57 protein-coding genes, 1 other RNA gene and 2 pseudogenes are annotated in these 55,480 nt (G+C 57.2%); 24 read left to right on the forward strand and 36 right to left on the reverse strand.

Annotated elements, in window-relative coordinates:
• Positions 1 to 473: pseudogene (locus B1757_RS00570) on the reverse strand (helix-turn-helix domain-containing protein); the annotation flags it as partial.
• A gap of 90 nt (positions 474 to 563) precedes the next feature.
• Here B1757_RS00570 and B1757_RS00575 point away from each other — a divergent pair.
• Positions 564 to 764: a type III secretion system chaperone family protein gene (locus B1757_RS00575; protein ID WP_253253637.1), complete on the forward strand. Its 201-nt coding sequence runs from the start codon at positions 564 to 566 to the stop codon at positions 762 to 764.
• Here B1757_RS00575 and B1757_RS00580 read toward each other — a convergent pair.
• Both B1757_RS00580 and argS read right to left on the reverse strand, forming a co-directional pair.
• Positions 730 to 1,593 carry an SPOR domain-containing protein gene (locus tag B1757_RS00580; RefSeq protein ID WP_101536476.1) on the reverse strand — a complete coding sequence of 288 codons (864 nt, stop codon included), beginning with the start codon at positions 1,591 to 1,593 and terminating at the stop codon, positions 730 to 732. The two genes, B1757_RS00575 and B1757_RS00580, sit on opposite strands and share 35 nt — an antisense overlap.
• Before the next feature lie 6 nt (positions 1,594 to 1,599).
• On the reverse strand, positions 1,600 to 3,342 hold the full coding sequence (argS, locus tag B1757_RS00585; RefSeq protein ID WP_101536477.1) for an arginine--tRNA ligase: 1,743 nt from the start codon (positions 3,340 to 3,342) through the stop codon (positions 1,600 to 1,602).
• Positions 3,343 to 3,480: 138 nt separating this feature from the next.
• On the opposite strand from argS, the gene B1757_RS00590 reads away from it, so the two are divergent.
• A complete protein-coding gene (locus tag B1757_RS00590; RefSeq protein ID WP_101536478.1) occupies positions 3,481 to 4,395 on the forward strand; it encodes a mechanosensitive ion channel family protein in 915 nt (304 codons plus the stop codon).
• Here B1757_RS00590 and B1757_RS00595 read toward each other — a convergent pair.
• Entirely contained in the window at positions 4,311 to 5,888 is a 1,578-nt protein-coding gene (locus tag B1757_RS00595) for an MFS transporter (RefSeq protein ID WP_101536479.1), read from the reverse strand. The two genes, B1757_RS00590 and B1757_RS00595, sit on opposite strands and share 85 nt — an antisense overlap.
• A gap of 91 nt (positions 5,889 to 5,979) precedes the next feature.
• On the opposite strand from B1757_RS00595, the gene B1757_RS00600 reads away from it, so the two are divergent.
• On the forward strand, positions 5,980 to 6,876 hold the full coding sequence (locus tag B1757_RS00600) for a LysR family transcriptional regulator (RefSeq protein WP_101536480.1): 897 nt from the start codon (positions 5,980 to 5,982) through the stop codon (positions 6,874 to 6,876).
• A gap of 71 nt (positions 6,877 to 6,947) precedes the next feature.
• Here the strand turns inward: B1757_RS00600 and prmB are convergent, their stop codons facing one another.
• The 4 genes from prmB to B1757_RS00620 are packed head-to-tail and all read right to left on the reverse strand — an operon-like array spanning position 6,948 to position 9,774.
• Entirely contained in the window at positions 6,948 to 7,841 is an 894-nt protein-coding gene (prmB, locus tag B1757_RS00605) for a 50S ribosomal protein L3 N(5)-glutamine methyltransferase (protein ID WP_101536481.1), read from the reverse strand.
• Positions 7,841 to 8,602 carry an exodeoxyribonuclease III gene (locus B1757_RS00610; protein ID WP_101536482.1) on the reverse strand — a complete coding sequence of 254 codons (762 nt, stop codon included), beginning with the start codon at positions 8,600 to 8,602 and terminating at the stop codon, positions 7,841 to 7,843. The genes prmB and B1757_RS00610 overlap by 1 nt, the downstream gene beginning before the upstream one ends.
• 11 nt (positions 8,603 to 8,613) lie before the next feature.
• Positions 8,614 to 8,898 carry a DUF2322 family protein gene (locus tag B1757_RS00615; RefSeq protein ID WP_101536483.1) on the reverse strand — a complete coding sequence of 95 codons (285 nt, stop codon included), beginning with the start codon at positions 8,896 to 8,898 and terminating at the stop codon, positions 8,614 to 8,616.
• A 39-nt stretch (positions 8,899 to 8,937) separates the two neighbouring features.
• Positions 8,938 to 9,774 carry a 23S rRNA (adenine(2030)-N(6))-methyltransferase RlmJ gene (locus B1757_RS00620; RefSeq protein WP_101536484.1) on the reverse strand — a complete coding sequence of 279 codons (837 nt, stop codon included), beginning with the start codon at positions 9,772 to 9,774 and terminating at the stop codon, positions 8,938 to 8,940.
• Positions 9,775 to 9,853: 79 nt separating this feature from the next.
• Between B1757_RS00620 and B1757_RS00625 the strand changes: the two genes are divergently transcribed.
• The 13 genes from B1757_RS00625 to B1757_RS00685 all read left to right on the forward strand — a co-directional run bounded on the left by B1757_RS00625 (position 9,854) and on the right by B1757_RS00685 (position 22,966).
• A complete protein-coding gene (locus tag B1757_RS00625; RefSeq protein ID WP_101536485.1) occupies positions 9,854 to 10,456 on the forward strand; it encodes a glutathione S-transferase N-terminal domain-containing protein in 603 nt (200 codons plus the stop codon).
• A gap of 5 nt (positions 10,457 to 10,461) precedes the next feature.
• Positions 10,462 to 11,235 carry an exodeoxyribonuclease III gene (xth, locus tag B1757_RS00630; RefSeq protein WP_101536735.1) on the forward strand — a complete coding sequence of 258 codons (774 nt, stop codon included), beginning with the start codon at positions 10,462 to 10,464 and terminating at the stop codon, positions 11,233 to 11,235.
• Entirely contained in the window at positions 11,232 to 12,245 is a 1,014-nt protein-coding gene (gene hemH / locus B1757_RS00635) for a ferrochelatase (protein ID WP_101536486.1), read from the forward strand. The genes xth and hemH overlap by 4 nt, the downstream gene beginning before the upstream one ends.
• A gap of 54 nt (positions 12,246 to 12,299) precedes the next feature.
• Positions 12,300 to 12,782: an FKBP-type peptidyl-prolyl cis-trans isomerase gene (locus tag B1757_RS00640; protein ID WP_101536487.1), complete on the forward strand. Its 483-nt coding sequence runs from the start codon at positions 12,300 to 12,302 to the stop codon at positions 12,780 to 12,782.
• A 125-nt stretch (positions 12,783 to 12,907) separates the two neighbouring features.
• Complete coding sequence (locus tag B1757_RS00645) at positions 12,908 to 14,068, forward strand: anhydro-N-acetylmuramic acid kinase (protein WP_101536488.1); 1,161 nt, start codon at positions 12,908 to 12,910, stop codon at positions 14,066 to 14,068.
• The gene (locus tag B1757_RS00650; protein ID WP_101536489.1) at positions 14,058 to 14,954 is read left to right on the forward strand and encodes a shikimate dehydrogenase; all 897 of its coding nucleotides are present in this window, start codon (positions 14,058 to 14,060) and stop codon (positions 14,952 to 14,954) included. Before B1757_RS00645 ends, B1757_RS00650 begins: the two co-directional genes overlap by 11 nt.
• Positions 14,930 to 16,651 carry a type IV-A pilus assembly ATPase PilB gene (gene pilB, locus B1757_RS00655; protein ID WP_101536490.1) on the forward strand — a complete coding sequence of 574 codons (1,722 nt, stop codon included), beginning with the start codon at positions 14,930 to 14,932 and terminating at the stop codon, positions 16,649 to 16,651. The genes B1757_RS00650 and pilB overlap by 25 nt, the downstream gene beginning before the upstream one ends.
• A 35-nt stretch (positions 16,652 to 16,686) precedes the next feature.
• The gene (locus B1757_RS00660) at positions 16,687 to 18,300 is read left to right on the forward strand and encodes a sensor histidine kinase (RefSeq protein WP_101536491.1); all 1,614 of its coding nucleotides are present in this window, start codon (positions 16,687 to 16,689) and stop codon (positions 18,298 to 18,300) included.
• Entirely contained in the window at positions 18,297 to 19,655 is a 1,359-nt protein-coding gene (locus tag B1757_RS00665) for a sigma-54-dependent transcriptional regulator (RefSeq protein ID WP_101536492.1), read from the forward strand. The genes B1757_RS00660 and B1757_RS00665 overlap by 4 nt, the downstream gene beginning before the upstream one ends.
• Entirely contained in the window at positions 19,652 to 20,470 is an 819-nt protein-coding gene (locus tag B1757_RS00670) for a prepilin peptidase (protein WP_101536493.1), read from the forward strand. The genes B1757_RS00665 and B1757_RS00670 overlap by 4 nt, the downstream gene beginning before the upstream one ends.
• A 2-nt stretch (positions 20,471 to 20,472) precedes the next feature.
• Positions 20,473 to 21,081: a dephospho-CoA kinase gene (gene coaE, locus B1757_RS00675; RefSeq protein WP_253253638.1), complete on the forward strand. Its 609-nt coding sequence runs from the start codon at positions 20,473 to 20,475 to the stop codon at positions 21,079 to 21,081.
• A gap of 95 nt (positions 21,082 to 21,176) precedes the next feature.
• Entirely contained in the window at positions 21,177 to 21,923 is a 747-nt protein-coding gene (locus B1757_RS00680; RefSeq protein WP_101536495.1) for a cell division protein ZapD, read from the forward strand.
• Positions 21,924 to 21,961: 38 nt separating this feature from the next.
• Positions 21,962 to 22,966, forward strand: a complete 1,005-nt coding sequence (locus B1757_RS00685) for a class 1 fructose-bisphosphatase (RefSeq protein ID WP_101536496.1) — start codon at positions 21,962 to 21,964, stop codon at positions 22,964 to 22,966.
• Between the two features lie 80 nt (positions 22,967 to 23,046).
• Here B1757_RS00685 and B1757_RS00690 read toward each other — a convergent pair whose 3' ends face one another.
• Positions 23,047 to 23,793, reverse strand: a complete 747-nt coding sequence (locus B1757_RS00690; protein WP_101536497.1) for a complement resistance protein TraT — start codon at positions 23,791 to 23,793, stop codon at positions 23,047 to 23,049.
• Positions 23,794 to 24,129: 336 nt separating this feature from the next.
• Between B1757_RS00690 and B1757_RS00695 the strand changes: the two genes are divergently transcribed.
• Both B1757_RS00695 and B1757_RS00700 read left to right on the forward strand, forming a co-directional pair.
• Positions 24,130 to 24,549, forward strand: a complete 420-nt coding sequence (locus tag B1757_RS00695; protein WP_101536498.1) for a ClpXP protease specificity-enhancing factor — start codon at positions 24,130 to 24,132, stop codon at positions 24,547 to 24,549.
• On the forward strand, positions 24,546 to 25,241 hold the full coding sequence (locus B1757_RS00700; protein WP_101536499.1) for a transglycosylase SLT domain-containing protein: 696 nt from the start codon (positions 24,546 to 24,548) through the stop codon (positions 25,239 to 25,241). The genes B1757_RS00695 and B1757_RS00700 overlap by 4 nt, the downstream gene beginning before the upstream one ends.
• On the opposite strand, the gene B1757_RS00705 is transcribed toward B1757_RS00700, so the two are convergent.
• Both B1757_RS00705 and B1757_RS00710 read right to left on the reverse strand, forming a co-directional pair.
• Positions 25,223 to 25,465, reverse strand: a complete 243-nt coding sequence (locus B1757_RS00705) for a helix-turn-helix domain-containing protein (RefSeq protein WP_101536500.1) — start codon at positions 25,463 to 25,465, stop codon at positions 25,223 to 25,225. The two genes, B1757_RS00700 and B1757_RS00705, sit on opposite strands and share 19 nt — an antisense overlap.
• A gap of 11 nt (positions 25,466 to 25,476) precedes the next feature.
• Positions 25,477 to 25,830, reverse strand: coding sequence for a DUF3426 domain-containing protein (locus tag B1757_RS00710; protein WP_253253639.1), 354 nt, complete (start codon positions 25,828 to 25,830; stop codon positions 25,477 to 25,479).
• Between the two features lie 245 nt (positions 25,831 to 26,075).
• Between B1757_RS00710 and B1757_RS15960 the strand changes: the two are divergent.
• From B1757_RS15960 to B1757_RS15965, 3 genes and pseudogenes are all read left to right on the forward strand, one after another.
• A pseudogene (locus B1757_RS15960) lies at positions 26,076 to 26,414 on the forward strand (Druantia anti-phage system protein DruA); the annotation flags it as partial.
• Between the two features lie 220 nt (positions 26,415 to 26,634).
• Complete coding sequence (locus B1757_RS14965; protein WP_143484185.1) at positions 26,635 to 27,297, forward strand: ISAs1 family transposase; 663 nt, start codon at positions 26,635 to 26,637, stop codon at positions 27,295 to 27,297.
• Between the two features lie 43 nt (positions 27,298 to 27,340).
• Positions 27,341 to 27,733: a hypothetical protein gene (locus B1757_RS15965; protein ID WP_368233151.1), complete on the forward strand. Its 393-nt coding sequence runs from the start codon at positions 27,341 to 27,343 to the stop codon at positions 27,731 to 27,733.
• Between the two features lie 118 nt (positions 27,734 to 27,851).
• On the opposite strand, the gene B1757_RS00730 is transcribed toward B1757_RS15965, so the two are convergent.
• From B1757_RS00730 to aroQ, 5 genes are read right to left on the reverse strand one after another with little or no spacing between them, the layout of a single operon-like run.
• Positions 27,852 to 28,166, reverse strand: a complete 315-nt coding sequence (locus B1757_RS00730) for a zinc-ribbon domain-containing protein (protein WP_101536501.1) — start codon at positions 28,164 to 28,166, stop codon at positions 27,852 to 27,854.
• A gap of 4 nt (positions 28,167 to 28,170) precedes the next feature.
• A complete protein-coding gene (prmA, locus tag B1757_RS00735) occupies positions 28,171 to 29,049 on the reverse strand; it encodes a 50S ribosomal protein L11 methyltransferase (RefSeq protein WP_101536502.1) in 879 nt (292 codons plus the stop codon).
• Positions 29,046 to 30,392, reverse strand: a complete 1,347-nt coding sequence (gene accC / locus B1757_RS00740; protein WP_101536503.1) for an acetyl-CoA carboxylase biotin carboxylase subunit — start codon at positions 30,390 to 30,392, stop codon at positions 29,046 to 29,048. The genes prmA and accC overlap by 4 nt, the downstream gene beginning before the upstream one ends.
• 1 nt (position 30,393) lies before the next feature.
• Complete coding sequence (gene accB, locus B1757_RS00745) at positions 30,394 to 30,867, reverse strand: acetyl-CoA carboxylase biotin carboxyl carrier protein (protein ID WP_101536504.1); 474 nt, start codon at positions 30,865 to 30,867, stop codon at positions 30,394 to 30,396.
• A gap of 20 nt (positions 30,868 to 30,887) precedes the next feature.
• On the reverse strand, positions 30,888 to 31,346 hold the full coding sequence (gene aroQ, locus B1757_RS00750; protein WP_101536505.1) for a type II 3-dehydroquinate dehydratase: 459 nt from the start codon (positions 31,344 to 31,346) through the stop codon (positions 30,888 to 30,890).
• Between the two features lie 234 nt (positions 31,347 to 31,580).
• Here aroQ and B1757_RS00755 point away from each other — a divergent pair, with 234 nt between their 5' ends.
• Both B1757_RS00755 and B1757_RS00760 read left to right on the forward strand, forming a co-directional pair.
• The gene (locus B1757_RS00755) at positions 31,581 to 32,438 is read left to right on the forward strand and encodes a diiron oxygenase (protein WP_101536506.1); all 858 of its coding nucleotides are present in this window, start codon (positions 31,581 to 31,583) and stop codon (positions 32,436 to 32,438) included.
• 77 nt (positions 32,439 to 32,515) lie between these two features.
• Positions 32,516 to 32,947, forward strand: coding sequence for a hypothetical protein (locus B1757_RS00760; protein WP_253253640.1), 432 nt, complete (start codon positions 32,516 to 32,518; stop codon positions 32,945 to 32,947).
• 12 nt (positions 32,948 to 32,959) lie between these two features.
• On the opposite strand, the gene ftsZ is transcribed toward B1757_RS00760, so the two are convergent.
• From ftsZ to rnpB, 17 genes are all read right to left on the reverse strand, one after another.
• Complete coding sequence (gene ftsZ, locus B1757_RS00765; RefSeq protein WP_101536507.1) at positions 32,960 to 34,129, reverse strand: cell division protein FtsZ; 1,170 nt, start codon at positions 34,127 to 34,129, stop codon at positions 32,960 to 32,962.
• A gap of 48 nt (positions 34,130 to 34,177) precedes the next feature.
• Complete coding sequence (gene ftsA, locus B1757_RS00770) at positions 34,178 to 35,464, reverse strand: cell division protein FtsA (RefSeq protein ID WP_101536508.1); 1,287 nt, start codon at positions 35,462 to 35,464, stop codon at positions 34,178 to 34,180.
• A gap of 30 nt (positions 35,465 to 35,494) precedes the next feature.
• The gene (locus B1757_RS00775; protein WP_101536509.1) at positions 35,495 to 36,349 is read right to left on the reverse strand and encodes a cell division protein FtsQ/DivIB; all 855 of its coding nucleotides are present in this window, start codon (positions 36,347 to 36,349) and stop codon (positions 35,495 to 35,497) included.
• Positions 36,342 to 37,268 carry a D-alanine--D-alanine ligase family protein gene (locus tag B1757_RS00780; protein WP_101536510.1) on the reverse strand — a complete coding sequence of 309 codons (927 nt, stop codon included), beginning with the start codon at positions 37,266 to 37,268 and terminating at the stop codon, positions 36,342 to 36,344. The genes B1757_RS00775 and B1757_RS00780 overlap by 8 nt, the downstream gene beginning before the upstream one ends.
• Positions 37,261 to 38,184 carry a UDP-N-acetylmuramate dehydrogenase gene (gene murB / locus B1757_RS00785; RefSeq protein WP_253253641.1) on the reverse strand — a complete coding sequence of 308 codons (924 nt, stop codon included), beginning with the start codon at positions 38,182 to 38,184 and terminating at the stop codon, positions 37,261 to 37,263. The genes B1757_RS00780 and murB overlap by 8 nt, the downstream gene beginning before the upstream one ends.
• The gene (murC, locus tag B1757_RS00790) at positions 38,181 to 39,575 is read right to left on the reverse strand and encodes a UDP-N-acetylmuramate--L-alanine ligase (RefSeq protein WP_101536511.1); all 1,395 of its coding nucleotides are present in this window, start codon (positions 39,573 to 39,575) and stop codon (positions 38,181 to 38,183) included. Before murC ends, murB begins: the two co-directional genes overlap by 4 nt.
• On the reverse strand, positions 39,568 to 40,650 hold the full coding sequence (murG, locus tag B1757_RS00795; RefSeq protein WP_101536512.1) for an undecaprenyldiphospho-muramoylpentapeptide beta-N-acetylglucosaminyltransferase: 1,083 nt from the start codon (positions 40,648 to 40,650) through the stop codon (positions 39,568 to 39,570). Before murG ends, murC begins: the two co-directional genes overlap by 8 nt.
• Positions 40,643 to 41,821 carry a putative lipid II flippase FtsW gene (ftsW, locus tag B1757_RS00800; RefSeq protein WP_101536513.1) on the reverse strand — a complete coding sequence of 393 codons (1,179 nt, stop codon included), beginning with the start codon at positions 41,819 to 41,821 and terminating at the stop codon, positions 40,643 to 40,645. The genes murG and ftsW overlap by 8 nt, the downstream gene beginning before the upstream one ends.
• A complete protein-coding gene (gene murD / locus B1757_RS00805) occupies positions 41,818 to 43,167 on the reverse strand; it encodes a UDP-N-acetylmuramoyl-L-alanine--D-glutamate ligase (RefSeq protein ID WP_101536514.1) in 1,350 nt (449 codons plus the stop codon). The genes ftsW and murD overlap by 4 nt, the downstream gene beginning before the upstream one ends.
• A 1-nt stretch (position 43,168) precedes the next feature.
• Entirely contained in the window at positions 43,169 to 44,251 is a 1,083-nt protein-coding gene (gene mraY / locus B1757_RS00810; protein ID WP_101536515.1) for a phospho-N-acetylmuramoyl-pentapeptide-transferase, read from the reverse strand.
• On the reverse strand, positions 44,251 to 45,603 hold the full coding sequence (locus B1757_RS00815) for a UDP-N-acetylmuramoyl-tripeptide--D-alanyl-D-alanine ligase (protein WP_101536516.1): 1,353 nt from the start codon (positions 45,601 to 45,603) through the stop codon (positions 44,251 to 44,253). Before B1757_RS00815 ends, mraY begins: the two co-directional genes overlap by 1 nt.
• Positions 45,600 to 47,051: a UDP-N-acetylmuramoyl-L-alanyl-D-glutamate--2,6-diaminopimelate ligase gene (locus B1757_RS00820; RefSeq protein ID WP_101536517.1), complete on the reverse strand. Its 1,452-nt coding sequence runs from the start codon at positions 47,049 to 47,051 to the stop codon at positions 45,600 to 45,602. The genes B1757_RS00815 and B1757_RS00820 overlap by 4 nt, the downstream gene beginning before the upstream one ends.
• Complete coding sequence (locus B1757_RS00825; RefSeq protein WP_253253642.1) at positions 47,038 to 48,819, reverse strand: peptidoglycan D,D-transpeptidase FtsI family protein; 1,782 nt, start codon at positions 48,817 to 48,819, stop codon at positions 47,038 to 47,040. Before B1757_RS00825 ends, B1757_RS00820 begins: the two co-directional genes overlap by 14 nt.
• A complete protein-coding gene (gene ftsL / locus B1757_RS00830; RefSeq protein ID WP_101536518.1) occupies positions 48,816 to 49,079 on the reverse strand; it encodes a cell division protein FtsL in 264 nt (87 codons plus the stop codon). The genes B1757_RS00825 and ftsL overlap by 4 nt, the downstream gene beginning before the upstream one ends.
• A complete protein-coding gene (rsmH, locus tag B1757_RS00835; RefSeq protein WP_101536519.1) occupies positions 49,069 to 50,028 on the reverse strand; it encodes a 16S rRNA (cytosine(1402)-N(4))-methyltransferase RsmH in 960 nt (319 codons plus the stop codon). Before rsmH ends, ftsL begins: the two co-directional genes overlap by 11 nt.
• The gene (gene mraZ / locus B1757_RS00840) at positions 50,025 to 50,480 is read right to left on the reverse strand and encodes a division/cell wall cluster transcriptional repressor MraZ (protein ID WP_101536520.1); all 456 of its coding nucleotides are present in this window, start codon (positions 50,478 to 50,480) and stop codon (positions 50,025 to 50,027) included. The genes rsmH and mraZ overlap by 4 nt, the downstream gene beginning before the upstream one ends.
• Before the next feature lie 308 nt (positions 50,481 to 50,788).
• An RNA gene (rnpB, locus tag B1757_RS00845) (RNase P RNA component class A) lies at positions 50,789 to 51,133 on the reverse strand.
• A gap of 138 nt (positions 51,134 to 51,271) precedes the next feature.
• On the opposite strand from rnpB, the gene B1757_RS00850 reads away from it, so the two are divergent.
• Positions 51,272 to 51,538 (forward strand): hypothetical protein, encoded by a 267-nt coding sequence (locus B1757_RS00850; RefSeq protein ID WP_101536521.1) that lies wholly within the window; start codon positions 51,272 to 51,274, stop codon positions 51,536 to 51,538.
• Here B1757_RS00850 and B1757_RS00855 read toward each other — a convergent pair.
• Genes B1757_RS00855 through B1757_RS00865 form a run of 3 tightly spaced genes read right to left on the reverse strand, consistent with a single transcriptional unit; the run spans position 51,510 to position 55,211 of the window.
• Positions 51,510 to 52,850 carry a tRNA nucleotidyltransferase/poly(A) polymerase family protein gene (locus B1757_RS00855; RefSeq protein ID WP_101536522.1) on the reverse strand — a complete coding sequence of 447 codons (1,341 nt, stop codon included), beginning with the start codon at positions 52,848 to 52,850 and terminating at the stop codon, positions 51,510 to 51,512. The two genes, B1757_RS00850 and B1757_RS00855, sit on opposite strands and share 29 nt — an antisense overlap.
• A 5-nt stretch (positions 52,851 to 52,855) precedes the next feature.
• Positions 52,856 to 54,589, reverse strand: a complete 1,734-nt coding sequence (locus tag B1757_RS00860) for an AMP-dependent synthetase/ligase (protein WP_101536523.1) — start codon at positions 54,587 to 54,589, stop codon at positions 52,856 to 52,858.
• A 1-nt stretch (position 54,590) separates the two neighbouring features.
• Positions 54,591 to 55,211, reverse strand: coding sequence for a glutathione S-transferase N-terminal domain-containing protein (locus B1757_RS00865; protein WP_101536524.1), 621 nt, complete (start codon positions 55,209 to 55,211; stop codon positions 54,591 to 54,593).
• Positions 55,212 to 55,480: the final 269 nt, after the last annotated feature.

Consider the following 55,480-nt stretch of genomic DNA (forward strand, 5'->3'; position numbering starts at 1 on the left):
CGCCGACGGCATGGACATGGGCCATATCCACTCTGGTACGGGGCTTCTGGCACATAGTGGTCAATCACCCGCCACAGGAGCGTGTCGGTCTCGCCGACTAGGCGGGCTACGGTCAATACCGGCATCTCCCGCACCAGGGTCATGATCAGCGCTTCGAAGAGCAGGGTGAAATGCGAGCCTTCCCGTGCCCAGGGAACAGATATCTGATGCACTCCATGCTCCTGGCACTTCACACGAGGTACGCGGGCATGGAGATAGGCTTCATGCTGGAAGAAATCCATGTGCCGCCAAGTATGGTCACGGGTATCATGTACCGGACACTCCTCACCACAGACGGAGCAAGCAAAGCGACTACCCTTGGGAAAGTTGATGTGCAGATCCAGGCGTTTCTCCTCCACCGTGAAAGTCACATGATCCACCAACCACGGCGGAACCAATCCTAACGCGAGAGAAAACAGCTCTTCAGGGACCATCAGCTAACTCCAATTCAGGGCACGACCGCTCCACAGCATTCTACCCCCTACCCACTCAATCTGACGAAGAGCCGTAATTTCGAGTTGGATATGGAAGACGGCGAAATCAATTTCAAGACCATTTTACAGGCCCCTGCCAGCGTATTATCTACCGATTTGTTGCGTCCCTATTTACTGGTAGGGGTAGAAACCATCAATCATTATCTGCCGGGGCTGGACAAGGTGCTGGCTGGTCAGGAAACGCCCGCAGCAGCCATCAAGGCGCTGGAGACCGGGACAGCGGTGCACTAGAGTTTGCGCCGATGATACCCTTGCCGATCAGCAGGGGGGTGATGCCCATGCCACGAATTTTGGCCAGAGTCGGCTGGGCCTCGGCCAGGGAGTCAAAAGTCCGGGTTTGCAGCCGATAGAGCGTATTGCTGCCGTTATTGTCGACCTTGGACATACTGGTGCTGACCCCCAGCAGGGCCAGACGATCGCGAAGGACCACCGCCGCAGCCCGGTTGGTGAACGCTCCCACCTGGATGGTGACCGGCTGATGCACGGGCATGGCAAGGGCGCTGTCAGTGGCTGCGGCGGGAATGCCGGGACCACTCCCGAGAATATCTGCGGGAATATCCACATGCATTTTCGGCAATATCTGATAAAAGTTGAAATCTACCCCACTGCGAGTGGAGGCCGCCGGCGCGGTTGCCGGGCTGCTGCTCGTCGTGCTTGCCAGCGCTGAACTGACGGTGTTGGCTGCGGCTGATACGCTGCCGGGGAGGACAGCGGCGGCCAGGGCCATGGAGCTGGCGCTGCTGGTTACTTGCGATGTGGCACTACTGTTGGCAGATGCTGTTGCTGCAGTACTGCCGTTGGTACCCGGCAGCAGACCCAGTTTGCCGGTGTTGATGGGTAATTGCGCAATCCACCACCAGACCCCGGCACTGAGCAGGAGGATCAGAAAAAGCAGCACCCAGGGCCAGCGCCGAACGCTGCGCGGTGCAGCAGAGGGTTGCGTGTCTTCCTCTTCTGCATATATTTCTTCAGGTTCCACTGGTTGCGGTCGGCGCGGAGGTGGCGCTGGGCGCTGTTCTCCTGATGGTGGGCGGCTGGTCTGGTTTTTGTAGTCGCGCATGACAGCCTACATTTGCTCCGGCGCCGCGACACCCAGCAGACGCAAGCCATTGGCAATGGTCTGGGCAACCCCCTTGCAGAGGATCAGGCGGGCATGGCGTAAAGGGGTTTCCTCCACAAGAATTCTCGTCGAGTTGTAGTAGGTGTGAAAAGAAGCTGCCAGATCCCGTAAATAAAAGGCGATCTGATGCGGTTCCCGATCCCGGGCGGCACTTTGTACCACTTCCGGAAAGCGCCAGAGGACATCTGTGAGCGCCAGTTCGCGGGGATCCTGGAGGCATTCCAGGTCAGCTTCATGGTCTGCGGGCAGGCTCAAGCCCTTTTCGGCAGCCTGGCGGAGCATGGAATAGACCCGGGCATGGGCGTACTGGATATAAAACACCGGATTCTCTTCCGAGTGCTTCTTGGCCAGATCGAGATCAAAGTCGAGATGCTGGTCGGCACGTCGCAGGACATAGAAAAAGCGGGCGGCATCATTGCCGACTTCCTCGCGCAGCTCGCGCAAGGTAACGAATTCGCCGGCGCGGGTGGACATGGAGACTTTTTCCGTGCCGCGATACAAAATAGCAAACTGTACCAGCACCACTTCCAGTTGGTCGTCATTCAGGCCCAAAGCCTGCAGCGCCGCCCTGACCCGGGGTACATAGCCGTGATGGTCTGCGCCCCACATATCGATGACCCGGGTAAAGCCCCGGGCGAATTTTTCGGCATGGTAGGCGATGTCAGACGCAAAGTAGGTATAAGCCCCGTTTTCGCGGCGAATGACCCGGTCCTTGTCGTCGCCAAAAGCTGTGGATTTGAACCAGAGCGCGCCCTCCTGCAGATAGCAGTGACCCGCCGACTCCAGTGCGGCTACAGCCCGGTCAACGGCACCAGAATCCACCAGTTGCCGTTCGGAATACCAGTTTTGATAATGCACCCCAAACTGTTCCAGATCGGCGCGGATGTCGCTGAGAATGCTGTCCAGCCCGGCACTGTGCAGGATCTGGTAGTCATCCTTACCCAGGCGTTCTTTCAGGTGTGCAATCAGAGCGTCTATGGCCGCATCCGGGTCTTCCATGGCGGGCAGGTCGGGCATTTCGCTGCGGGCATGTTGCAGCGCTTCGCCCACCTGCGTGCGGAGTTCAGCCGCAATTTCGCGCACATAATCCCCTCGGTAGCTGTTGTCGGGGAAAGCCCAGGGTAACAGGCCTGCCGCTTCCAGATAACGCATGAAGACACTGGCGGCGAGAATGTCCATTTGCCGGCCGGCGTCATTCACATAATATTCACAAAAAACGTCATAACCATTGAAGCGCAGAATATTGGCCAGACTTGCACCATAGGCGGCACCCCGACCATGACCTACATGCAGTGGACCGGTAGGATTGGCGGAAACAAACTCCAGTTGCAGTTTTTGCTGCCCGCCTTGCTGGTTGGCTCCGAACTGATTTTTCTCGGCCTGGATTTTGGCGATGACCCCATGGAAGGCGGCAGGAGCCAGGAAGAAATTGATGAAGCCGGGCCCGGCAATTTCCGTGCGCACAATCCAGTCACTGGCAGGAAGGGCTGCTATGATGGCTGCGGCCAGATCCCGGGGTTTGCGCCCGGCCTTTTTGGCCAGCAGCAGGGCGATATTGCTGGCCAGATCCCCGTGTTCCTGCTGTTTGGGGCGATCCAGTTCGAGATTTTCCGGAATCTCCGGAATGATCCCCTCACGCCGAAGGTTTTCGAGAGCCGCTTGCAGGGGCTGGAGAACAAATGCTTTCACGGGGCTACCTTATTCAGTCAATTTTTGCTTTAGTGTAACTGATGTGGACGCTTTACGGCAGGGGTTGTTGTATGTTTGTCACGTTGGCAGTGGATGACCTCGCCAAAGACTGGCGCATGATGGAGGGAGTGGATAACGATGCATGATTATTGGGGAGCGTTCTGGCGCTGGTTCACCACGCCCTGGCATTTACCGGGCAATATCCTGATTCAGCCCCTGGGAATTGTCGAATTTGTACTGATTCTGGTGTTTCTCTGGTGGGGGGCTATCTGGTTGCGGCGGCTGACCCGCAGAACCCTGACCCGCAGTCTGGGTGCCGCTACGGCTTATGCCATCTCGCGGCTGACCTATTATGTGGTTATTGCGCTGGGAATTCTCATCGCCCTGCAGACAGTCGGGGTCAATCTCAGCAGCTTGAGCATTCTCGGTGGTGTGGTCGGTGTGGGCCTCGGTTTTGGCTTGCAGAATATATTCAGCAACTTTGCTTCCGGACTGATCCTGCTCTTTGAACACAGTATCAAAGTGGGAGATTACATTCAGATCAAGGAAAACGGTCTGCATGGTGAAGTCAAAAGACTCAGTGTTCGCTATACCCAGGTGATGACCAATGATCACGTCGATATTCTGGTACCCAACTCCCAGTTTGTGAACGGAGAGGTGATTAATTGGAGTCTCGATGATGCGGTCATGCGCGTGCACATTCCCTTCCGGGTTCCCTATGGTACCGATCGGGAAAAACTCCGGGAGCTGGTGGTCAGTACTGCACGGGCACAGCCTTTATGCGTCAGTAATGATCGCTATCAGCCCTCTCTCTGGATTAACGCTTTTGGGGAGGCAGGTTATGAATGCGAAATGATTGTCTGGGTGGACAAGGAGGGATTGATGCGGCCAGGGAATACCCGGGCGACCTTTAATTGGGCATTGGCGGAAGCCCTCGAAAAAGCCGGTATTGAAATTCCGCGTCCCCGTCAGGAGGTGGTCTTGGCCCCTTCGGCGGCTTCGGCTTTTGCAGAAGCCGCGAACCCGCTTTCTTCCTCTTCTTCTGCAACATAGTTGCCAGGCCCTGTGGCTGTTTGCAGGCGGCGTGGAGGAGTGATGAAAATATAGGCGATCAAGGCTGCCCCTAGACAAATCCACATGGACAGGCGCAGCAGATTGTCCATGCTCAGGGTATCCGCCTTGACCAATATCAAATGGTGTAGGGTTGCGGGTGAAAAATCAAAATTGTCATGGAACCGACTGATCTGTCCGCGCAAATGATCCGTCGCCATGGCGCTGTAGCGGCTCCAATAGACACTCAGCAGACTGACACCGATATTGGCACTGAACACGCGAATGAAATTGCTGGTCGTTGCGGCAGAGGAGATTTCCGCGCTGTTTAATCCAGAAAGAATGATGAGGGTCAAGGGCACAAAGAGCATGCCGACGCCAATGCCAATCAGCAGAATGGGGATAAACAGATCGGACAGACTGCTCATGGGGCTGAGATAGGCGTGTCCATAGGCAAAGGCAAAAATCAGGAAACAGAGGCTGGCCAGGCGGCGTAAACCCAACAAACTCCGAAGCCGGTCCATCAGAGTGGACATGGGAATGGCGCCGAGGCCAATAGGGAAAAGCACCAGGCTGGCCCAGAACCCATTGAAGCCCAGGTCTTCTTCGGCCCAGAGGGGCAAAATGGAAGCCCAGCCCATGAACATGGCCCAACCCAGGCAGAGCAGTACTAGCCCCAGCCAGTAATTACGCCGCTTGAGAAAATGGATTTCCAGCAGGGGGTGAGCGGTTTCGCTTTCCCGCCAGGCAAAGAGAGTGAAAAATATCAGGGCGAGCAGGGTCATTTTCAGAATGAATGCGGAATGCCACCAGCCATATTCTTCCCCCTGGTCGAGGACAATCTGCAGGCTCATCAGCCCTCCGTACAGGAGTCCGAATCCCCAGCCGTCAAAAGGCGGCAGTTTTTTTTGTCCCGCATCTCGGGCATCTCGGGGAATCCCGCTGCTGCCGAGGAAGAAAGCCAGCATCCAGAACGGCAGAGAGAGCAGGAAAATGCTGCGATATCCTAATTCCGTGGCCAGTAATCCGCCCAGGGCCGGTCCGAAGAAAAAGGGCATGAGCATGGCATTACTCCAGAATACGGTCACCAGGCCACGATGGCGCTCCTGGCTGTGGCGTAAAAACAAACTTTGACTGAGGGGCACCAGCAGCCCGGCGGCAATGCCTTCCAGAGCCCGGGAAAGGAGCATGATCCAGAGATTGCTAGTGGTCGCGCTGATGAGGGTGCCCAGGGTGGCGACCATGACCGCCGCCTGAAAGACGCGGCGCATACCGAAGCGCTGGGTAGTCCAGGGCATGAGAGTAATCCCCAGTGACCAATGGACAATGAAGTAGGTCAGGGTCCACAGAGCGTGATTGTTGCTGGTAGATAGTCCTCCTGCAATATAAGGAAAAATACCCTGCACCGAGGCACCATCAAAAGAACCCATGGCTAGAGCCAGGGCCACACCGGCGAATAGTGGCCAGGTTCTGGACAATGGCTGGATGCTCTGCATCAGATGCCTCCCTGTAAATTTGCCCTACTCTAGCGCCGCTACTAATATACAACCAATAGATTGATTTGCTCTTATTCATCGGAAAATCCAATTGAAAATTCATGCCGAAGCCTTGTTGACCTTTTTGGCGGTTGCCGAAGCAGGAGGGGTGGGACGCGGAGCCAGCCATCTGCAACGCAGCCAGCCCGCTGTTTCCGAACGCCTGCGAGCCTTGCAGCTGACTTTAGGAGAACCTCTTTATCAGCGAAATGGGCGCAATATCCAACTGACTGCCGCCGGAGAGTCGCTGTTGCCTTATGCCCGGAGGCTGCGTGAAAATCTAGCAGAGGTGGAAAGCTGGTCGGCGCGCCGCCAGAATCTGCAGGAAGGCAGTTTGCGCATAGCGGCCACCAATACCGTCGCCAATTATTTTCTGATGGAGCATCTGGCCCGTTTCCGCAGTAGCTACCCGAGCATCCAGCTGCAATTGAAAACTGGTCCGCTGCCCGACAACCTAGCTTTGGGTAGTTGGGATTTGCTGTTTACCGAAGAACAGATTGCCGCAGATCATTTGCCCCGGCACATGGAACAGGAAGCCTGGCGGGAAGATGAATTGGTGGCGATTTTGCCCCGGGAGCATCCCTGGGTACAGGAGGGGCGTCAATCGGCAGGTTGGGAGGAGATTCTGCAACAACCTGTTGTCTGGCGGGAGGCGCATTCCGGGATTCGGCGTCGGGTGGAAGCAGCTATTGCCCACGCCGGACTTTGTACACGCTGCAGCGTCGAAGTGACGGGTGTCGAGGCGCTGCGCGATGCTGTGGCAGCAGGTCTGGGTATTGGTTTTGCTTCGGTGGAAGCGTTGGATAAGGTGCGCTGGTCTTTGGCTTCCCTGCGCCTGGAACCGCCCCGGGGGCTGTTCTGGACTCTGTTTTTAATCCGTCCCCAGGTGGATTTTCAGTCGCGGGCAGTCAGGGTGTTTTTGCAGTTGCTGCAGGGCAATGATTTTTAGAGGGGCCAGGCACAGAGGAGGCGATCGGCGCAAAAAGTATCCTCAAGCCTCTCCGCTTTGCTGTTCAGATTTTACGTCGTCATCAGAAACACGCCCGAACCCCCCGCCGGGTGCTCCAGCCAGATCAGAGGCAGTTCGGGGCGCTGCTCACTAAGGGCTATTTCCGCGTCTCCGGTTTCCACGATCAATACCCCACCGGCTTCGAGATGCTGCGGCGCCTGCTCCAGCAGGGGGAGCAGGCATTCCAGACCGTCTGTTCCGGCCGCCAGTGCGAGGCGCGGCTCATGGGTATATTCTGGCGGCAATTCGGCCATGGCGGCGGCATCTACATAGGGTGGATTGCTGATGATCAGATCATAGCGCTGTCCGCCCAAAGCGGAAAACAGGTCAGACTGATAAAGTTGCACCTGATCTTCCAGGCCATGCTGTAACACATTGGCGCGGGCGACATTCAGGGCATCTGGTGAAATATCCACGGCATCCACATCAGCATGGGGAAAGCGCAGAGCCAGGGTAATGGCCATGCATCCTGAACCGGTACCGATTTCCAGAATGCGACGCACCCGGGTTTCGTCCACCCAAGGGGCAAAGCCCTCTTCGATGAAGGGCTCAATCAGGCTGCGCGGAATCAGCACCCGTTCATCCACCATAAAGCGCAAACCGGCAAACCAGGCTTCGCCGGTGATATAGGCTGCCGGGCGGCGAAGTATTTCGCGCTGATAAAAATGGTTCAGAACCAGATGTTTTTCTTCAGGCAAAAGCCGGGCGTTGCTGAAGTCGCCCAGATCTTCCGGTTCCAGGTGTAATGCCCGGGCCAGAATCAGGTCGGCTTCCGCCCGGGGATTTTGCTGGCCCTGGCTGAAATCCAGACGGGCGGCGGCAAAACGACTGGCTCCCCAACGGCGGAAATCACCTACGCTGGACAGAGTATGCTCGGCCAGGTGTATATATTGTTCGAGGCGCATTATTGGATCTCCAGCCAGACGGGACAATGATCGGAGCCGGTAACTTCCGTGGCAATACCGGCGTCTTGCAGGCGCGGCAAGAGACTCTGGTGTACCCAGAAATAATCCAGACGCCAGCCAATGTCCCGACTGCGTGCGTCGGTGCGCTGGCTCCACCAGGAATAGCGCGCCGCATCGGGATGAAAATGGCGAAAACTGTCTACCCAGCCGTGCTGTTCCCATAAATCCAGACAGGCTCTTTCTTCGGGCAGAAAGCCAGAGATGCGCTGGTTTTCCTTAGGCCGGGCAAGATCTATGGGGCGGTGGGCCGTGTTGACGTCACCGCAAAATACCACTGGACGACCTGCCGCTACCTGCTGATTGATCCTCTCCAGAAAGGCCGCATAAAAATCCAGCTTGAACGCCAGTCTTTCACTATCTTTTTTGCCGTTGGGGAAATAAACATTGTAAAGATCAAAATCACCGCAATCAGTGACGACGACCCTCCCCTCGGCATCAAAGCGGTCGATCCCCAGCCCCGGGTGAGCCAGACAATCAGCGCCCTTGCAGAAGGTGGCAACACCACTGTATCCGGGGCGTTCGGCCACTGCCCAGCAACTGCTGTAACCATCGAGCCGGCTTTCTTCTGGACCCATGGTGGCAGGATTGGCCTTGCTTTCCTGAATGCAGAGCAGATCGGGTTTGACCTTGTCCACCCAGTCGCGCAGTCCCTTGCGGCAGGCTGCCCGCCAGCCATTCACGTTCCAGCTGTAAAGACGCATTTGCCTGACCTTTAGCGCATCACCCGCACAGCCAGAAAATCGCTGTCGGCAATGACTTTCTCAAGAATGTTACGGGCATTTTCGCCCGCCGTTCCGGCGGTGGCCAGCAGTGACAGGCCTTCTCGTGCTGCCGTCGGGCTGATGACCCCATGCCGCAGGGCGAGGTGATAAAGTACCGCGACACTCATTTCAGTGTCGGGCGTTTTGACCAGCTCCTCCTGCAATTGCGCGGAGGGGCCACCGTAGAGCAGCAGTTTTTGGATGTGCTCGATATTGGGAAGTGCTGTTTTATCCATCCTGTTGTCCTTATGGCGCCGGGTGTCAGCGCATGCAGTTTATGGTTTTTCGGGGCCGGGCCAGCCGTTGCAGCGCAGTGACCAGAAGCCACCCGACTGCGGGTCGGCCAGTAATGGCCCCAGTTCGGTGAGACCAGCGCTGAGTGCTTCCTTGACTCCCCAAGGGGGATTGATGAGCAGGAGACCACTGCCGAAAAGCGTTTCCCGCCCCTCTTCAGGTTTTTGCAGCAGTTCATATACCAGCATCGGAATCCGGCCGCGCAGGGCCTGCCAGAAACGCGAGATCGTACCGCGAATTTTTATGGGATACCAGACAAGATAGATGCCCTGGGGCCAGCGCCCATAGGCGCGCAGCAGGGTGTCCGCAAGGATTTCCCATTCATCGCGCCGTTCAAAGGGCGGGTCGATCAGGACCAGGCCGCGCTTTTCCGGCGGGGGCATGTGGGCGAACAGCGCCCGGTAACCATCTTCGTTGAGGATGCTGGTGCGCGGTCTTTTTCCCAGATGCTGGCGTAACTGTGCGGCGGTTTCCGGCACGCTTTCGCATAAAATCATCCGGTCGTCGGGGCGCAGTAATGCTGCCGCCAGCCGGGCGGAGCCGGGATAGTGCTGCAGTTGTTTGTCTGGTTGGATTTGATGAATGATTTTCAGCCACTCTCCACATTGCGGCAGACTGCGGCGGTCGGACCACAGGCGAGAAATACCGCCGAGATGCTCTCCAGAAGTACCCAGCATATAACTGCCCGCCCCGGCGTGGGTGTCCATATACGCGAGGGGTGTATCCTTGCGGGTTAGCGCCGTGAGCGTCAAATAAAGGGCCAGATGTTTGACGCAATCGGCGGCGTTGCCGGCGTGAAATTGATGTTGATAGTTCATGGTTCCTGGGCTTGGCTTGAGGCGATGCTTTCGTCATGATAGCAGAGTCCACACTGGCCTACCCATAAGGAGAAAAAAGATGCGCCTCTTTGCTACCGAAACCAGTCCTTACGCTCGCAAAGTACGAATGGCTTTGCTGGAAAAAAATATCCCCTGTGAGGTGGAGTGGGTCAATTTAAGGGCCCAGGAGCACGCCGCCTTATCCCATAATCCGCTGGGTAAGATTCCTGTACTGTTGCGCAATGATGGTTCTGCGGTTTACGACTCGGCGGTGATTATTCAGTATCTGGAGATGCTGCGCCCGGATCCCGCCATTATTCCCCAGGATGCCGAGGCACGCATTGAAGCGCTCCGGATCGAGGCTTTGGCCAGCGGCATTATGGATACCACCATTGCCTGGGTGCTGGAGCAGCGTCATGCTACGGATTGTCAGGATCTGAACATGTTGCAACGCGCTAAGAGTAAAGTCTGCACGGCGCTGGCGATGCTCCAGGAAGAAAGCAAAGTCTGGAAGGATTTGGCGAATGCGCCCATATTGAATCTGGCACAAATAGCGACGATCTGCGCGGTGGGATATGTGGATCTGCGCGCACCAGACTTTCTGGTCCAGTTCCCCGATCTGATGGCCTGGATGCACAGCATGCGTTTACGGCCCAGCATCAGCGCAACGCTGCCTCAGTAATGGTCATGAAAGTTGCCAGCTGGAACGTTAACTCACTCAAGGTGCGTCTTCCTCAGGTGCTGGAGTGGTTGCAGGAGCAATCGCCGGATGTGCTTTGTCTTCAGGAAACCAAGCTGGTGGATGAAAAATTCCCCGTCGCAGAACTGGCGGCGGCGGGCTACCATGCTCTTTATCATGGGCAACCTACTTATAATGGTGTGGCCATCCTGAGCCGGATGGATCCGGAAAATCCCCGGTGTGACTGGCCCGATGGTGGGGATGGTCAAGCCCGTCTTTGTGCAGCGACATTTGCGGGCATCCGTGTCGTCAATGTGTATGTACCCAATGGACAGTCACTGGAAAGTGATAAGTATTCCTATAAACTGCAGTGGCTGGAGCGTCTGCAGGGGCTGATAGCCAGCGAACTGGCGCAGTGGCCGCAATTGCTGCTGGTCGGTGATTTCAATATTGCGCCTGATGACCGGGATGTATTTGACCCGGTGGCTTGGGGTGAAGATGTGCTCTGTTCTCCGCCGGAGCGGGCTGCCTTGACAGCCTTGCTAGATCTTGGATTACAGGATAGCTGGCGGCAACGCCACGGGAATCTTCAGGAGTGGAGCTGGTGGGATTATCGGGCTGCGGGTTTTCGTCGTAATCGCGGCCTGCGTATTGATCTGATCCTGGCCTCTGTTGCCTTGTTGCCTAAAATTCAGGATGTGGTCATCGACCGCAATGCCCGGGGAGCTGAACGACCTTCGGACCATGCCCCCGTCTTTATAGAGTTACAGGAGGAGAGATGATTGGTGTATTACTCGTAAATCTGGGTACGCCGGAAGCTCCCACGGCTCCGGCGGTACGACGTTATCTGCGCGAGTTTCTCAGTGATACCCGGGTGGTGGAGTTACCCCGGATTATCTGGTGGCCGATACTGAACGGGCCGATTCTGACTTTTCGTCCGGCCCGTTCCGCCCGCAATTATGCCAGCATCTGGATGCCGGAGGGGTCTCCTCTGTTGGTATACAGTCAACGTCTTGCCGAAGGTCTGCAAAAATATGCGGATACCCATTTTCCGGGAGTTGTGCGGGTCACGCTGGCCATGCGTTACGGAAAACCCTCTTTGCGCCAAGGGCTTGCAGAGCTGCGCCAAGCAGGCTGCGAAAAGGTCCTGTTAGTCCCGCTCTACCCTCAGTACGCCGCCGCCACCACGGCATCCATATTTGATAAAGTAGCTGAAGAGTTTCGTTCCATGCGCGAAATTCCGGAACTGCGCATGTTGCGTGACTGGCATGATCATCCTGCCTATATTCGGGCTCTTGCCGAGAGTGTCAAACACTGGTGGCAGGAAAACGGTCGTGCTAAAAAACTGCTCATCTCTTTTCATGGTTTACCGCAGCGCTCCATCCAGTTAGGCGATCCCTACCGTCAGCAGTGTAAAAAAACCACAGCACTACTGGTGCAGGAACTGGGTTTGCAGCAGGGGGAATGGGTGCAAACTTTTCAAAGTCGCTTTGGTGCCGCAAAGTGGCTCGAACCCTATACAGACAAGACGCTGATACAGCTGGCGAAAGAAGGGGTAGAGGAAATTGATGCGCTCTGTCCCGGATTTACGGCAGATTGTGTGGAAACGCTTCAGGAAATTGCCCTGGAAGGCAAAGAAACTTTTCTGGGCGCGGGCGGCAAGGCCTTGCGTTATATTCCGGCGCTGAATGATAATCCTATATGGATCAATGCATTTTCAGAAATTTTGGCACCTTCATGGCAAACCTGGGAGCTTCCCGAAAATTTTGCCGTTTCTACCCAGTCGGGCTAGAATCCCCATGAAATCAGTCTTCCTTCTTCATCTCTCAGCCATAGGACGCGCCACATGATTATCAGCAAAGACAAGGTAGTCACCATCGACTATTCCCTCACCGACGAAGAGGGCGAGCTGATTGACAGCTCGGTAGGTGAAGAACCCCTCATTTATCTGCATGGCCACCACGGCATCATTCCCGGTCTGGAGCAGGCACTGGCCGGGCACCGCACGGGTGATAAGGTCGAAGTGTCCATTCCCCCGGAAGAAGGCTACGGAGATTGGGACGAAGACCTGGTGGAAGTGGTAGCCAGGGAAGACTTTGATGACCCGGAAGAGCTGGAAATCGGGACGCAGTTTGAAACCGAGACAGACGAAGGTATGCGTCTGGCCACGGTCATTGATATTGAAGGGGAAGATGTCACCGTGGATCTGAATCATCCGCTGGCGGGCATGACCCTCAACTTTGATGTTACGGTTCTGGATGTGCGTGACGCGACAGCGGAAGAACTGGCTCATGGTCATGTGCATGGCGAGCACGGTCACGAGCATTGACCGGAGGCGGTCCGGCGCATAAGCCATCTGCGGCTGACTTGCGGCCTGCTGGTGCGGTATTGCGCACCGATCAGGATGTCTGGCCGCAAGTCCATCCCCGCCCACGAATGATTTGAGCTGACTCCATGCGCGCTTTGGGCTTGATGTCCGGGACCAGTGCCGATGGGGTGGATGCCGCTCTGCTGGATTTTGCGGCCCCTGGTGAACAGGCTTATGTCGGGATGTATAGCCAGGCTTTTGCTGCGCCCTTGCGGGACATGGTGCTCGCGGCCAATGGTCCTTTGCCCGTGGAACAAATGGCTATACTGGATCGTCATCTGGGTGCCTGTTACGCCGATGTGGCCCAGGCCGCCATTGCGCAAATGGGTCCCGTGGATTTCATTGCCCTGCACGGTCAGACCATCCGCCATCAGCCCCGCGCCGCGCCGGGTTTTACCCTGCAGATTGGTTCGGCCGCCGATGTGGCCGTAGCTACCGGGTTGACGGTGGTCCATGATTTTCGGCGCGCAGATGTAGCGGCAGGCGGGGAAGGCGCGCCTTTGGTGCCACCCTTTCATCACTATCTCTTTCAGAATGATCAGGCGCGGGTAATCCTGAATCTCGGAGGGATGGCCAATCTGACCTGGATTCCGGGTGCTGGCGATCCCCGTCCGCTGCAGGCTTTTGACAGTGGTCCCGGCAATGTCTTGATCGATGCAGCAGTACGCTTGCTCAGTCGTGGTACAGCCCAATGTGATCTGCACGGCCGCTTGGGTGCTGCCGGAAAAGTTCAGGAAAAGCCACTGATGCAGTGGCTGAAGCACGCCTATTTCCAGCAGGTTCCACCCAAAAGTACAGGACGGGAAAGTTTTGACGATTCGTTAGTCCGTAGCTGGTGGGCGGACTGGGCCTATGGGGAAGCGGATTTTGTGGCGACGATCACGGCGCTGACCGCAGGCAGTGTCGCAGAGGCTCTGCGGAACTGGATGCCTGCAGCTTCTGAACTCCTGGTTTTTGGCGGTGGTGCCGAAAATCCGACGTTGATAAATGCGCTGCGGGCAGCCTTACCGGAATTGCCGGTGCGGCTCGGTGCACAAGTCAGCGGAATCCCGGCCCAGGCTCTGGAAGCCCTGGCCTTTGCCTGGTTGGGGGGGCAATGTTTGTTGGGCAGATCCTTGCCTTATGCTCAGGTGACCGGTGTTCGCCAGTCCGTAGTGCTGGGTAATATCCTGCCCGGTAAAAACTGGCCGAAGCTGCTCGCTGTGCTGGCCACTTATCCGGAAAAGGCTTTTATCAATGGACATTGATTCCGAAACTTTGTCACCCGCAGAAATGTGGCATCCTGGCGGTGCGAGTGTCGTCTACGGCATCATCGGTGATCCGGTAAAACACAGCTTGTCGCCCTGGATGCATCGCCTGTTTGCCGCGCAACAGGGTCTCGACACCGTGTATGTTCCCTTCCCGGCAAGGGCGGAGGATTTGCCCAAGGTCCTGGAAGGCCTGGCGGCCTCGGGGGTGCAGGGCCTCAATATCACCGTTCCCCACAAGGAAGCGGTACTGTCCCTGGTCGATGATCTCAGCCCGGAAGCGCAACAAATCGGCGCCGTCAACACGATTCATTTTACAGCGGGGCGCAGTTATGGGTCGAACACCGATGCCCTGGGTTTTCAGCGGGCTTTGGAGCGTCGTGCCGGCCACGACTGGCGCGCTGCAGCAGTACTGGTCATTGGCGCAGGGGGCGCAGCCAGAGCCATTGTTTATGCTTTGGGAAGTGCCGGCTGTCCGGCCATTTATGTGGCCAACCGGCATCCTGACCGGGCGGAAAAGCTGGCCAAGGAATTCCCACAGTTTCCCCTGCATCCTCTGCCCCTGGAGCGCAAAAGCCTGACCCGGATTTTGCCCCGGGTCGGCTTGCTGGTGAATACCAGCGCCCTGGGCCTGCATGGGGAAAGTCATCCGGAACTGGATCTGGAAGGCTTGCCAGCCCATGGTAAAGTTTATGATATCGTCTATAACCCATTGGAAACCCCGTTGTTACGGACTGCCCGCCAGTGTGGGCGGGACGCGATGGACGGCTTGGGGATGCTGGTGGAACAGGGCGCGGAGAGCTTCCGTATCTGGACCGGTGTTTTACCGCAAACCCCCCTTGTGGAGGATACATTACGGCGATGGCTGCAAACCCGGAACAAATAGTTTTGACCCCCGTACTGCGGGCCCTGGTCAGTAACGGGCTGGGGAATGAAGCGCAACTGGTCAATCTTGCCAATGACCCTGGGCGCGGCAAGAAACCCTTGCTGTTTTATGCGGTGGAAAAAGGGGCAGTTCCGGCTGCGGCGCTGATGGCGCACCTCTCCCAGCGCTACAACATGCCCATGCTCGATCTGGATGCGGTTATGATCGATGATTTGCTGCTGCGCCGGGTCGATAAAAACCTGATGAGCCGCTATCTGGTCCTGCCTTTATCCAAACGCGGCGACACCCTTTATCTGGCCATGGCCGATCCCACCGATTTCAAGGCGGTGGAGGACATCAAATTCAATACCGGTTTGCAGGTGGTGCCCATTCTTGTCGAAGCCGACAAGCTGATGCGTGCGGTCCATCTTGCCAATAATGCCGGTACCGGTATTGAAGATATTTTCCTGGACAAGGCCAAGGATGAGTCCGGTGCGGAACAGGATGCCCAGGAAGAATTTGACCTCGGCAAGGACAGTGATGGAACGGTTGATGATGCTCCGGTGGTGCGTTTTGTCCAGCAACTGCTGCTGGATGCCATTCAGCGGGGGGTTTCAGATATTCATCTGGAGCCCTATGAAAAGGATCTCCGGGTACGTTATCGTCTGGATGGGGTTTTGCAGGATGCCTTGCATCCCCCACTGGCCCTGCGTGATGGGATTACCTCGCGACTGAAAATTCTGTGTCGTCTGGATATTTCCGAGCGTCGTTTACCCCAGGATGGGCGTTTGCGGGTGCGGGTACCTCCTGCCCGGGTCATTGACTTTCGTGTGTCTTTTCTGCCGACCAGTTTCGGGGAAACCATTGTCCTGCGTTTGCTGGATCCGGCCAGCTCCAAGGTGCCCATAGAGCATCTCGGCTTTTTACCGGAACAGCGCAAAGCTTTTGAAGAAGCCATTCACCGTCCCTACGGCATGATTCTGGTGACAGGACCGACCGGCTCAGGTAAAACCACCACCCTGTACACGGCCTTGAATATTCTCAATACCGGTGACTGCAATATCAGTACGGCGGAAGATCCGGTGGAAATTCCGGTGTATGGAATCAATCAGGTGAATATCAATGAGCGTATTGGCTTGAATTTTGCTGCTGCACTGCGTTCCTTTTTGCGCCAGGATCCGGACATCATCATGGTCGGTGAGGTCCGCGATCTGGAAACTGCGGAAACGGCCATCAAGGCAGCGCAGACTGGCCATCTGGTGCTGGCTACCCTGCACACCAATGACGCGCCCCAAAGTCTGACCCGGCTGGAAAACATGGGCATCCCTACCTACAACATTGCCGGCGGGGTGCATCTGGTCATGGCCCAACGTCTGGCCCGCAAGCTCTGCACCCATTGCAAAAAACCGGTCCGCATTCCTGATCAGGCGCTGGTCGAGGCGGGCTTTGCTGCCGAAGAGTTGCAAGGCTGGCGGCCCATGGGCCCGGCAGGCTGCGATGAGTGCAATAAAACCGGTTACAAGGGGCGTATTGGGCTCTATCAGGTCATGCCGGTCAGTGATGCCATGCGCGAAATCATCATGCGCGGCGGCACCGCCCTGGACTTGGCCCGCCAGTCCGCCACGGAGGGCGTGCTCACCATGCGTCAGAACGGCTTGCGCCGGGTCAAGGAAGGGGTGACGAGCCTGGAAGAGGTGCTGCGGGTCACTAACCTCTAATGGTTTGCTGATGTGGCACTCCGATAAAGACCTCCATGACGGCTGAGTTGCTCCAGCAGGATGGTGCCTGGCGCCGTTTGTGGGGTGTGTCTGCTTATCGTCTGCTGATAGCGGCAGCCATTGCTGTACTGGTGCAACTCCCCTTCAGTGCCAGTCTGCTGGATCTGGGCCCCCGCCTGCGCCCCCTGAGTCTGGTTTCCCTGGTGGCTGCCGGGATGAGCCTGTTCTATCTGCTGCTGCTATTGATGAAGCTCCCGGATCAATCGCGCTGGCATGTCTGGCTGCAGGTCCTGCTCGATACGGTTCTGGTTTTGCTGTTGTTGCATTATGGCGGTGGCATCAGCGGCCCGTTCAGCATTCTTCCTTTTCTGTTGCTGGTTTCAGTGGCCAGTTTACTGCGGGGCAAGGGCGCTTTTTTATTCGTCTGGATTCTGTTGCTGCTGCTGGTTGTGGAATCCCTGCAAGGGGGTATGGCGAGCGTACACCCCCTGTTCGGCCAGCTGTTTATTTATATTCTGGCCCTGGTGGCGGTGGCGGTACTGGCCGACAGTCTGGTCCGCAGTCTGGATCGCGGCAATCGTCTGGCTCAGCAGCGCGATCAGGAGCTTTTCAATCTGAATGTGTTGAACCAGGAAATCGTTCAGTACATGGATGTGGGCGTACTGGTACTGGACAGGCATAATCGGGTCATCCTCAGTAATCCCCTCGCCCGGAAGCTGACGGGCTATCGCTTTTGGGGTAATGTGCCGGTGGCCATCGACCTGGTGCAGGCGCGCATAGCCGCCATGTTGATCAAGCAGCAAGGGGATGACGATGAAGTTCTGCTTCCCCTTGGCCCTGATGATCCAGCTGCCAAGGATCGCACGCCCTCTTTGCTGGTGCGAAAAATCACGCTCCCGGACAGCCCCTATCGACTATTACTGCTGCGCGATGCCTTGGCCTTGCGAGTCCGGGAGCATGAGGCCCAATTGGCGGCGCTAGGCCGCCTTGCTGCCAATATTGCCCACGAAATCCGCAATCCCCTGAGTGTCATCCGTCATGCCGCCAATTTGCTGGATGAAAATCTGGAAAACAAGGGATCCCGGCATTTGTTTGCTATCCTGGAAAGAGAAACCGTTCGCATTAACGATATTGTCGAATCGGTACTGGAAATGGCCCGGCCGGGGCCTGCTCATCTGGAACCCATTGCCTTGTCGAGCTGGTTGCCGAAACTGGTAGTTCAATTGCAGACGGATCCCCAGTTGGCAGAGACCCATGTGCTGGTCGAGGATATTCCGGGCAGTCTGCTGGTTTACGCTGATCCTGCCCAGTTGCGTCAGGTGATCTGGAATTTATTGCATAATGCGGCGCAATATGGCATTGATGCAGAGGGATTATGTCGTATGGAAATCAGCGCGGAGCGCTTCAATAAAGACCAGGTTATGCTGACCCTGCGAGATTTTGGTCCGGGTATCCGGCCGGAAGTCATGGAGCGTATTTTTGAGCCTTTTTTTACAACCAATTCCAGGGGTACGGGATTGGGTTTGCCCATGGTGCGCGAGTTGATCAGCATGAATGGTGGACATGTGCAGTGTGAAAATCATGCCGAAGGTGGTGTGTTGTTTAAAATATTTTTGCCCTGTTGGAACCTCCATGAGGAAGAGACATGACGACAAGCCGGTCTGTTCCTTCCGCTTTGGTGGTGGATGACGAGCCCAATATTGTCGAATTATTACGCATCACCCTGGAAGGAATGGGTTTGGAGGTGTCTGGTGCCCATTCCCTGGCTGAGGCGCAGGCGCGTCTTGCCACAGGACTTCCTTCTCTCGTCCTGAGTGATCTGCGTTTGCCTGATGGTTCGGGTATTGATCTGGTGCGTCATCTTCATGAGCAGCATCCCCAGCTTCCGGTGGCCGTGATTACTGCCTATTCATCGGCCGACGGCGCCGTGGAAGCCATGCAGGCCGGGGCTTTTGATTATATGTCCAAGCCCATTGAGCTGGCCCGCCTGCGGCATCTGGTCGCCGCGGCCATCAAGCTCAACAATCCGCAAAACCTGGAGCATGATGCTACGGACAGACTGGTCGGGCATTCTCCTTTGATGCAGCAAATTCGGGAAGATATTCGCAAGCTCGCGCGCAGTAATGCTCCCGTTCATATCACCGGTGAGTCGGGGACCGGCAAGGAGCTGGTGGCCCGGGCCATTCATGATTCCAGCTTGCGCCATGACCAGCCCTTTGTGGCCGTCAATTGCGGGGCCATCCCCGAGGGCCTGATTGAAAGTGAGTTGTTCGGTGCAGAAAAAGGGGCTTATTCCGGAGCTACCCAGGCCCGTCAGGGACTCTTCCAGGCGGCTAATGGCGGCACCCTTTTTCTGGATGAAATCGGCGATTTACCCATGTTGATGCAGGTCAAATTGCTGCGTGCCATTCAGGAGAGGGTCATCCGACCCCTGGGTGGATCACGGGAAATATCTCTGGATCTGCGCTTTATTTCGGCGACCCACCGTGATCTTGGAGCGATGGTGGATGCCGGAACCTTTCGTCAGGACCTTCTCTACCGCTTGAACGTCGTCCAGTTACACCTTCCTCCCTTGCGTGAGCGGCGGGAAGATATTCCCCAGCTGGTGGATGTCATTTTGCAGCGGATGAGCGGGCCAGGGAGGGGGAGTCCGGCAACCCCGACTGAAGAGGTAATGCACAAACTGCTGGAATATGATTTTCCGGGCAATGTGCGTGAACTGGAAAATTTACTGGAGCGCAGCCTGGTTTTCCCGGACAAGAATATTCTCGAATCCGAAAAAACGCCTGCACCTTGTCTGAACGAGGAGCAGTCTCCGGCTCTCCGTGTCACGCGAGGCGAATCGGGGGTGGCCAGGGCTCTGGATGATGCTGAAGCTGCCTTGCTGCGCAGCATGCTTGAAGTGGCTGCCGGTGATGCGGCTGTGGCTGCACAGCAGCTGGGCATCAGCCCGCAATCTTTTGCGCTGAGGGTGGCGCGGAGCTCGGCAGGGAGTCTTGAATGACCGTCATTTTCCCGATAACGGGCTATATTTTTGTCGGGTTGTTCGGGCTGCTCATCGGCAGCTTTCTCAATGTGGTGGTGCATCGGGTTCCCCGCCGCGAATCGATCATTCGTCCGGCCTCCCATTGCCCCCATTGTGGCCATGTGCTGCGCGCCTGGGAGAATATTCCCGTCCTCAGCTGGTTGTTGCTGCGCGGCCGCTGTCATGATTGTGGCAGTCCCATTGCCTGGCGCTATCCGGCACTGGAGCTGCTGACGGGCCTCTTCAGTGTGGTCGTGGCCTGGCAGTGGGCCATACACCATGCAATGAGTTTACGTTGGTCCCTGCTCCCCGCGTTACTGTTCACTTGGATATTGCTGGCGTTGACAATGATCGATCTGGAAACCCAACTCCTTCCGGATCGCATCACCAAACCGGGAATGCTCATTGGATTATTGATCAACGCATCCGCCTTGCTGTGGTCAGGACTGGCCCTAACCACAGCCTGGAATGCACTACTCGGTATTGTTCTCGGTTATGGCAGTCTCTGGCTGCTGGCCACCGCTTATCTGAAAATGACCGGAAAACACGGCATGGGTGGGGGGGATCTCAAACTGCTCGGCCTGGTCGGTGCCTGGCTCGGCTGGCAGGCTGTGTTCCTGACCCTGTTTATTGCCGCAGTCAGTGGGGGCCTGGTGGCCGTGGCCTTGTTGTTGGGCGGCAAGGGGCGGGATTATGCCATTCCCTTTGGCCCCTATCTGGCCCTGGGAGGTTGGTTGATGCTGCTCTGGCCCCATGAAATCGTGCAGGGTTACCTGCATTTGCTGGGGGGGTGATCGTGCGCATAGGGCTGACCGGCGGTGTCGCCAGTGGCAAAAGTACCGTCACCGCAATACTGGAAAGTTTGGGTGCCCAGATTCTTGATGCCGACGTTCTGGCGCGGGAGTTGGTCGCACCGGGCCAGCCTGCTCTGGACGCCATCGTCCAGCACTGGGGCAGCGAGTATTTGCAGGCTGATGGTCGCTTGGATCGGGCGCGCTTGCGGGCCCGGGTCTTCGGTGATCCAGCGGCCAGAAAATGGCTGGAAGCCCTCCTGCATCCGCAGATCCGTCAACTTTTTCTGGAGCGCAGTCAGCAACTGCAAAAAAAACAGCCCGCAGCAATCCTCGTTTGGGTGGTGCCGCTGCTGGTTGAAAATCATTATCAGCCATTGCTGGACCAGATTCTGGTGGTGGATTGTCCGCGTTCATTGCAAATTGCCCGCTTGCAGCAGCGCCCAGGTTGGTCCGCCGCGCAGATAGAAGCGGTGCTGGCAGCACAGTTGGATCGAGTGCAGCGTAATGCCGCAGCCGATTATGTGATCAGTAATGAAAAAGATTTGGGTGGTTTGCGCGAGGCCGTTCTGGTTTTCTGGAACATCCTCCATAAAGGTCATGGATTTGCCTAGAAAAATTGTCTGTGGCACCCTGTTTCATGGTGCCCGAAAATGGTGCACACTTGGCTGCCTGGAAGGGCAGCGCGTCTGGATAACAAAGGACAGGCATGGCAGTTTATGAGCACCCCCTGCATGAACGCGCCCGATTGCTGCTGCGATTGGAGAGTGTTTTTGCCCAGGCGCAACGCATTCATGAAGCGGATCTTCGTCAGGCTCTGCGTCCCTACAATGAATTACTGGATTTCTGTGCGCGTCCAGAGTTGCGTCTGGATCTGATTCTGGAGCTGGAGCGACTGGGGCAAAGCCTCAGTCTCTGGTCCCGGAGCCCGGAGGTAGATGAGGGGCCTTTGCGAGCCTGGCAGTTTCGCATTGATCAGCAGCTGAAATTGCTGAGAGAGCATAGAGAACCTTTTGGGGAAGTGTTGCGTCATCAAGAAATCATCCAGCTGGCTAGAGGTCGATTGGGGGTTGCCGGTGGCTTGGCCGATTGTGATTTGCCACTGCTGGCTTTTTGGAATCAACAACCCCCAGAACGTGCCAGAGCCCTGCTGGAAGGCTGGATAAAGGACCTGCAGCTTTTGCAAAGCAGCGTGGATTTGATCCTGGCCTTGTTGCGGGATTCCTGTGCCTGGTCGTCCGTGGAAGCCCCGGAAGGACGTTATGGTTCTGCTCTTGATCCGCGTCACCCGCCTTCGTTGATCCGCCTGGAAATAGCCGATCCACTCGATGGTTATCCCAAAATCAGTGGGGGCATTCATCGTTTTCATATTCAATGGTTGCAATGGTTGGACCACGGGGCAGCGCGCGCGATAGAATCCACCATCACCTTCAAACTGGGCCTGAGCGCCCTGTAGAAATTCTCTTCATTCAACAGCTTTTAAAGGATCTGCGCATGCATATTGGCACTACCCTGACACAATTCATTACCGAGGAAACGCGTCGCCATCCCGAAGCTTCGGGTGATTTCGCGGCACTTTTGAATGACCTGGCAGTTTCCTGCAAATTCATTGGCGCCCAGGTGTATCGCGGGGCATTGGTGGGAGCGCTGGGGAGTGCCGGTACCGACAATGTGCAGGGCGAGGTGCAGAAAAAGCTCGATATCATCTCCAATGATGCCATTTTGCACGCCATGGACTGGACCGGGCATCTGGCCGGTATGGCCTCCGAGGAAATGGATGATCCCTATGCCATTCCCAAGCATATTCCCCGGGGCAAGTATTTGTTGCTTTTTGATCCGCTGGATGGTTCCAGCAATACCGATGTGGGGATCAGTGTCGGCACTATTTTCAGTATTCTCCGTGCGCCGGTGGCAGGGCAGAATGCCAGTCTCAAAGATTTTCTGCAGCCGGGTGTGGAACAGGTGGCCGCAGGCTACGCTTTGTATGGTTCCAGTAACATGCTGGTGTACAGCACCGGACAGGGTGTCAATGGTTTTACCCTGGATCCTTCCATCGGCGAGTACATCCTCACCCACCAGCAGATGCGTATTCCCGAAGACACTCAGGAGTATGCCATCAACATGAGTAATCAGCGGCACTGGCAAAAGCCGGTGCAGCGCTATATCGAGGAATTGAATCAGGGCAGCGAAGGGCCGCGCCAGAAAAACTTCAACATGCGCTGGGTCGGCTCCATGGTCGCCGATGTCCATCGTATTCTCTGTCGGGGCGGTATTTTTCTGTATCCCTTTGACCAGAAGGATCCTAAAAAGCCGGGTAAGCTACGTTTGCTTTACGAAGCCAACCCCATGTCCTATCTGGTTGAACAAGCGGGGGGTGCGGCTAGCACCGGGACGGCACGTATCCTGGAAATTCAGCCCAATAGCCTCCATCAAAGGGTACCCGTGATTCTGGGGGCCAAAAATGAAGTGGAGCGGGTGCTCAGCTACCATCTGAGTTGAGGAGACGACAAAACGCTCCTGCCTGCGACGGGAGCGTTTTTGTAGCTAAGCCCGGAATGTTCCGGACGGGGTATTGGTCTTCAGAGAATACCCGAGAGGCTGTGGACCAACTGGCCCTGCAAGACGGGAAGGGCGTCCTTGAAGTCCAGATTGACCTTGTTGGCCGTGGACACAACACGGGTCCGGTAGTACATCCAGTGATTGGTACCGCTGATCTGTTGGGTGGTCGTGCTGCTGGTACCCTGCTGCAGGCTGGAATGGGTCTGTTGACTGACCGCCTGTTTGCTGCGTTCGGCGATTTGGACGTCGGTGATCATGGCGTAGGTCACATCCTTGACCAGGGAGTCGGCCACCAGGCTGATGGCACCTCCCACCAATGCGCCAGCCCCTGCTCCGGTCCAGCTCTGGCCGATCACTGCGCCGGCGGCGGCACCAAATGCGGCGCCACCAAAGCCATTGGTCAAGGACTTTTTGGCGGCAGCTTCTGACATTTTGCCCACGGACAGTACGTTGATTTGCATCATGTAATGAGCCTGATTATAAGGCACGATGCGATAGCCCTGGTTAGTCAGATTGGCATCGATTTCCTGTTCCAGGGCGGCCACATTGAGGCTTTTATCGGAGGTGTTTTTAAACTGTACGTACACCGTCTGCTCTGATGGGGGGACCGGATTCAGGAAAATGGTGTTGGACATTTTCGTCTGTACACTCAGATTCTTGTGTTCCAGGGCGACCTGGGTAGCGGCACAGCCGGACAGGGCAATGGCGCTGGCGGCGGCAAAAGTATAAGTGACAAAACGAAGCTGCTGACGGCTGACAAACGGCATGAGTTCCTCCGAACGTAAAAAATCGACCCCAGTATGAGGCGATCCAAAAGGTTATTGTGATTTGTATTTTAGAGATTAATGTAAATGAGGCAAGAATTATTTGCCTTGGCTCCAGTTTCACGAGCATGGCGAGCATTAAGAATTCGTTTAAATCTGAAGCGGTATTGTTTTTTTTGTTTGGCATCACGGTCAGTCCCGACTACTTGACCCAGAAATGCTTGAGTCCGATAGTGCCTGAGCCTGGAATGCTTGAGATTTACAGGATTTCGGCTATATAGAGAATAGATTGTCGTCGGTAAAACTTTTGTCGGACTGCTTGCGAATGGAGAAAATATTTTGTTGCCAGAAAGTGCCAAGCCTTACTTGTTGAATGGTATTTACCAGTGGTGTATCGATCAGGGACATACCCCGTATATTCTGGTGGTAGTAGCCTATCCAGGAGTATCGGTGCCCAGTGGTTATGCCAAGGATGGACGGATGATTCTGGATATTTCACCCCGAGCCTGTCACAACCTCAGCATGGCCGATGACTGGATTTGTTTTAATGCACGCTTTGGCGGGGTGGCGCGCAATGTGGATGTGCCGATGGCGGCTGTGGCAGCTATTTATGCGGCAGAAACCCAGGAAGGAATGGGTTTTGCTGAACCGGTAATTCCCGCTGATCCGCTCCCAGGAGCCGATCCTGCCGGCCGCGAAGAGACGAGCTCTAAAACTCCGGAAAAGTCAGAAAAGCCTTCTCTGCGGGTAATCAAGTGAAAATTCTGTGCAGCCTTCTGCTCCTGCTGGTGTGCTTGTGTGTCAACGCTGCGCAAGCCAATATTTATGCCTACACGGATAGTCATGGAGTGGTGCATTTGACCAATGTACCCGCCGGTAACCATCAATACCATATGGTGATGCGTACGCTCAAAATGCCCGTGGCGGCGGCCCGTGCGGATTTTAACCGGGTAGCCAAGCAGCAGTATCAGTCTCTTATTCGTTCTGCAGCCAGCCGCTATGGGGTCAGCCCGGCCCTGGTAAACGCCGTTATTTCTGCCGAATCCGGGTATAATGCGGGCGCGGTTTCTCCCAAAGGTGCGATCGGGCTCATGCAGTTGATTCCGGCAACGGCGGCGCGCTTTGGGGTTGCCAACGCCTTCAGTCCTGCCGAAAACATCAACGGGGGAACGGCTTATCTGGCTTATCTGCTACGCAAATTCAGTGGCGATCTAAGGCTGGCCATCGCTGCCTATAATGCGGGTTCCAACGCAGTCATCCAAGCGGGTTATCACATCCCGCCCTTTGCAGAAACTCAGGCCTATGTGCCACGGGTCTTGGCCTATTATCAGCATTATCTGAATGGCACTGCGCCAGAACAGATCACGGCGGTGACGACTGTCACCTCACCTTTACCTGCACCCACACCGGCTTCGAGTTCTTTGCAGTTGATTCAGGTATCCAGCCCATAATTTTGCAACTTCTTGCGTAAGGTATTGCGGTTGATACCCAGCCATTGGGCCGCTGTACTGCGCTGACCACCACATTTCTTCAAAGTGTGATCGATCAGGGTACGCTCTACCTGTTCGATGATCTGTGCATGCAAGTTATCGGGCGCAGCACCGTCCAGGTCCTTCAGGTAACGATCTACTATCATGATGACGCAGTCACTCAATGTCATGAATTCTGTACTCATTGTCAGGCGTCTCAGGGTTGGCTCAGGAGAGTGACCTGATAACCTGCGGCGGTAATCAATTGGGGACTCTTGATAATGAACGGAACGGGTTTATGGGGCAGAAATCCAGAGGCCGGATTTTCTGAAGCTGCGAGATATTCGCCGGGTTTAAACTGCAGATGGGCAACAGGCGCACCATAAACATTACTCAAGGTGACCTGAATAACCGGATAGGCCTGCACATGTCCAGCCAGATTTTCCATTTTCCCGGTAATTTCGGCCCGTTGGTTTCCCAGGGGGGTGACATGACTATCGATAATACGCATTTCCTTATTAGGTCCCGGCCAGGAGATGGTCGTACCCAGGACGTTGGCAGCCCGGATCATGGCCTGGCGGATAGGTGCGCTGTTGGCCGCATAACTGTAAACGCCCGTTGACCCAGGGCCCTGTCAACCTTCCATCTAAGCTGCTGATGGAGTAGCACAAAGGGTTTTTCTGGACTTCTCAGGATGAATGCGGTAACTTTTGCCGCATGGAAGTCCCAACTCTCACCGAAAACCAGCAAGCCAGCCTGCACCGTGTTCAGGTGCGACCCATCCTGCCCACGGAGCGGGAACGCTGGAATACGCTGATGCAAACGTATCACTACCGGGGCTTTCGCACCTTGGCGGGCCGTAACCTGCGCTATGTGGCTACGCTCGATGGTCGCTGGGTAGCGTTACTGGGCTGGCATGCCGCCGCTTTTCAATGCCAGGCGCGGGATCGGTGGATCGGCTGGTCCTGGATCTTGCGCCGCCAGCGCTTGCATCTCATCGCCAACAATGCCCGTTTTCTGATCCTGCCCGGAGAATCCTTCCCGAATCTGGCGTCCCGTATTCTGGCGCTGAACCTGCACAGGCTCTCTGCGGACTGGCAATCCGTCTATGGGCATCCCATCGTGCTGGCTGAGACCTTTGTGGAATCCCCCCGTTTTACCGGTGCCTGCTACCGGGCCGCCAACTGGGTGGATGTCGGCGGAACCAAGGGCTTCGCCCGCCGTCCCGGTGGTGGCTATGTCCACCACGGCCAACCTAAACGTCTTCTGCTCTTTCCTCTCCATCCACAGGCGCGGGCCTGGTTGGCCCAGCCGCAGCCCCAACTCGAATGGACCCATACCCCCATGCAAACCGTGACGTTGAGCGACCGCGCAAATGGAAGGCTTGCGCCAAATCTTTTTCCGCCTTCCCGATACCCGCAGCAAACTAGGCAAGCAGCATCCCCTCCCGGCCATCCTGACGGTGGCCGTGGCCGCTGTCCTGACGCGGGCCGAAAGTTATGCCGCCATCGCCGAGTGGGGCGGTCGCTTGACCCAGGCTCAATTGAAGCGCATCCGCGCCCGATTCGATCCCAAAACCAAGCGCTACCTCGCCCCCTCCGAACCGACCATCCGGCGCGTCTTGCAAGGGGCCGATGTGGAGGCGCTGGATGCGGCGATCGGCGCCTGGCTACTGGGTACGGCGGGCTTTGAAGCGGTGGCCGTCGATGGCAAAGTCCTCAAAGGGGCCGCACGCGCAGACGGCGCTCAGGTGCATCTGCTCAGCGCGTTCCTGCATGGACAGGGGGCCACCATCGCGCAAAAAGAAATCGCCCGGAAAACCAACGAAATTCCAGAACTGCGCAACCTGCTCCAGGACGTCAACATCGCGGGCAAGGTCGTCACCGCCGATGCCCTGCATACCCAGCGGGAGACCGCCCGCTTCCTCGTCGAAGACAAGAAAGCCGATTATCTCTTCACCGCCGTCAAAGGCAATCAACGAAAACTCCGCGACCGTCTGACGTGCCTCCCTTGGGGCGATTTTCCCCCTCAACGCTGAAACCACAGAGGTCGGGCATGGCCGCTTTGAATACCGCAAAATCATCGTCGCCACCCGGGCAACCGGCCTCCATTTTCCGCATGTCGGACAAGCTTTCCTGATCCAACGCTCCACCATCAACAGCAAAGAGGGCACGATTCGGGATGATTATGCCTTCGGACTCACCAGCCTGACCCCGGATCGTGCCACGCCCGAAAATCTGTTGGGCTTGGCCCGTGGTCACTGGGAAATTGAAAACCGGAACCATCATGTCCGCGATGTGACTTTCCACGAGGACCTCTCCCAAGTCCGTACCCAGAACGGTCCCCATATGATGGCGACCTTGCGCGAACTGGCCATGAGCATTATGCGTCTCACTGGCGTCAAGAATATCGCCAAAGCGTGCCGGGATTTCGCCGCCAGCGCGCACAAAACGCTCCGCCAACTCGGATACTGAGGCGCCACCACGGGGTTTACCTATCCGAGAATAGCTCCGGAGGGCGAGCTGCGTCCGTCAGCCACCCCATTCACGATTCTGCACCCAAAATCGCCTGAAAATGCCGCATTTCCACCAACTATAGCCCCTTCAAACCACCATTAAAATCAGTGGCGAAAACCTCTGCTACTATATCTGGCGAGCTTGACGGAGCCCTGCCCGTTGACCAGAGAATTTGTCCGATCAAGGCTAAAACCAACAAGAAAATAATGAGTAGAAGTAGGTAACGCCCCAGTCGTTGCCCCAGATGGAGACCCGTAGTGCTGATTTCACTGTCCATGTCCACTTGGAAGGTCTGCTGACAGACACTGCATTTGACTCGATAGTGATGATTATGCAGGGCTTTGGGATCGACGCTGAAGGTGGATTCACAACGGGGGCAGGTGATTTCCATATTCTCAGTCTCCGGTTTTACGCTGGCCGTAGAGGAGCGACCAGTCTTCTTCATGTTGCGGCATCGCGAAATTAAAATAGGGGGCGTAGGCTTCCAGAATACAGGCCTCCTGACTGTGGAGAATACCGGAGAGTGCAATCCAGCCATCGGGCCTGGTCAGCGCAGCAAGGGTGGCGGCAAGTTGCAGCAAGGGGCCTGCCAGAATATTGGCCACCAGAATATCCGCCTGAGGCAGCATTTTTTGTTCGGGCAGCGACAGGTGCAAATGCTGGGCAACACCATTGTTCTTTGCATTGGCCGTGGCTACTTTCAGGGCCTGGGGATCGGTGTCGATACCATAAGCGGTTTTTGCCCCCAGGAGTAGGGCAGCTATGGCCAGAATGCCGGAACCGCAGCCGTAATCGATGACGCATTCTCCGCCACGAATGTGGCTTTCCAGAAAATGCAAGCAGCGCGAAGTGGTGGGATGGGCACCGGTACCGAAGGCTTGTCCGGGATCCAGATGTAACTGGTAAAGTGCGTCCTCGGGAGCGCGATCCCAACTGGGGACCACCCAGAGTTTTCCAAACTGACGAGCTGGAAATTGTGCCTGGGTGCTGGATACCCAATCCTGATCCACCACAGCCTGAAGAGAAGCGCCATAATGCTGCCAGGCGGCACTTTCAATCAGGGCGCGTAAATCAGCCTCAGCATGGACGTCGGCGGCAAAAAGTGCCTGACAATGACTGTGTTGCCAGAGCTCTCCGGGCACGAACAGGGCTTCGCTGGTATCCTGTTCCAGAAAAGTGATGGCTTCAGCGCCTGCTTCCAGTAGCAGTGCTTCCACGGGGGCCGCGGCATCGACCGGCACCTGCAGGTCCAATTGCCACCAGGCGATAGTCATAGGGAGAGCAGCGCTTCCAGATAGTGGATGTTGATCTCACCAGCGGCATATTGGGCTTCCTCCAAAATACGACGATGCAGCAGTATATTGGTCTGGATGCCTTCGATGCTAGTTTCCCGCAGGGCGCTGCGCATACGCATCTGGGCCTCTTCCCGGTCATTGCCGTGGGAAATGATCTTGCCGATCATGGAATCATAATAGGGGGGTACCCGATAACCGGCATAAATGTGACTGTCAACGCGTATTCCGGGACCGCCCGGTGCATGCCAAGCTGTAATTTGTCCGGGAGAGGGGGTGAAGCGTTCAGGGTCTTCGGCATTGATGCGGCATTCAATGGCATGACCATGGAACTGGATGTCTTCCTGTCGAAGCGGAAGAGCTTTTCCAGCAGCAATCAGAATCTGGGCCTTGACAATATCTACCCCGGTAATCATTTCTGTGACGGGATGTTCCACCTGCACCCGGGTGTTCATTTCGATGAAATAAAAGGTCTGGCTGGCGGGATCGTAGAGAAATTCAATGGTTCCGGCGCCACGATAACCCATATCGGTACAGGCCTTGACGACTGCTGCCCCAATTTCGGCACGTTGTTTGGCGCTGATGCCGGGTGCTGGGGCTTCTTCAATGACTTTTTGGTGACGCCGTTGCACGGAACAGTCCCGCTCCCCGAGGTGGACGCAATGGCCGTGGGCATCGCAGAGCACCTGGAATTCAATATGACGGGGGGTTTCCAGAAATTTTTCCATGTACAGGGTCGGATTACCAAAAGCCTTGCCGGCTTCCGCCCGTGTCAGATTGGCGGCATTGATCAGGTGTGCTTCGGTATGGACGACCCGCATGCCGCGTCCGCCACCGCCACCGGCAGCTTTGAGAATGACCGGATAACCGATGTCCTTCGCCAGTTTTTTGAGGGCTTCGTTGTCGTCTGGCAGGGGACCGTCCGATCCGGGGACGCAGGGTACCCCGGCTTTTTTCATGGCGGTTTTGGCCGCAATTTTGTCCCCCATCAGACGAATGGTTTCGGCACGGGGTCCAATGAAAGCAAAGCCACTATTTTCCACTCGTTCCGCAAAATCGGCGTTTTCCGACAAAAAACCATAGCCGGGATGGATGGCTTCGGCGTCGGTTACTTCAGCGGCGGCAATCACTGCTGGCACATTCAAATAACTTTGATCGCTGGGGGCGGGTCCGATGCAGACGGATTCGTCAGCCAGCTTGACATGCATCAGGTCACGATCAGGCTCGGAATGGACGGCTACCGTGCGAATACCCAGTTCACGACAGGCCCGTTGTATGCGTAAAGCGATTTCGCCTCGGTTGGCAATGAGGATCTTCTCAAACATTTCAATCCTCTGGGGCAATGATAAAGAGGGGTTCGCCGTACTCTACGGGCTGTCCATTACTGGCCAGCACCTTGATGATTTTGCCGGAAACGTCGGCTTCGATCTCATTCAGCAATTTCATGGCTTCGATAATGCAGAGGGTTTGTCCGGCCTTGACGATGCTGCCTTCTTCGACAAAAGGCACGGCTTCGGGGGAGGAGGCCCGATAGAAAGTGCCGACCATGGGTGACTTGATCATATAACCTTGAGGCGCGCTTTCGGCGGCAGCCACGGGCGCCGCAGCAGGGGCCTGGATGCTTTCCGGGGCCATTGCCGGCAGTGGCGCGGGCTGGGCGTGATAGGTCACATTTTGCGGCACGACGGGAGCCGCATGCCGGGTAATGCGCACCTTGCTTTCACCTTCAACAACTTCAATTTCGTCAATGGCGCTTTTTTCGAGTAGTTCGGCTAGGCGACGAATGAATTGGATATCCATGCTTTTCCTTAATGAGGGGTTCAGTCAGGGCGTGAAACACGCCGGTAAATGGCTTCCAGAGCGAGGAAGTAACCGTCGGCACCTAGTCCCGCTATGACCCCCTGGGCAATATCGGAAAAATAGGAATGCCGGCGGAAAGCTTCCCGCGCGTGAATGTTGGACAAATGCACTTCAATGAACGGAATGGCCACTGCACTCAGAGCGTCGCGCAGGGCGACACTGGTATGGGTGAATGCGGCGGGATTGATGATGATGTCCGTGACGCCCTGGGTGAGGGACAGTTGTACGGCATCAATCAGTTGATGTTCGGCATTACTCTGCAGGCTGCTGAGCGTCCAGCCCCAGTTGTCGGCCATGGCGTTCAGTTTGCTATCAATTTCAGCCAGGGTGCTGCGACCATAGTGTCCCGGTTCACGCTGACCCAGAAGGTTCAGGTTCGGTCCGTGCAGTACCAGTATATGAGGGGTAGAGACAGCCATGGCTTCCGCGTAACATCAAGAATAAGCTAAAGTCTGCCGCAAATGCGCAGATAAATCTAGGTCGTACTGGAGCTCCGCCGCCACAGTTTGCCCTTCAGGCATCGCCCCGCGCGTTGATTTGCCGTAGAATGTCTTCATATACACAGCAATTATGCTTCATGGGCGCTGAAAGCAGATGGTGCAGTGTGCTGGAAACCTTATTGTTTGACGACGCCGGAGAGAGGTGGTTTAGCCATGTTATACCCTGAATTGTTTAAATCCCTGGAGGCCGCGCGTTGGAATATGGCGACAGATATTCCCTGGGATCAGTTTGATCGGAGTCTGGTGAGTGAAGAACAGCTCCGCACGATCAAAATGAATGCCGTGACCGAATGGTCAGCCCTGCCGGCCACAGAAATGTTCCTGCGCGATAACCGGGATGACTCGGATTTTTCGGCCTTCATGTCCATCTGGTTTTATGAAGAGCAGAAGCATGCCCTAGTGCTGATGGAGTATTTGCGCCGTTTTGCCCCGGAATATTTGCCGACCGAGGCGGAGTTGCATAATGTGCGCTTTGAATTTGATCCTGCCCCCGCCATGGAAACCCTGATGCTGCATTTCTGCGGGGAAATCCGCTTGACTCATTGGTACAAGTGCGCAGCCCAGTGGCATAGCGAACCAGTGATCCGTTCCATTTACGAGGTGCTTTCCAAGGATGAGGCGCGGCACGCCGGCATTTATCTGAAATACATGCGGCGGGCGATTGAGCGTCTGGGAGATTCGGCGCGTCTGGCTTTTGCCAAAATTGGTGTGTTGATGGCGAACACCAAGACGGCCAAGGCACTGCATCCGACCAATTTGCATGTGAATAAAAATATGTATCCCGAGGATAGTGTGCAAAGTCATTTGCCCGACCCTGGCTGGCTAGAGCAATGGCTGGACACCCAGATTCATTTTGATGCCATTTGGGAAGCCAAGGTCATCAATGGCATTTTGCGCAATCTCTCCACCTTGCTGGAGGTGCCCATTCAGAGTGCCAAGGACCTCAGCCGTTATCGCAAGGCCATGTCCAGCGCCGAGCGGGATCCTTCCGGACATCTGGCTGCCGGATAAAGGTGGCATTCAGCTTGAAGGGGATTTTTGTGGTCGCCATGTTGCAAGGGGCCCCGCAGATTTTCCGGGAAAACTGAGTGGCGTCTGTGGAAGCGCTCTGGCGGGGCATGTCTCTGGAAGAACGCCTGAAATGGGCGCTCAGTCCGGATTTACCCGATGATTATCGTCCTTTTCTGCTGCGCGAGCAGTGGGTGCAGACGCGCTGTTATTTTGCCCGAAGGGCAGATTTACGGTCTGCTGAGGTAGAGGTGTTGGCCCAGGATGGCGACTACGTCATTCGCCTGTGTATTGCCAAACGGCCGGATTTGTCTGCGGAACAGGTGGCGATTTTTTGCACAGACCGGGACCCCAATGTGCGTTACGCCATTGCCCGCAATCCCTTGCTGACCGAACAGCAGCGGGCAGTTCTGCTTCAGGACGAAGACGAACTAGTCAGAACGGCCGCGGCCAAAGGGCCACGGCCGAGCAAGGAACGCTGCCGACCGGGTCAAGCGCCGTTACTGCGCTGACCCGATAGTATTTCAGTCAGCCTGGCGGCGCAGGAAAGCTGGGATATCCAGCTCGGAAAAGTCCGGTGCGCCACTGTTACTGCGGTTGCCGGGACTTACCGCAGGGGCCCGCTCTCCATGCCGCATACCCACGGGGATATCCAGATTGCGCCAGTCGGAAGGCGTGCTGGGACTGGTAGGGTTGCTGCTCCGACTCCGAATATTCTCTACGGCCAGACGGACCGGCTCGCGCTGCAAGCCGGTGGCCACCACGGTAACCCGCAGTTCGCCGTCGAGATCGGGGTCCAGCACCGTACCCACCTTCACATTGGCGTCATCGGCGGCATAACCGCGAATCAGTTCACCGACTTCCTGGAATTCACCCAGGGTCAGATCCATGCCTGCCGTAATGTTGACGAGAATGCCCCGGGCGCCGGACAGGTTGATGTCGTCCAGAAGTGGGCTGGAAGCGGCGCGGGTGGCGGCATCCCGTGCACGGTTTTCGCCCTTGCCACTGGCTGCACCCATCATGGCCAGACCCATGCCAGACATGACTGTGCGTACATCGGCAAAATCCAGGTTCATCAGACCGGGGCGGGTGACCAGTTCAGAGATACCCTGGACTGCACCCAGCAGAATGTTGTCGGCAGCCTGATAAGCATCCTTGAGGCTGATGGCGGTGCCGAGCACGGCCAGCAGTTTTTCATTAGGGATGATCACGAGAGAATCCACATGTTGGGATAACTCATCAATGCCGGAAAGGGCATGTTGCTGACGTTTTTTGCCTTCAAAATTGAAAGGCTTGGTGACCACGCCGACGGTCAGAATGCCCATGTCCCGGGCGATGGCCGCGACGACGGGTGCGGCACCGGTGCCGGTTCCGCCACCCATACCGGTAGTGATGAACACCATATCGGCTTTTTCAAGGGCGGCACGAATGTCGTCGCGACCTTCTTCCGCCGCCTTGCGCCCCACTTCCGGATCGGCACCGGCACCCAGGCCACGGGTAATCTGGGCGCCGAGCTGAATGGTGCGGCTGGCCAGGGAGTTGCGCAGCGCCTGGGAATCGGTATTGGCAGTGATAAATTCCACTCCTTCCAGTCCGGCACCACACATGTTGTTGATGGCGTTACCGCCACCGCCACCGACGCCGATGACCTTGATGACGGCGCCGTCCTGTTCGCAATCGTTTAATTCAAACATGATATTTCTCCTGATTCGTTGAATGGGAATTCTGCTGGGAAAAGACGGTCAACCGAAACTGGTCTGGACCCAGTTGCGCATTTTCCGGAAAACACCGCCAAAACTGGTGTCCATACCGGTGTGGCTTTGCCCCAGATCTTCATAAGCGGCCTTGGGCTGTGCAGTTGCCGCCTCAGTCTGTCCGGCCGGTTGATTATGTAATCCATACATGACCAGACCAACGCCAGTGGCGTGTCCTGGTACCCGGACCACGTTTTCCATGCCTGGCAAATGCATGGGTTCGCCCACTCGAACGGGCAGATGGAGGATTTCTTCGGCCAGCTCGGCAATACCTTCGAGACGGCTGGAACCGCCAGTGATGACCACCCCGGCGGCGATCATTTCTTCATAGCCGGTGCGCCGCAGTTCGGCCTGGATCAGTTCAAACAGTTCCTTGATGCGCGGTTCGATGATGTCGCCGAGAATCCGCCGGGAAATAGTGCGGGGCGGGCGGGTACCGACACTGGGCACGGCAATTTCGTCATCCTGTTCGATCAGGTCACCAAGAGCGCAGCCATAGAGTTTCTTGATCTGTTCGGCTTCCGCTGGAGGAGTGCGCAGACCGAGAGCAATGTCATTGGTGACCTGATCTCCGGCAATGGGAATTACGGCCGTATGGCGGACAGCACCATCACGGAAAATGGCAATGTCGGTGGTTCCGCCGCCAATATCCACCAAGCAAACCCCGAGTTCTTTTTCGTCGGAGGTCAACACCGCATCGGCGGAGGCGAGCTGTTCCAGAACCAGGTCCTGGACCTGTAAGCCGCAGCGTTCCACGCATTTGGCAATATTCTGGGCGGCACTGACCGCACCGGTGACAATATGCACTCGGGCTTCGAGACGCACCCCGGACATGCCGACCGGTTCGCGAACCCCTTCCTGACTATCAATCATGAATTCCTGGGGCAGGATATGGATGACATTCTGGTCCTGGGGAATCACGATGGCGCGGGCGGCGTCCATGACCCGACCCACATCCTCATTGCTGACTTCCTTGTTCTTGATGGCGACGATGCCGTGGCTGTTGTAACCGCGAATGTGACCGCCGGCAATGCCGACCACGGCACCGTGGATCTGGACGCCGGCCATGAGTTCGGCTTCCTGGACTGCACGGGTAATGGCCTGCACGGTGGATTCAATATCTACCACCACGCCTTTTTTCAAACCCCGGGAGGGGTGCTGACCGACGCCGATGATTTCTGCTTCACGACCACCTTTAGACTGGGCAACAATACAGGCGACTTTGGAAGTACCAATATCCAGGCCGACGATGAGTTCCTGATGTCCACGTTTCATGTGCTTTCTCTCCTTCGGATCCGGGATCCGTTACTGACTGTTGACGGGGGTCGCTGAGGGCATGGCGACCGCAAAACCATTGGTATAGCGGAGATCCATGGTGGCTCCGGGAACCAGGTATTCCTTGACCTGGGGGACAATGGTCACCCAGCGTTTCAAAGCAGGTATGACATCCTCGCTGCCGAGTAGCAGTCGGACTTGATTGCTGAGAATGCAGCGCCAGCCACCGCCTTGATCTTCCTCCAGGGAGATGATCTTCAGTCCCAAGGGCGCCACAATGGCATTGAATTTCGCCAGTTGGACCAGTAACTGGCTGCCACTCTGGGCGGGACCGGCAAGGTTGGGAAGCCCGTTGGGGACCTGGGCCGGGGGGACGCTGAAAATCTGGCCCTGGGCATCGACCATTTGTCCGGCCCCACCCAGCCAGCGTGCGACCGGCGTATAGGGCTTGATGCTGACTTGCAGGCGATCGGGCCAGACCTTGCGTACTTCGGCATCGGCCACCCAGGGCAGATGGTCCAGAGACTGACGAATCTGTTCTGGATTGGCCCAGAGAAAACCCTGAGCCGCATACGGTTTCAGTACCCCATTGATTTCTGCAAGAGGGATTCTGGTCGAGCTGCCGGTAATGGTCAGGGTATTGATGGGCATCAGGGAGGGTTGACGCAGCCATTGCCATCCGGTCCATCCGCCCCAGGCGAGCAGGCTGATGCCCAGGCTGCCCACGAGCACCCGGCCGTACAGTTTCCACGGCAGGGGTTTATGGACCTTGGCAGGAGCGGCTTTGACCGGGGCCGCCCGGGACGCTTTGGGGGGCTCTTTCAGGGTGGCGGCAGGCCGTTGTGGCTGTTGACCGTGGCGATAATCACGCATGACACTAACCATGATTCACTCTCCTCTGCGCCGTACGCAGTATGGTCTCGCATAATTCGGGGAAGCTCATGCCCACGGCCTTGGCGGCCATGGGTACAAGGCTGTGACTGGTCATGCCGGGAACGCTGTTGATTTCCAGAATGTGAATGTTACCGGACTGGCTGATCATAAAATCGACCCTGCCCCAATCCCTGCCACCCAGTTCGGCAAAGGCCTTGAGCGCCAGTTCCTGTAATTCCGCATCCTTGACCGCTCCCAGTCCGGAGGGCAGCAGATACCGGGTGTCGTCGGCCAGATACTTGGCATCGTAATCATAAAAAGCGTGTGAAGTTTCAATGACAATAGGGGGCAGGGCCCGGCCCTCGACAATGCCGACCGTGGCCTCGTGACCAATGACGCCCGCTTCGCAGAGGACTTCATCTTCCAGCGCGAAAGCCTGGGCCAGAGCGATGTCCAGTGCTTCCGGTCCATTCACCCGGCTGACCCCGAGACTGGAACCGCCGTGATTGGGCTTGACATAAAGCGGCCATCCCCAACTCCTGTCCAGTTCATGAAGGGACTCGCCGGGACGTAGCAGTACGCCCTGGGTGACCGGAAGTCCGGCGGCTTTCCAAATCTGTTTGGAGCGCCATTTATCCATGGCCAGTGCCGAACTGAGCACGCCGCTGCCGGTATAGGGAATGTGGAGGGTTTCCAATACCGCCTGGAGCAGGCCATCTTCACCGATAGCCCCATGGCAGACGTTGAAGGCAAAATCGATCTGCGCATCCTGGAGTTGTTGCTGCAGCCGGGCCGGCTCGATATCAATGCTGACCGCTGCTATGCCGTTACTGCGCAGGGCGCTGAGGACCGCCTCGGCACTGAGCAGGGATACTGCGCGTTCGCCCGAGGGGCCACCGCAGAGCACGCCTACACGCAGGGTATCAAACATGGTTGGCCTCCCCGAGAATGCGCATCTCCGCTTGCAGAGTGATGCCGAATTGCTGCTCGACCCGGGTTTGTACTTCAGTCACCAAGGTTTCAATATCGTCGGCCCGAGCCTGGCCCCGATTGATGATGAAATTGGCATGCTGGTTGCTGACTTCCGCTTCTCCCCGGCGGTATCCCTTCAAGCCAGCGGCTTCGATCAGGCGTGCCGCATGATCGCCGGGCGGATTCCGGAAAACCGAGCCGCAGCTCGGCCATTCCAGAGGCTGGGTAGCGGCGCGTTTTTCCTGCCAGCCACGCAAGCGCTGCATCACCTGGTCCCTGGCTTCGGGAATCAGTCGCAGTCCGGCGGCGATGAAGCAGGCGTCGCCATGACCTTTGACTTCCCGGTAGCCGACCTGAAAATCCCGGGGAGCCAGTCGTTGGATTTCGCCGTGGGGGTGAATGACTTCCACCCATTCCACGAGGCTCCAGGTATCTCCACCATGGGCGCCGGCATTCATGCTCAGACAACCCCCCAGGGTCCCCGGAATTCCGGCTAGAAATTCGGCGCCAGCCAGACCGGCCTTGGCGGCAAAATGGGCAACTTTTACCGCACCGGCACCGGCACCGACCCGGAGCAGGGTGTTTTCTTCGCGGATGATCTGATCCAGGCTGTGGGCGAGGCAGATGGTGGTACCGCGCAGTCCGCCATCACGGACTAGCACATTGCTGCCCAGTCCCAACCAGGTGAGGGGTGGGACCGCAAACTGCCGTAAAAATTCCTGCAAGTCTTCCAAAGAGCCGGGCAGATAGAAGCGATCTGCCGGGCCACCTACCCGCCAACTAGTGTGGCGGTGCATGAGTTCGCCGAGGCGCAGGCGGCCGCCAATGACGGGTGTCATGGCCGGTGCCGTGGCCTGTATCATGGCCCGGATCAAGGAATTTCCTCCGCAAATACTTCGGCCCACTGTCCGGCCAGACGCGCAATGCTGCCCGCACCCATGGTCAGCAATACGGCTTGAGCGGGCAGTAGAGGACGAATTTGTGCTGGTGCCGTCAGCAGCTCCGGCAGATAGTGCACGTTTATCCCCTGAGCGCGCATGGCTTCACTCAGAGCCTGACTACTGACTCCCGGGAGGGCCTTTTCACCGGCACTGTAAATATCGGTGAGAATGACCTGATCGGCGTGAGCCAAGCTTTGGACAAAATCACCAAACAAAGTCTGGGTACGACTGTAACGATGGGGTTGGAAGGCGACTACCAGGGGGCGATCAGGCCACACGGCCCGGGCCGCAGCAATGGTGGCACTCAGTTCCCGGGGATGATGACCATAATCGTCGACAATGGTGATGCCGGCAAATTCCCCCAACTGCTCGAAACGCCGGCCGACCCCGCGAAAATCCGCCAGGGCACTGCGGATGATGTGTTCCGGCACCCCGACCTTGCTGGCAATGCCGATGGCGGCCAGGGCGTTGAGGACGTTGTGTTGCCCGGGGATACCCAGCTCCACATCCAGCCAATGCACATAGTCACTGTCCATGCGCCGCCAGACTTCAAAATGACTGCCTACACCCTTGACCGTCACCTGACGGGCCTGCAGATCCGCGTCGACAGCAAAGCCGTACCGCAGTACGGGGGTACGCAATTCGGGGATCAGTCCGGCGACCATGGGTTCGTCTGTGCAAAGTACCGCAAGTCCATAAAAGGGCAGGCGCTGTAGAAACTGGAGAAAGGCAGCGCGGAGATTGTCGAGATTGTCGCCGTAGGTTTCCATGTGGTCGGCATCAATGTTGGTGACCACCGCCATGACCGGCGCCAGATAGAGGAAGGAGGCATCGGACTCATCGGCTTCGGCCACCAGATATTCACCACTACCCAGGGCGGCGTGGGTACCGGCACTTTTCAGGCGTCCGCCAATCACAAAGGTAGGATCCAGACCGGCAGCGCCGAGAATGCTGGCGACCAGACTGGTGGTGGTAGTTTTTCCGTGGGTGCCGGCAATGGCAATACCCTGTTTGAAGCGCATCAGTTCGGCGAGCATTTCGGCGCGACGAATCACCGGAATTCGCAATTCCCGCGCTGCCTGAACTTCCGGATTGCTTTCCGGAATGGCCGAGGATATCACCACGACATCGGCGCCGCGTACATTGGCGGCGGCATGACCACTGAAAATCCGGGCGCCCAGATCGGTGAGGCGCAGAGTCGAACTGCCGGGCTGCAAATCCGATCCGGATACGGCATAGCCCAGGTTCAGCAACACTTCGGCGATGCCGCGCATGCCGCTGCCGCCAATGCCAACCATATGAATCTGACGAACCCAGTTACGCATGATTGTCTCCTTCCGGGCGCATACATGTCCGGGCCACGGTTGTGGCCGCATCGCCCCGGCTCTGTTGGCGGGCCGCTTCAGCCCAGCGCAGGCGTAAGGCCGAGTCGCTGAGCAGGGGGGCTAAAATATCCTTAAGCTCCTGGGCATGGAGATTTTCCTGACGGAGCATTCGCGCCGCTCCCGCCGTTTCGAGAAAACGGGCGTTGGCGGCCTGATGATCATCAACGGCAAAGGGAAAAGGTACGAGAATAGCCCCCAAACCAGCCGCAGCCAGCTCTGCCACCGTGGCTGCTCCGGCTCGGCACAGGGCCAGATCGGCCCAGCCCAAGGCTGCAGTCATATCCTCGATGAACGGCTCGACCCGGGCGTCAATACCGGCTTCAGCATAGGCGGAGCGGGTGCTTTCGAGATGATCCCTGCCGGTCTGATGCCAGATTTGTGGACGTTGTTGTTCCGGCATGGCGGCAATGGCGGCGACGCTGACGCTATTCAGTGCCTTGGCACCCTGACTACCGCCCATGATCAATAAATGGGGAGCGCCATGATGCCCGGCAAAGCGCTCGGCAGGGGCGGGCAGGTCGCGGATGGTGCTGCGCACCGGATTGCCGACCCATTCTCCCCGGGGTAGGCGGGTTTCTGGAAAGCCCAGAAAAATATGTTTGGCCAGGGGGGCCAGCAGGCGATTGCTGAGGCCGGCAATGGCGTTTTGTTCATGCAGGCAGAGGGGACGACCCATGCTCCAGGCCGCGAGTCCCACGGGTGCGGTGACATAGCCGCCCATGCCCAGTACCTGCTGACTCTGGGTCTGCTGGATGATCTTCCGGGCCTGCAGAACCGCCCTGCTGACTCGCCAGGGCGCGCGCAGCCAGCGGCCCAGGCCTTTCCCCCGGACTCCCTGCATCTCGATGAGGTGCAGGGGATAGCCCCGTTCCGGCACCAGCCGCGCTTCCATGCCAGCGCTGGTGCCGGCAAAGGCTACTTCCACGCCCTGATCGCGCAGTACATCGGCGACGGCAAGGGCCGGAAACACATGGCCCCCGGTCCCCCCTGCGGCAATCAGTACGCGTTCAGCCATGTGGCGCCTCCTGCGGGCTGAGGGTCTCACGCTTGGCGCGGGTAACGGCCGGGTAGCGCCGACTGACGCCCAGCACCACACCCAGGGCGGCGCAGAGGAACACCAGGGCGCTGCCGCCATAGCTGATCAGTGGCAGGGCAAATCCCTTGGTGGGCAGGGCACCCAGATTGACGCCCATGGACATCACCGCTTCGCCACCGAACCAGGTCAGGGTGCCGTAGCAAAACAGGGCAAAAAAGGCGTCTCCGGCGGCGGCGGCGCGGCGCCCGATGCGATAAATCCGCCAGCAGGCCACGCTGTAGAATATGGCCAGCGCCCAGACCCCGATCATGCCCAGTTCCTCGCCTATCACGGCCAGAATGAAGTCCGTATAGGATTCCGGCAGGTAGAAGTATTTCATGATGCCGTCGCCCAGACCTACGCCGAAGATTCCGCCCCGGCCAAAGGCAATGAGTGACTGTACCAGCTGGAATCCTGCGCCATAGGGATCTGCCCAGGGATTCTGGAAGGCGGTGAGGCGAGCCAGCCGGTAGGGGGCGGATATGGCAAGTACGCCCAGCGCACTTCCGGATACGATCCCCGCCAGGAAAACGTAACCGATCGGTAAACCACCCAGGAAGAGTATGACGCCGGTCAGCAATACGACCATGGCAAATGAGCCGAAATCCGGCTGCAGCAGCAGGAGTATGCCGAGCAGGCCGAGCACCACAAAAATCGGCCAGAGTCCTTCCTTGAACTTGCCCAGCAGTTCCCCTTTACGCACCACATAGCGGGCAAGGAATAGCAACAGGGCGAACTTCAGCAGTTCTGAGGGCTGCAGGCGCACAATGATGAAATTGATCCAGCGATGCGAACCGTTCACCGAAACCCCGATGACTGGTAAAAACACCATCATCAAGGCCACCAGGGAAATACCCATGAGCGGAAAGGTCATTCGTTCCCAGAAATCGAGATCAATGCGACTGAAGTAATAGAGGACGGCAGCCGCCAGAATCACATAGAGGCCCTGACGTTCGGCAAAGAAAAACGCGTTGCCGGTTTCATGCTGGGCAATGGGAGCGCTGGCGGAGTACACCATGATCAGTCCAAATCCCAGCAGGATAAGAATAATCCACCACAAGACCGTATCTGCCGGTCCGTTTTCTGCCAGCCACCAGCTCGGGCGCTTCATTGGTCACCTCCCGACAGCGCCGTGACAGCGGCAGCGAACTGCCGACCCCGGTCCTGATAATCCCGAAACATATCGGTACTGGCGCAGGCCGGTGACAGGAGTACCTGATCACCCGCTTGGGCTTTGGACGCCGCTTTCTGAACCGCATCTTGCATATTGCTGGCGTGTTCGACGGGCACGATGCCGTCCAGCAGTCGGGCGATGGTGTCGGCATCCTTGCCGAGGACGATAGCTGCCCGCTGTTTGCGGCAGGCCGCCTGCAATGGACGGAGATCTGCGCCTTTGGCATCTCCCCCCAGAATCATGACCAGCGGTCCCGGCAAGCCACCCATGGCTTTCAGGGTCGCGCCGAGATTGGTGCCCTTGGAGTCATCGTAATACTGGACACCCCGATATTCGGCGACCCAGGCCAGGCGGTGGGGCAGACCGGCAAATGTGCGTAATACCTGCTGCACTGCCGTCCGGGGAAATTGTGCCGCCTCAGCGAGGAGGGCTGCAGCCAGGGCGTTTTCGATATTATGGCCGCCACGCATGCGCAACTCCGCCACCGGGAGCAGTGGCCCGCCTTGACGGAAAGTCAGATATTCCCGGTCCAGACAGGCATCTTTCGACAGGTCCTGGAGGCTGAAAAAGCGGATGTCCACAGTGGGAGATACCTGCTCGGGCAGGCCGGCTGTAAAAGCGTCATCAGCATTCAAAACCAGGGTATCGCCCGGTCCCATCTGCTGAAAAATGCGGCACTTGGCGGCGCCATACTGCTGGTAGTCGCCGTGCCAGTCGAGATGATCGGGGCTGAGATTCAGAATGCCAGCTACCCGGGGCCGGAAAGTACTGCAGGCATCGAGCTGAAAGCTGGAAAGTTCGAGAATGTACCATTCCGGTTCAGGACCGTTCTCGGGTAACAGTTCCAGGGCCGGGGTGCCAAGATTCCCGCCAGTAGCTAAGCGCAGCCCTGCTGCCTGAGCCATCTCGCTGACCAGGGTGGTTACCGTACTTTTACCATTACTGCCGGTGATGGCTAAAATCGGGGCCTTGGCCAGGCGGCCAAACAATTCAATATCGCCCAGCACTGGAATGCCAGCCTGACGGGCCTTGCGCAGGGCGGGAAGGTTGGGGGCAATGCCGGGACTGAGGAGCAGCAGGTCACTGTCCAGCAGCAGGTTCTCGGAAAGGGGACCGAAATGAAACGTCACGCCAGGATATTGCTGACGCAGGGTATCGGCATTTTCCAGCAGACGGGTGTCGGCTACCTGACATTGTCCGCCCAGGCGCAGGGCCGTGCGCAGCAGGGACTGACCGGTTTTACCGAAGCCGAGAATGAAGACTTTTTGCTGGTCGAGTCTCATATCAGCGGATCTTCAGGCTGGAAAGGCCAATCAGCACCAGAATGATGGTGATGATCCAGAAGCGCACCGCCACACGCGGTTCCGGCCAGCCTTTTTTTTCAAAATGATGGTGGATGGGGGCCATACGAAATACCCGTTTGCCCGTCAATTTGAACGAGGTCACCTGGATCATCACCGACAGGGTTTCCATGACAAAAACCCCACCCATGATCACCAGCACCAGTTCCTGACGGGCGATGATAGCGACGATGGCCAGTGCCGCACCCAGAGCCAGCGCTCCGGTATCACCCATGAATACCTCGGCGGGATAGGTGTTGAACCAAAGAAAGCCGAGTCCGGCACCGACCAGGGCACCGCAGAAAATCAGCATCTGGCCGGAGCCGGGCACCCAGGGCAGATCCAGATAATGGGCGAACACCGCATTGCCTGAAACATAGGTAAAAATGCCCAGGGCCGCTGCTACCATGACGGTGGGGACGATCGCCAGACCGTCTAGCCCATCAGTCAGATTGACCGCATTGGAGGTGCCGACGATGACGAAATAGCTGAAGATAATAAAGCCGAAACCCAGAGGAATCAGGACGTGCGGAACAAAAGGAATAATCAGGCTGGTTTCCACGGCCTTGCTGGCCAGCCCGTACAGGACTCCGGCAGCCGCCAGGGCAAAGAGGGATTGCAGTCCGTATTTAGCCCGTGCGGAAAGACCCTTGGTATTCTGACGGCGCAATTTGCGCCAGTCGTCAATAAAGCCGATGCCGCCAAAGGCCAGGGTGGTGATAATGGCGACCCAGACCAGTGGATTACGCAGATCTGACCAGAGCAGGGTGGTGATGATGACCACCAGCAGAATCAAGGCCCCACCCATAGTGGGTGTACCCTGCTTGCTGAAGTGGCTTTCCGGTCCGTCATTACGTACCATCTGGCCGATTTTGTAATAGCGCAAACGGGCAATGAAAAAAGGCCCGATGACCAGGGACAGCACCAGGGCAGTCAGAATAGCCAGCACGCCGCGCAGGGTCAGGTACTGAAACACGTAAAACCCGTGGTAAACTTGGCCGAGTTGCATGAACAGAGCGTAAAGCATCAGGCTACTCCTGCCATGAGTGCTTGCACCACCCGTTCCATGTGCGCTGCCCTGGAGCCTTTGATCAGCACCACGGTTTCCGGGTTCAGCCGGGGTTGCAGTCTGGCAAGCAGCGGATCCATGTCCAGGAAGTGTTCGGCATCCGCCCCAAAAGCAGTGGCCGCCTCGGCAGCCAGCGGCCCCAATCCATAGAGAGCATCAATGCCTAACTGGCGGGCCAGCAGGCCTGCCTGACGATGATACAGTGCGGCGTCCGGACCCAGTTCGCCCATATCTCCAAGAACCAGAATGCGCTGACCGGACTGGGCTGCCAGAACCCGCAGCGCGGCTTCCAATGAGGCGGGATTGGCGTTGTAGGTGTCGTCGAGAAGGCGGCTGCCAGCCAGTCCCGGTCGCCATTGCAAACGTCCGGGAACCGCCTGCAATCCGGCCACGGCACGCTGAATCTGGGCAATATCCACATCCAGGGCGAGGGCCGCCGTGACCGCAGCCAGGACATTGGCGCCATTATGTTTGCCGGGCAGGGGGACTTCGAGGGTGAATTCTCCTTGTGGAGCACGTACTTCCAGTTGCTGATACAGACCGGATCCGGCCTGCCACTGTCCCTGCACCCGAGCTGGACGCTGCTCCAGACTGAAGCGCCAGATTTCTCCCGGGGCTTTTTCCGCCCAGAAGTCGGCATAGGTATCATCGCCGTTGAGAATGGCAATGCCTTGTGCATCCAGTCCCGAGAGGATCTCTCCCTTGGCGGCAGCCACAGCGGCGACACTCCCCAGTCCGGCAAGATGAGCCGGCCCGGCATTATTGATCAAAGCCAGAGTGGGCTTGGCGAGGCCGCTGAGTACTGTGAGCTCTCCGGCATGATTCATGCCCATTTCCAGAACGGCATAACGATGTTCCGCGCCCAGTCTTGCCAAGGTCAGGGGCACACCCAGGTGATTATTCTGATTGCCATGGGTGGACAGCACCGGCCCGTGCTCGTTGAGGATGGCAGTCAGGACCTCTTTGACCGTGGTTTTGCCACAGGAGCCGGTAATCGCCACGAAAGGGATACTGAAGCGTTGCCGCCACTGCGCTGCCAGCTTCTGAAAGGCGACCAGCGTATCTTGAACCAGGATTCCCGGGGCCTCCACTGTACGCTGGCAGAGCACTGCGCTGGCGCCCTGGGCGAGTGCCGCCGGGACGAAATCCGCCCCGTCAAAGTGCTCTCCGGCGAGGGCCACAAACAGCTTGCCAAGCATGGGGTGACGGCTGTCGGTGGCAACGCCGTGAATTTCGTCCTTGCCCTGGCTGCCCGGCAGCAATTGGCCACCGGTGATGCGGGCGATATCATTCAGTGCGTAACGGATCATGATCGGAGGGCCTCCATGGCGACCTGCTGATCCTGAAAGGGGAATTTTTGACCCTGGATTTCCTGGGTGCGTTCGTGGCCTTTGCCAGCGATCAATACCCAGTCCCCATGTTCTGCCTGACGAATGGCTGTATGGATAGCAGCTGTCCGTTCATGAATGACTTCAGCGGCAGCGGAATTGTGCATGCCTGCCAGAATGTCCTGAACAATGCTTGCAGGGCTTTCACTGCGGGGGTTGTCGTCAGTAATAATGACGTGATCGGCAAAGCGCTCGGCTACGCCACCCATTTCCGGACGTTTACCCCGATCCCGGTCTCCCCCACAGCCGAACACCAGATGGATTTTTCCCTTGACGATGGCGCGCAGGTCTTTCAGTACCCGTTCGAGCGCATCCGGAGTGTGGGCATAATCGATCATCACCTGCGCCTTGCCCGGTTCAGAGGGCAGACGCTGATAGCGTCCTTCCGGCAAATCCAGCCGGCGGATCTGCGCCTCCGTGACCGTCCAGCCCAGCCCTTCGGCAGTGGCCAGGGCCGCCATTAAATTCTGCACATTACAATCGCCAATGAGCGGGCTTCGCCATTGTTGCGCGCCCTTCGCACTCTCGACGGTCAGCAGAGTACCGCTGGCTCCGGAATGCAGGTCTTTCAACTGGAAATCGCAGGGAGATTTTCCGAAACCGATTATTTTCACTTGAGGATCTATCTGATGGGCCAGCACTTCGGAAAAAGGCTCGTCGTGATTCAAAACAGCCAGTTGCAATTCCGGAAAGCGAAACAGGCGGGCCTTGGCCGCGCCGTAGTGCTGCATGTCTCCGTGAAAATCCAGATGATCACGACTGAGATTGGTAAACACCGCCACCTGGAAAGGCACGGCCGCCACCCGGCCAAGGACCAGGGCATGAGAGGAGACCTCCAGCGCAATGACCTTGGCACCCTGAGCGCGAAGCAAGGCCAGCGTTTCCCACAGACGCACCGCTTCCGGTGTGGTGTTGGCATGGGCGACCAGGGCATTGACCGGACCGTAACCCAGGGTCCCGATGAGCATGGCGGGTTGCGGCGCCAATTCGGCAATCAGGCGGGTCACACTGCTTTTGCCGTTGGTACCGGTCACGCCGATCAACACCGGTGTTTCCTGCTCATCCCATTGATGCCAGCGCCGCAAGGCGTGACCGAGCTTTTCGCGTAGATCCGTACTTTGCCAGCAGAGATGTCCTTTTTCTTCGGAAATCAGGGCGTTATGATCTCCTTCCAGCACTGCGGCAGCGGCACCCGCCTGCCAGGCCTGGAGTAAATAATGATCAGCATTCCCATGCTGGTTGCGCAAGCCCACATAGAGCATGCCGGGATGCAGGCGGCGGGTATCGGTTTCGATACCCGTTACGATCAGTTCTGCCAGCGCGGTAGGCAGGTCATCGAAAAGTCGGGAGAGTGGTTCAGTGCGCGGCATCACCCACTCCTTCCGCCCAACGCTGGGTTTCGCTGGCTGACGCCTGATGGGCTGCCGTGGCACTTTCCAAGAGTGCGGGATTCGGTTGGATGCCCATGCTTTGCAGGGCGGCTGCCATGGTCACCCGAAATACCGGGGCAGCGACGACCCCGCCATAGCGCCAGCCCTGGGTGGGACCACGGACGACGACAGCCATGACCAGGCGGGGGTTCCGGGCAGGCGCAAAACCGACAAAAGTGGTATTCACCTGATTTTTATGGAAACCCCCTTTGCCGTTGGCGATGATGGAAGTTCCGGTTTTGCCCGCCACGCTGTACCCGGGAATGCTGGCCAGAAAGCCGGTGCCCCCGGGGCCGGTGACGCCGGTCAGCCACTGGGTCAGGCGGGCGGCGGTAGCGGCGGGCATGATCCGGGTGCCTTTTGCACCGGGATTTTCCTGGCGAATCAGGGTCGGTGCTACATACACACCTTGATTGGCAATGGCCCCATAGGCTGCGGCCAGTTGCAGGGGGGTCACGGACAGACCATATCCGTAAGCCATGGCCGCTCTGCGGGCAATATCCCAACCCTGCCAGGCGGGCAGGGTTCCGGAACTCTCTCCGGGAAGTCCGAGGCCACTGCTCTGCCCAAAACCAGCCTGCCGGAGCATATGAAAAAGGTCGGCCGGCGGTGTGCGCAGGGAAATTTTGGCCGCCCCGATGTTGCTGGAATACTTGAGTACCTGGGCCAGATCCAGATTGTTGTGGCGGACATCATCCTGAATGCAGAAGCGGGCCACCCGAAAACAGTTGGTATTGACGTTGAAAGTGGCATCGGGCTGGATGCTCTGGTCGTCCAGTGCAGCGGCAATGGTAAAAGGTTTCATCACCGAGCCCGGTTCGAAGGTGTCGGCAATGGCCCGATTGTTGTAAAGAGCTGCTTGATAATCGCTGCGATCATTGGGGTTGAAAGCCGGATAACTGACCATGGCCAGCACTTCGCCACTTTGCGCATCCATCAGCACTGCGGCTCCCGAACGGGCCTGAAAACGCTGCACTGCTGAGGCCAGACTGGTGTAGGCCACATACTGGAGATGGCGATCAATGCTGAGGGTCAGGGCTTTACCGGGCTGGGCAGCGTGCGCAGGACCACGCAAGCTCAGAGGATGACCGTAATTGTCCCGCAAGCCGGTCTCTTCCCCGGCCTTGCCCGTCAACCACTGGTTATATGCCAGTTCCAGGCCTTCAATACCGTTACCATCGACATTGGTAAAGCCGATGAGCGGGGCGGCAATGCTCCCGGCAGGGTAATAACGACGATTTTCATTCAGGCTATACAATCCGGGAACCCGTAGTGCCGTGATTTTTTCGGCACGCTCGGGATCAATCTGGCGGGCGATAAAAGCAAAATGGCTGCCGCCATTGTGGACACGAGTTTGCAGTTCGTTGACGCTGATCCCCAGATCCGCAGCGACTTGCGGCCATTTTTGGTGCTGCTGGCTGAAAATCTGCGGATCTACCCAGAGGGTTTTGACCGGGACCGACAAGGCCAGCGGCTTGCCATGGCGATCAAAGATGGAGCCACGTTGTACTGGCAATGGAAAATGACGCAAATAGCGCTGGGCGCCTTGGTCGCGCAAAAACTGGCCATGCTCCACCTGCGCGCGCCAGGCCTGGACCATGATGGTAGCGAAAGCCAGTGTTACGGCTGCCCACACGGCGGTCGCCCGCCACGCCGGTAAGGCGGCGCGGACGGGGATTTTTGCCGGATGTGCAGAGGTGGGATTCACTGGGCTTTCACCATCACGATCTGATTGTTTTTCGGCGCGCTCAAGCCCAGCTTCTGGCGGGCAATATCCCCTACCCGGGCATTGGAGGCGAGGGTGGCCTGCTCCAACTGCAATTGTCCCCAGCGATTGTCCAGGGCGAAATGTTTGGCCTGCGCTTCCTGCAGGGCAATGAACTGACTGCGGGTGTTTTCCCGGGCTGCCACTATACCGATCAGGGTGACCATGATGAGAATGGCCAGAATCACCGTGCTACGCCGCATGACGATCACTCCTTTCCGCAACTCTGAGTACGGCAGAACGGGAACGGGGGTTCATCTGGACCTCTGCGGCGCCGGCCCGCAGACTTTTGCCAATGGCCCGCCAGGGTAAGGGCGGGATTTCAGCCGCACGCAGCGGTAAATCGCTGCTGACCCGATAGCTGTCCGCCCGAAAAAACCGCTTCACCATGCGGTCTTCCAGAGAATGAAAGCTGATAATGGCCAAACGCCCGCCCGCCCGGAGCGCTGCCATGGCTTCGGGCAGAAACTGTTCCAACTCTTCCAGTTCGTGATTGATGAATATGCGAATCCCCTGAAAACTGCGGGTTGCCGGATTGAACCCGGGATCATGGCGGGGAACTACAGTGGCGATCAGTGCAGCCAACTGCCCGGTGCGCTGCAGGGGGGTCTGGGTCCGCTCCTGGACGATTTTACGGGCAATGGGGCGGGCGAAGCGTTCCTCACCATAATTTTTCAGGACTTGGCTGATTTCTTTTTCGGCGGCAGTATTCAGCCACTCTGCAGCGCTGATACCCGTATCGGGATCCATGCGCATATCCAAAGGACCATCGCGCAGAAAGCTGAAGCCGCGTTCTGCTTCATCAAGCTGGGGAGAAGAAACACCCAAATCGGCGAGAATGGCGTCCACACTATCCCAATCGAGACTTTGGAGTACGGCGCGAATCTCGCTGAAGCGCGCCTGACGCACGACCACCCGTTCGTCATGGCCGAAACGCTCTTGCAGGGCAGCAACAGCGCTGGGATCGCGATCCAGAATCAGGAGCATATCCTGATGCTGCAGGTGTTCCAGTAATGCTGCACTATGGCCGCCACGGCCGCCGGTAGCATCCACGCAACGCCGCACAGCCCCCGCACCGAGCGCAGGCAGAAGCATGGCGACACTTTCTTGCAGAAGAACGGTGACGTGCGAGCCGGGAGCGGGCGTCTTCATAGAACGAGATCCCCCAGGCTGGCAAAACCCTCGCTATCACTGAGGCTGTTTTCCTGATAGCGGTCCCAACACTGCGCATCCCAGATCTCGAATTTGTTGATTTGTCCGACAACCACCAGCTCCTTATCAAGTTCGGCAAAGCGGCGCAGGTTGGGTGAGAGAAGAATACGGGCCTGACTATCCAGGCGCATTTCTTCTGACTGACCCACAAACATTCGTTGGAATTGTCGAGCCTTGGGATTGTTGCTGGGCAGTTCAGCCACCTTGGCCTCTACTTTTTCCCAGGTGGGTAACGGGTATGCGACCAGGCAATGTTCCCCGGGACGGCTCTGCACGTCGATGGTCACCACTATCTGGCCGTCACAATGGGCATTCAGCCAGTCGCGGAAACGCGCCGGGACGTTCATGCGCCCCTTGCTATCGAGATTGTGTCGATGCGTTCCCCTAAACATGCTGCAGCCTTCTCCAGATTCTTCCACATTTACCCACTTTCACCCACGAAGTGAAGATTAGAGGGGATGCTGCTTACTGTCAAGGATAAATCTTGAATAATTACGGCATGTTAGCGCATGTTTATGAAGGCGTATAAAACACTTTAAAGGATTACTGTAATTCAAGGATTATGAAGTATAAAGTGCTCATACCCCTTATTGCTGAAGGGAGTAAGTGGATAGCGACTGAATGCTAAAAAGAATAGTTATTTGATTTTAATCAACGGATTGTAAATGTGACGCGGAGATATTGCTGCTGAAGCGTTGAAAATGGGAGTGAGCCGATAAGCCGGGTTCTGTCGTGGACGACCATTCCTCTAGGCCAGCACTTACGCGCAGGCTCCAGCAATCTACCCGCATGCACCGCGGACCACGGTATCGCATGCCTATTTGATCTTGCTCCAGGCGGGGTTTTCCCTGCCATTTCCGTTACCGGAAATGCGGTGCGCTCTTACCGCACCTTTTCACCCTTACCGGCGCTTGCGCGCTTGGCGGTATATTTTCTGTGGCACTTTCCGTAGGCTCACGCCTCCCGGCCGTTAACCGGCGCCTTGCCCTGTGGAGCCCGGACTTTCCTCTCCGGATCAATCCGCAGCGGTCGTCTGGCTCACTCCGAGGCGGATCATACGCGTTTTCAAGCCTCTTGTCAGAAGAAAAAAGGCCGCATTGACGAGCTATACTGTGTATCTGAGAGTGATTCAGTATCGAATAGCTTGTTTGTTACTGACAGCGTTTTATGGAGGATAAAAGCCATGATTAATGACAGCTTTCTGGATGAGGCCCGCGAAGTCCCGTCCACCGCCCCCATGGAAAGAGTGGTGGCGTGGTCTGTTTTTCGGAGTCGGGCAGATGCCCGCAATCTGCTGGACCATGTCCATCTGGCACCCGGGCAGGCATTGGTCGGTGGTCACGGTCAGGACAGTGTGGCCCCTTACTGGTGGGTAGGGGTGCAAGTACAGGATATGGGGCAATGGGGAAATGCCACAGCAGTCAACAAGAAGGGGCGCCTGGGAGATTGAGCTCGGGAAAAAGGCCGCGCATGGCTTTGAGTAATACGCGACGATCGCGATGACTTTCCAGGACCTGCTTCTGGTAGGCGCTGCGCAATATCTGGCCGAGCCTGGGTCCCGGAGAAATGCCCAGATCCAGTAGGTCTTCACCCCGCAGTAAGGCGTCGGGGAGGGTTTCCCAGAGTCCCAGTTGCTGCCAGATCTCGCGGGTGCTGGTGATGGCCGGGACGTCGCGGTGTCCGGCTCCCTGGGCATCAGCCAGAGCCAAGTCGAGAAGGAGGCCGCGATCCGGCACCTGAAGAGCCAAGCGGGCATAGGCCTTGCGACCGGCCTGGGCATGGAACAAGGCATGGGGAGCCCCATGCCAGCGCAGTAAGGGTATGATCTGTGACAGCAGATGCGCGCCGGGAAAGTAGCGGCTGAGAAAAAGTGTGGCAGGCGCCAGGATCTGCTCATGACCGATGGCTCGCCATATCTGCCGGGCGTCCCGTCGGGTACAGATCGCTTTGCCGAGATCGTGTAACAGTGCCGCCAGCATCAGCACAATATCCCTAGCTGGTTGATCCTGGCGTAGCTTGGCCGCTTCAGCCAGCACTTTACCGGTATGTATCCAGACATCGCCTTCGGGATGGGCATCGGGGCGCTGTGGGGCAGCCTGTAAGGCGGCGAGAGCCGGAAAAGCCTGGATGCTGCCGGTTTGCGCCAAAGCGTCCCAGGCTCTGCGCAGATTGCGCCCGCGCAAGAGCAGCGCCTCCCACTCCTTGCGCAGTCGTTCGGCCGGAAGCTCCGGCAATGCTACTGCCAGTTTTTGGCAGATACCGACGCTCGCGGCATCCAGATGAAAATTCAGTTGTCCGACTAGACGTGCAGCCCGAAAAGCTCTCAGGGGATCCTCGACAAAAGTGTCAGGACGTACCATGCGCAGACGTTTTTCCTGAAGATCGCGAAGGCCGCCGACCGCATCCAGCACCTGTCCCGTTCGCCAGTCCCAGGCCAGAGCGTTGACGGTAAAGTCACGCCGCCGGGCGGCAATGGACCAGGGGAGATGAGGATCGGGTATTCCCCCGCTTTGGGGCAGGGCAATTTCGGCACCGGCCACTACCCAGACGGCACAACGGGCGCCCACCCGGTGCGCGGCAAAAGGGGCGAGACATGCTTCCAGACGATTTTCGCTCAATCCGGAAACCTCCAGATCCCAGTCATGCACAGGCAAGCCCAACAAGCTGTCGCGTACCGCCCCGCCCACCAGCAGGATTCTCGCTCCCGCTTGTTCCAGTGCGGCGAAAACCGGCATGAGTCTGGGCGGTAACGTGATGTCCATGAGATTTATGGGTTGCGCATCTCGGTCAGTAACTCGGCGTAGCGTTCGGCAACCACCCGGCGTTTGATTTTCAGGGTGGGAGTGATCTCGCCGTGGGCCTCGCTCAAGGCTTCCGGCAACAGCGCAAAACGCCGCACCTGTTCATAGGAAGGCAGATCCCGCAAGGCAGCGGTAAGGCTTTCCTGAATGGCTTTGCGGAGAATGCTGACATCAGGATTGCCACCAAAGCGCGCCTCCACCTGTTCCGGGTTGGGGAAAATCAGGGCGCTCAAATAAGGCAAGCGATCGCCAAATACCACAGCCTGACTGATCAGAGGTTGTGCCATCAGGCGCATCTCGATTTTTTGCGGAGGGATATTTTCACCTGCCGAATTGACGATCAGATCTTTTTTGCGATCACAGATAGTCAGATACCCTGCTGCATCGAGGCTGCCCACATCTCCAGTATGTAACCAGTCCGCGACGATGGTTTCCTGGGTGGCACTGTCATTATTCCAGTAGCCGGACATGATGGATGGTCCACGCACCAGTATCTCGCCATCTTCGGCGATACGTCCCTGCAGGTTGGGCAGGAAGCGTCCGACGGTTCCGGGACGGATATCCTCCAGAGGATTGGCAGCGATGACTGGGCTGGCCTCGGTCATGCCGTAACCTTCGACAACGGGAAGCCCGATTTCCAGGAAGAAGCGGGCAATATCTGCATCCAGCGGCGCTCCACCCGACACAAAAAACTGCAGACGCCCTCCTAGTTTTTTGCGCAAACCAGAGGCGAGCAGGTGTCGGGCGATCTGTTTTTGCCATTGGGGTGCGGGTCGCTTCCCGGCACCGAGGCCCGCACCACGTTGCATGAATCTTCCCAAGACTCCCTTGCGGTCCTCAATGCCCCGCCGAATCCGACTGTACAGTAATTGAAAAACGCGAGGTACAGCGATGACGATATCCGGATGAGCCGCTTCCATATCCCGCAGAACCGTGTCCGGACGCTCGGCATAGGCGACTTCCAATCCCAGCAAATAGGCGCCAAAATGCCCGGTTCCCCGTTCAAACACATGGGAGAGAGGCAGGATGGATAGCAGTCGCTGTCCACGCCGCAAAGGAACCAATGGTAAAAATCCGGCGATATTGCTGAGAATGTTGCCATGAGTAAGGATCACCCCTTTGGGCCAGCCGGTGGTCCCTGATGTGTAGACAATGCTGGCTATCTGTTCTTTGTGCAGTTCGGCAAGCCGTTCTGTCCGCTCTTGCTGCTGGGCGGAAGTGTTATCCTGCTCCAGTTGGGCCCAGTGACCAAGGCCGGTACTTTGTGCTGCTGCTGGATCTCTGAGCAGAATGCGTTCCGTGGGTATCCCCCAACCCTCGCTCTGCATTTTTTCCCACTCCTGTCGACCTTCCAGCAATACCAGTCCGGCGCCACTATCGCCGAGGACATAGTGAATTTCCCGGGGGCTGAAACTAGGATAAAGTGGGACGGTGATGGCACCTATGCTGAGAATGGCAAAATCCATGATGGCCCAGTCCATGGAATTGGGCGCCATCAAAATGACTCTTTCCCCGCGTTTGACGCCTAGGCGGAGTAAACCTTCGGCGCGCGCCAGCACTTTGGCCTGAAACTGGGCGGCGCTGACTTTCTGGAAACCCTGTTTCTGCCTTTCCAGGGCAATACAACCCTGAGGGTCCAGGTTGCATCGCGCAAATAATCCTTCCGGCAGGCTTTTAAGCCGACCAAAGTCTGCCGTCATTTCAGCGCATGGCCTTCTCAGTAGGCGTCAGACAGCGTTTGAAGCTCTCCATCTGGAATAGACGATCCATGTATTCCTGAGTGGCTTTGGCTGCTGCGGGCAGGCTGATACCCAACACCGGAAAGCGCCAGAGCAGGGGGGCGATGGCGCAGTCCAGAATGGACAGCTCATCACCAAAAAGAAAGCGTTGCTGGGTGAAAATCGCGCTGAGTCCGGCCATGGTGCTGCGAACCTGTTCCTTGGCGGCCTTGTTTTGTTCCGGGCTGTAGCCGGGCTGAAACAGCGGAGCAAACCAGTCCTGATCAAAGCGCAGCAGACCCATACGCACTTTGGCCCGGGAGATGGGATCCACAGGAATAAGTGGCGGATGCGGAAAACGTTCGTCCAGATACTCCATGATCAGTACGGATTCATGGATGGCGAGGTCCCGGTCCAGTAAGGTGGGAACCTGATTGTAGGCATTCAGTTCGGCCAGTTCGTCAGGCTTCTGAGCAAGATCCACTTCGATGGTCTGATATTCCATCGCTTTTTCTTCCAGGACAAAACGCACACGATGCGCATACACACAATCTTCACTGGAATATAAGGTCATCAGGGTTTTTTTACTGCTGGGTGTGGCCATAGGTGAACTTCCTTGATCGAAAATGAAGGTATTTCCATATATGAAATTCCAGCGGAGTTTCATTGAAGCCGAGATTATACATGACTGATGCAATATTGGGGGCATTTTCCCAAAAGCCACTATTTAAGAAAAAACTTATTTGTTAACAATTGTCAATACGGCTTGTCGAAGGCAGCGAGTCGCTGTACACTGCCTGACCAGTCGGTAAGTTGTATAGAGACAACAAATTGTTGTAGCCTAACCCAAACACATAGGGAGAGCGGTCCTGG

It is taken from the genome of Acidithiobacillus marinus, assembly GCF_002847505.1.
Classification (GTDB): Bacteria; Pseudomonadota; Gammaproteobacteria; order Acidithiobacillales; family Acidithiobacillaceae; genus Acidithiobacillus; species Acidithiobacillus marinus.

Excerpts from the sequence above, each read along its gene's own strand:
- B1757_RS00755 (WP_101536506.1), top strand. The coding sequence starts at position 31,581 with ATGTTATACCCTGAATTGTTTAAATCCCTGGAGGCCGCGCGTTGGAAT.
- mraY (WP_101536515.1), bottom strand. The coding sequence starts at position 44,251 with ATGCTTTACGCTCTGTTCATGCAACTCGGCCAAGTTTACCACGGGTTT.
- B1757_RS00820 (WP_101536517.1), bottom strand. The coding sequence starts at position 47,051 with ATGCCGCGCACTGAACCACTCTCCCGACTTTTCGATGACCTGCCTACC.
- accC (WP_101536503.1), bottom strand. The coding sequence starts at position 30,392 with ATGTTTGAGAAGATCCTCATTGCCAACCGAGGCGAAATCGCTTTACGC.
- B1757_RS00615 (WP_101536483.1), bottom strand. The coding sequence starts at position 8,898 with ATGGATAAAACAGCACTTCCCAATATCGAGCACATCCAAAAACTGCTG.
- B1757_RS00815 (WP_101536516.1), bottom strand. The coding sequence starts at position 45,603 with ATGATCCGTTACGCACTGAATGATATCGCCCGCATCACCGGTGGCCAA.
- B1757_RS00665 (WP_101536492.1), top strand. The coding sequence starts at position 18,297 with ATGACGACAAGCCGGTCTGTTCCTTCCGCTTTGGTGGTGGATGACGAG.
- B1757_RS00660 (WP_101536491.1), top strand. The coding sequence starts at position 16,687 with ATGACGGCTGAGTTGCTCCAGCAGGATGGTGCCTGGCGCCGTTTGTGG.
- B1757_RS00595 (WP_101536479.1), bottom strand. The coding sequence starts at position 5,888 with ATGCAGAGCATCCAGCCATTGTCCAGAACCTGGCCACTATTCGCCGGT.
- prmB (WP_101536481.1), bottom strand. The coding sequence starts at position 7,841 with ATGCGCCTCGAACAATATATACACCTGGCCGAGCATACTCTGTCCAGC.
- B1757_RS00640 (WP_101536487.1), top strand. The coding sequence starts at position 12,300 with ATGATTATCAGCAAAGACAAGGTAGTCACCATCGACTATTCCCTCACC.
- B1757_RS00685 (WP_101536496.1), top strand. The coding sequence starts at position 21,962 with ATGCATATTGGCACTACCCTGACACAATTCATTACCGAGGAAACGCGT.
- mraZ (WP_101536520.1), bottom strand. The coding sequence starts at position 50,480 with ATGTTTAGGGGAACGCATCGACACAATCTCGATAGCAAGGGGCGCATG.
- xth (WP_101536735.1), top strand. The coding sequence starts at position 10,462 with ATGAAAGTTGCCAGCTGGAACGTTAACTCACTCAAGGTGCGTCTTCCT.
- prmA (WP_101536502.1), bottom strand. The coding sequence starts at position 29,049 with ATGACTATCGCCTGGTGGCAATTGGACCTGCAGGTGCCGGTCGATGCC.
- pilB (WP_101536490.1), top strand. The coding sequence starts at position 14,930 with ATGGCTGCAAACCCGGAACAAATAGTTTTGACCCCCGTACTGCGGGCC.
- B1757_RS14965 (WP_143484185.1), top strand. The coding sequence starts at position 26,635 with ATGGAAGGCTTGCGCCAAATCTTTTTCCGCCTTCCCGATACCCGCAGC.
- ftsW (WP_101536513.1), bottom strand. The coding sequence starts at position 41,821 with ATGAAGCGCCCGAGCTGGTGGCTGGCAGAAAACGGACCGGCAGATACG.
- B1757_RS00855 (WP_101536522.1), bottom strand. The coding sequence starts at position 52,850 with ATGGACATCACGTTACCGCCCAGACTCATGCCGGTTTTCGCCGCACTG.
- B1757_RS00575 (WP_253253637.1), top strand. The coding sequence starts at position 564 with ATGGAAGACGGCGAAATCAATTTCAAGACCATTTTACAGGCCCCTGCC.
- murD (WP_101536514.1), bottom strand. The coding sequence starts at position 43,167 with ATGAGACTCGACCAGCAAAAAGTCTTCATTCTCGGCTTCGGTAAAACC.
- B1757_RS00690 (WP_101536497.1), bottom strand. The coding sequence starts at position 23,793 with ATGCCGTTTGTCAGCCGTCAGCAGCTTCGTTTTGTCACTTATACTTTT.
- B1757_RS00780 (WP_101536510.1), bottom strand. The coding sequence starts at position 37,268 with ATGTTTGATACCCTGCGTGTAGGCGTGCTCTGCGGTGGCCCCTCGGGC.
- B1757_RS00680 (WP_101536495.1), top strand. The coding sequence starts at position 21,177 with ATGGCAGTTTATGAGCACCCCCTGCATGAACGCGCCCGATTGCTGCTG.
- B1757_RS00705 (WP_101536500.1), bottom strand. The coding sequence starts at position 25,465 with ATGAGTACAGAATTCATGACATTGAGTGACTGCGTCATCATGATAGTA.
- B1757_RS00730 (WP_101536501.1), bottom strand. The coding sequence starts at position 28,166 with ATGGAAATCACCTGCCCCCGTTGTGAATCCACCTTCAGCGTCGATCCC.
- rsmH (WP_101536519.1), bottom strand. The coding sequence starts at position 50,028 with ATGAAGACGCCCGCTCCCGGCTCGCACGTCACCGTTCTTCTGCAAGAA.
- B1757_RS00850 (WP_101536521.1), top strand. The coding sequence starts at position 51,272 with ATGATTAATGACAGCTTTCTGGATGAGGCCCGCGAAGTCCCGTCCACC.
- B1757_RS00580 (WP_101536476.1), bottom strand. The coding sequence starts at position 1,593 with ATGCGCGACTACAAAAACCAGACCAGCCGCCCACCATCAGGAGAACAG.
- aroQ (WP_101536505.1), bottom strand. The coding sequence starts at position 31,346 with ATGGCTGTCTCTACCCCTCATATACTGGTACTGCACGGACCGAACCTG.
- accB (WP_101536504.1), bottom strand. The coding sequence starts at position 30,867 with ATGGATATCCAATTCATTCGTCGCCTAGCCGAACTACTCGAAAAAAGC.
- B1757_RS00620 (WP_101536484.1), bottom strand. The coding sequence starts at position 9,774 with ATGAACTATCAACATCAATTTCACGCCGGCAACGCCGCCGATTGCGTC.
- B1757_RS00645 (WP_101536488.1), top strand. The coding sequence starts at position 12,908 with ATGCGCGCTTTGGGCTTGATGTCCGGGACCAGTGCCGATGGGGTGGAT.
- hemH (WP_101536486.1), top strand. The coding sequence starts at position 11,232 with ATGATTGGTGTATTACTCGTAAATCTGGGTACGCCGGAAGCTCCCACG.
- B1757_RS00865 (WP_101536524.1), bottom strand. The coding sequence starts at position 55,211 with ATGGCCACACCCAGCAGTAAAAAAACCCTGATGACCTTATATTCCAGT.
- B1757_RS00775 (WP_101536509.1), bottom strand. The coding sequence starts at position 36,349 with ATGGTTAGTGTCATGCGTGATTATCGCCACGGTCAACAGCCACAACGG.
- murG (WP_101536512.1), bottom strand. The coding sequence starts at position 40,650 with ATGGCTGAACGCGTACTGATTGCCGCAGGGGGGACCGGGGGCCATGTG.
- ftsZ (WP_101536507.1), bottom strand. The coding sequence starts at position 34,129 with ATGTTTGAATTAAACGATTGCGAACAGGACGGCGCCGTCATCAAGGTC.
- B1757_RS00590 (WP_101536478.1), top strand. The coding sequence starts at position 3,481 with ATGCATGATTATTGGGGAGCGTTCTGGCGCTGGTTCACCACGCCCTGG.
- B1757_RS00710 (WP_253253639.1), bottom strand. The coding sequence starts at position 25,830 with ATGATCCGGGCTGCCAACGTCCTGGGTACGACCATCTCCTGGCCGGGA.
- B1757_RS00650 (WP_101536489.1), top strand. The coding sequence starts at position 14,058 with ATGGACATTGATTCCGAAACTTTGTCACCCGCAGAAATGTGGCATCCT.
- B1757_RS00610 (WP_101536482.1), bottom strand. The coding sequence starts at position 8,602 with ATGCGTCTTTACAGCTGGAACGTGAATGGCTGGCGGGCAGCCTGCCGC.
- ftsL (WP_101536518.1), bottom strand. The coding sequence starts at position 49,079 with ATGCGGCGTAGCACGGTGATTCTGGCCATTCTCATCATGGTCACCCTG.
- B1757_RS00670 (WP_101536493.1), top strand. The coding sequence starts at position 19,652 with ATGACCGTCATTTTCCCGATAACGGGCTATATTTTTGTCGGGTTGTTC.
- B1757_RS00860 (WP_101536523.1), bottom strand. The coding sequence starts at position 54,589 with ATGACGGCAGACTTTGGTCGGCTTAAAAGCCTGCCGGAAGGATTATTT.
- murC (WP_101536511.1), bottom strand. The coding sequence starts at position 39,575 with ATGCGTAACTGGGTTCGTCAGATTCATATGGTTGGCATTGGCGGCAGC.
- ftsA (WP_101536508.1), bottom strand. The coding sequence starts at position 35,464 with ATGAAACGTGGACATCAGGAACTCATCGTCGGCCTGGATATTGGTACT.
- B1757_RS00625 (WP_101536485.1), top strand. The coding sequence starts at position 9,854 with ATGCGCCTCTTTGCTACCGAAACCAGTCCTTACGCTCGCAAAGTACGA.